Source organism: Mesorhizobium sp. M1217, from assembly GCF_040318275.1.
Lineage (GTDB): Bacteria > Pseudomonadota > Alphaproteobacteria > Rhizobiales > Rhizobiaceae > Mesorhizobium.
The window spans coordinates 1-45,875 of record NZ_JAMYMA010000032.1 but is presented as its reverse complement, the minus strand read 5'-3'; the positions used below and the strand labels follow the sequence as shown (position 1 = coordinate 45,875).

Sequence of the window (45,875 nt, the reverse complement as noted above, 5' to 3'; positions counted from 1 at the left end):
ACGGCTCTCCAACGCGCAACAAGCTTAGACAAAACGACCCCGCCTTAATGGAAACCGGCGCGGTAAAGCACGGATATGTCGCGGGCTTGGCCCGAACTGCAGTCCTTGGTCGGAATCCGGAGACAGAATCTCTTCATTCTCTCGCAGAGGAGGCTCTTGAAGCCGCAATTGAGGTTATGAAGCCCGGAGTGACGGCGGGCGCCGTGGATGCAGCCGCTCGCAAGGTGATTGAGCGATCTGGGCGCCCCAAAGTTTTTCGCCACCGAACTGGATACCAAACCGGCATCCATTGGTCGGAGCGTGGCAACCTCAGCTTGGAGCCAGGTGCTACGGATGTCCTCGAACTCGGAATGATCTTCCATATGCCGATCCTGCTGTTCGGCGAAAGCGGGCGCATTTGTGGTTGCAGCGAGCAAGTCGTGGTTGGGGAAGGAGGTGCGGAAATACTTAGTCAAACACCGCACACTCTCTATCGCGCATGATTGGCCGGCAGGGCGTTATCAACTTAACTCGGGTTCAGGATTGCGGCAGAGTCAGATGGGATGAACACTGCGGTCCTGAACCTGAGCTGCAAGCTACATCGGTTCGCGACATGCAGTCCGGCTCTACCACAGGTTCCCCTTGAGCCTGCGTCTGGTGGAGGAAATGCCGCTTGAGTGCGGGAACATGGCTTCGTCGGAGACAATTTGCCTATGGGGCATCAAGCGGCTCTGATTGTGTTTCGGTGTGCAATTTTGATCCCGTGATGGAGTGGACCCTTCGGGCCGGACAGGATGGTTTTCGCTAATTGACCGGGCAGCCGGGCTTTCAGAGGATGAAGGCCCATGGCAAAGCACCGAACCCACATCGAATTCCTAAGGGCAAGTTTCGCAGGAGTATTTCGGCGGCGAGTCCCTGCAGGCCCTCTCGAAGCGCCACGACATCTCACGGAATCTGATCCGGATAGAGTCGAGAAGTTTCGGGCGGGCGCTCTCGATGAGGATGCCGCAGCGGCACCCCGCTCCCGCGGTCTCCGTCGCCAAAGAATGCCGGCTGATGGGCCTCTCGGCACGATCTTCTATGACCAGCCGCGCCGCTTGGCAGACGACACCGCGATCATCCAAGCAATTGCGCCATCTGCCATCTGCGACGGGTTCGAGCACTATGGCTGGCGTCGTGTCCGTGCCGCCCTTCGGCACAAAGGCATGATCGTCAATCACAAGAAGATCCGCCGCTTGATGGGCGAGCATGACCTTTAGCCGAGACACGGTGACCACGGATAGCGATCACAATCAGCCGATCTCACCGAACCTCGCCCGGGACATCATCTCCGATGGACCCGATCAGCTCTGGGCAGCGGACATCACATATGTACACCGTCATTGGGCCGGCTTTGCCTATGTTGCCGTTGTTCTGCATGCCTAGCCGCGGCGGGTTGTCAGATATGCCATCAGCCGCTCGATCGACGCGCGGCGTACGCATCCGGTGAAGCTTCCGATTACCCACATCGTCGGCTTGATCCAATGGAGATGCGGAAGGCGATGTCGTGCAAGCGGGTCATGCCGCGCCAGACGACCATGTTGCCGGCGTTTCCAACCCAGGGTCTTTCTCGGCAGGCGCTTGACGAGTTGCTGCCATGAGTGAACACAATCGGTGTTGCGACGATCGACGATCGCTTGAATCCGCCTTGTGATCCGCGATCGGAATGATGCACGCAGCCGGGTGGCGGTTTGCGTCCTTCGACTGCGGCGGTCAAAGCCGCTAGCGACGCTGTGAATGCTCAGGGCGGTGCCTTTCGGGAAGTACTCACGCAGTAGCCCATTGGTGTGTAAGCGCGTAGGCATCCCCACGTAGCGTGCAGGCGGTTGATCGCTCATTTTCAGCATGAATCATGCGGAGAATCCTGTGAGCGACAGTATGAGCCATCATCGAACATTCGAGATTTTGACGGCGGAGCCTGTGCCGTCCCGACGCAAGCCGCGCCATCGGTCGGACGAAGAGAAGGCACGGCTTGTCGCCGAAGCCTTCTCGCCAGGGGGTAATGTGTCGGCAGTTGCGCGTTCCGAGGGGCTGGACCCCTCGCAGCTCTATGCATGGCGCCGCAAGGCGCTTTCGTCGGGCATGGTTGCGCCACTGACAGAGGGAGCGAGCAAGCCGGCGAAGTTCACGCGCTTTGAAGCGATGGGCAGCGACATGGTGGAAATCGTCATTGGCGATGCCGTGGTGCGCGCCGGCGGCGATGTTGATCCCGATCGCCTGGCGAGGATCATCCGCGCGGTTCGCAAGGCATGATCGCTTCCGGTGTGGTGGTTTACGTGTCGTGCCAGCCGGTCGACTTCCGCAAGGGCGCGGCATCTTTGATGGCGCTGGTCAGGGATGGCGGCCTGGACCCGTTCTCGGGGGCGCTTCACGTATTTCGTTCGAAGCGTGCGGACCGGGTTCGCATCGTGTGGTGGGACGGCAGCGGGGTTTGTCTTTATTCGAAGACTCTGGAAGATCACAGCTTCTGCTGGTCTGCGATATCGGCCGCGCGCATGCGTCTCGACCACGCCCAGCTGATGGCGCTTCTGGCCGGGTTAGACTGGAAAAAGATCCGTCCGACCAGGATCAGGCGGCCGTTATCGACGGGCTGAAACCGGCCTGCGGCAAGATGAATCATGCGGCTGGAACGGTTGGGAAAGCGGCTGTTTTTGTGCTCTGTTGCTTGCCATGGTTCTACCGGGTCTTGCCCTTCCCGACGACGTTGATGCGCTGAAGGCGATGATCCTTTCCATGGCTCGCGAGCAGGCTGCGAGCCAGGCCCGGATCGCAGTCGCCGAAGCTCGGATCGCAGCATCCGAGGCGGAGGTCGCCCGGCTGAAGGCCGTCGAGAGGAGCGCCAACGAGCGGATCGCCAATCTCACGTCGATCCTGAAAGTTTTACAGCGCACGCAACATGGCACGCGTTCCGAGCGGCTACGCCTGGCCATCGACGACGAGCAGGCCTCCTTTGCCTTCGAAGAGGTCGAGACCGGCCTTTCGGAAATCCGGAGCGAACTCGACCGCGCGGTCGGGAATAAGCCGAAGCGCGCGCCGCGTCCGCGCAAGGGTTTTGCTGCCCACCTCGAACGCATCGAGGAAGTTATCGAGCCGGAAATCCCTGGCGACTGCGAGGGGCTGGAAAAGGTTCTGATCGGCGAGGACCGATCCGAGCGGCTGGACGTCGTGCCGCCGAAGTTCCGGGTCATCGTCACGCGCCTTCCCAAATACGCTTTCCGGGGCCGTGACGGCGTGGTCCAGGCTCTGGCGTCGGCGCACATCGTTGAAAGCGGCCTGCCGACGGAGCGGCTGCTCGCCTACATCGCCGTGTCGAAATACGCCGACGGCCTTCCGCTTTACCGGCAGGAGACGATCTATCTGCGCGACGGTGTCGAGATCAGCCGGTCGCTGATGGCGCAGTGGGATGGGGCATCTGGGCTTCGAGTTGCAGATGCTCGCCGATTACATCCTCGAGTGCGTCAAGGAGGGCGAAAGGGTCTTCGCCGACGAGACGACCTTGCCCACCCTTGCCCCCGGTTCCGGGAAAACCACGAAAGCCTGGCTATGGGCCTACGCACGGGATGATCGACCCTATGGCGGAACCAGTCCGCCAATGGTTGCCTATCGTTTTGAGGACAGCCGAGGCGCGGATCGCGTGGCGCGTCATCTCGCTGGATTCAGCGGCATCCTGCAGGTTGACGGCTACTCGGCCTATACCAACCTGGTCAAGGCACGGGCCAAAGCCGGCAGCAATGAAACAATCCGGCTCGCCGGGTGCTGGGCTCACCTGCGGCGCAAATTCTACGACCTGCACATCAGCGGGATCTCGCAGGCCGCGACGGATTCGATCATCGCCATGACCGAATTGTGGAAGGTCGAGGACGAGGTTCGCGGCAAGGATGCCGGAAGCCGCGCCGCGCTCCGTCAGGAAAAGTCCGTGGCCATTGTCGCGAGCCTCTTCGATCTATGGGAAGCGGAACTGGGGAAGGTCTCCGGAAAATCCAAAACCGCCGAGGCGATCCGCTACGCGCTCACCCGGCGGGAGGCGCTGGAACGCTTTCTGATGGACGGTCGCATCGAAATCGACTCCAATATCGTCGAGCGTGCAATCAGGCCCCAGACGATCACGCGAAAGAATAGTCTATTCGCCGGCAGCCAAGGCGGTGGACGAACCTGGGCGACGGTAGCCACCTTACTGCAAACCTGCAAAATGAACAGCGTCGATCCGCTCGACTGGCTCTCGCAGACCTTGACCCGCATCACTCAAGGATGGGCGGCATCCGAGATCGACGTTATCGGCTGACCGCTTACATTGGTGTTCTCGTTGGTGCCGTGCTTTCGTGGCTGATGCGCATCGTCTTGTCGTCCGGGAAGTCGATCGGCCAGCATCGGGGAATCTGCTCCGGGCTCCAGGCCCTGCCCATCGCCGATCCTTTCGCGGACCACGCCGGCGGCCCTTCCACGGAACGGTGGGACCATTAACGGGAGCGCCGCCCGGGGCCACGGCAACGCCAGCAAGCCTCTCCTCCACATAAGTGCGCAAGGTTGCGTTGAACGCAAGCTTGGTCGGCTTGGGCCGACGGGCTGATCGATCCGCACGCCACTGGGCAGTCGTGGCCCGATACTCCAACCCGCCGCTGCGGGTGGCACGCGTTGCGCCGCGGTTCACGGGAGATTGTCGAGGCGGCCCGACCGAGCCGGCCCCCAATCTCCTGCTTGGAATGGCCCTGTACCCCGAGAAGTGCGATCTCTTCGCGCTCCACGAATGACAGGTACCGCCCGGAGAGCGGCTTCGCCGAGGATCTGAACATCGCTGGTGGCATACCGCCCGCTTTCGGAACCATCTGTGCGGCGCGGCAATCAACGTGAGCGCCGTATTGCCTCACCCCTGATTGTCGCGCTGCGACACTCCGGCTTCGAGCGCAGCATCTTCGCTGCTCAGCCCCGCGGCGATCGCCCGCCAGAATCTAATCTGTTCATCGCGCCCCGCCAAAGGCCGCCGTCCTGGTGAAGGTATTGGCGCTCGTCCAAACCGTGCCGATCGCCGCTTTCGAATGCTCGTCGCAACTCCAACCTGAGAGTGGTGCGATGACCGCTTTGAATCCGCCCAATATGCCGCGACAGGTAACGCGATCACCTTGCCGCCCACGGCTTGGTCGTTTCCATGGGCCGGCGCGGCAATCCCTACGACAATGCAGAGACGGAAAGACGCGCCGCCCTGGTATTGCCGACCTTGAATTTCTGCAAGGTACCGAGGATTCAGGCTTTGGATTGGCCCGCTCGAAGATGACCTTGCGCGAGGCCTTGGCTTTCCTGGTGTCGCGCGAGATCGGACGGCGCGACGAGCGGCGCATCTCCATGTCGAGCAAGATCGCGCAGTTCCCGTTCGTGCGCGAACTCGACGGCTTCGACTTCGACGCACAGCCATCGGTGGACCCAGGACAGATCAGGGAGCTGGCGACGTCGCCATGGGCTTTTGCCAACATCACCACCAGCGTGGCTGCAGTGACGAATTGGACATTGTAATTCTGCCGGATCGCCTCGCGACCAAGGCTCACAGCAAGATGGGTTTTGTCTGTTCCCGGAGGCCCCAGCAACAAGAGCGTGTCGCCGTGGGCAATCCAGCGGCAGGGCGGGCGTGCGAACGCGCGGTCACTTTATAACGACGACCGGCCTCGAAGTTCGGTTTTGTCGGTCTGCACGAGAGGACAACGACAGCGGTCTCGGCCGACTTCCTTCGTCACCGCCTGGATGCCGTCTCCTACGAGATCCACACGGTACTCACCGCCAACGGCGTCCAGTTCACGACCCAGGTCGGCGGCTCGGCCCTCTCATGCCGGTCGAAGATTGCTCTGGACGAGCCATAGGGCGGGTGCCGTGAGCGCTTCTATGATCCAGTTGGTCTTTCTGGGTGATTGATATGAATTGAGTTTAACACCAGCAAAAGTTTTTGAGAATTCTCAAGCGCATTTTGTTGTCCTATCGAGATCTAGTAACAGCGCTTATGGCCTAGAGCGACTTCTTCAACAAAGCCGCTATCGAGCAGGCAAACGATCTGGCCAGATGATGACCGTCGCATGTAATAAGACCGTCGGAATCTTAGGCAGCTGCCACCGAGAATAGCCGCCTAGCCTAGGAAACGGAGGTTCAGATGAGTCTTTTAATCTGCGAGCCAAAACCTACGCCTAGATCTTCGATAGTTTCGCCCATGCAGTAGAGGGAGGCAGGATGAACCGGCGGGAATCCCTCGCACTCGCTGGACTCTTTGGCAGGTCGACTGCCTACACCCAGTCACGCAATCCCACCTGGCATGGGCGCTGAGCGTTTTCATGCCGTCGTCTAGGAACTGTTCATGCAAAAGCTATACTATTCGAGGGCCAATGCGGTTAACCTTCTTTCGCCTTCATGTGAGGTGGCGTGATGGAAGGCAAGCGTTTACAACCGCCGCTTCCTCGTTCCGAGCCACGGATTAGGGTCCTTCACGACGATGTTACGATGGATCGATATGGTTGGCTTCGCGAATGGGAGCATCCCGAAGTCTGCGCATACCTGGAAGCCGAGAACAACTATGCAGAGCAAGCGACAACTCACCTGACGGATCTTAAAGCGGAGCTCATCGCCGAGATCGAAGGGCGTCGGACCTGCGAGGGGGACGCAATTGAGTTCCAGCTGGGGCCTTTCGAGTACTTCCAAAAGCCGGAGCGCGGCCTGTTTCATCCAGCTTGGTGGCGCCGGGCCGTCACGGGGGGCCCGGCCCAGCTTGTATTGGACCCGAATGCCATCCCGGGAGCCGAAGTTTTCTATTCCCTCGGCGTTTTCGAGCCGAGCGACGACGGACGTTATTTAGCCTTCAGCTTCGATCTCATCGGTGACGAGGGCCACGAGTTAAGAGTGCGCGATATCGAGAGCGGCCGCGATGTCTGGCGGGACTCGGGACGTGCCGCACATGTAATTTGGGCGGCCGACGGCAATACACTCTTTTTTGCACGGGAGCGGATTGAACCGAGGCGATGCGACAAAGTTGTTCGCTTAGCTGTTGAGACCGGCACAGCCGAAGTGATATTCGAAGAGGCCAACGAGTTCCTTGATGTCCGCGTTCGCCGCTCTGACAGCGGCGCCTGGTTATTCCTCGACGTGATCACGACCTGTAACTATTCCGTTCAGCAGGGGGCTGCGGAGGTGTGGTGTCTTCCCGCCGACGATCCGAGGGGCGAGTGGCGTAGAATTGTAACACGCGCACTTGCTCTCGAAGTTTTTGCGGAGCACTGGAAGGATCGGTTCGTTTTCCGGGTAAATGATACTGGCCCGGGACGGCGGCTAGTAAGCGCACCGATAGACAACCCATCAACTTTCCACTGGAAGGAGGTTGTACCTCATCGAGCGGACGTGACGCTTGAAGAGGTCCACGTGCTCGAACACCACTTAGTCGTAGTTGAGCGAGAAGGCCTTCGGCCACGGTTAGTCTCCCGAGACGCGAACGGGTCCGTCAGAGCTACGCACATTACGGACGAAGCAAGTTGTACTCTAACGGTCGGGGTGTCAGCTCGTGGTTACTACTCAGTTCCACGGCATGCGTTCCGCACTGCGACACTGGTATGTTCGGTCAGTTCGTTTGTGACACCGAACACGGTCATCGAGTACGATCTCGACGGCTGCCGATCGACGCTTCTATCCCGAGCCTGCGTTCAAGGCTATGACGCTGCTAAATATGCGGCAACGGTATTAATCGTGCAGGCGGAAGATGGCGCGGAAATCCCGGTCTCACTGGTAGCGCGACACGACTGGGTGAACCCAGGGCCGGTCATATTGCGGGTTTACGGGTGTTACGGAAAGCCTATTTGGCCCTCTTTCAACCCTGCCCGCTTGAGTTTGCTCGACCGGGGCGTCGCGTTCGGTTTTGTACATTTACGTGGCGGCGGTGAGTTCGGCCGCCCGTGGCATGAGGCGGCTATGGGCAATCAAAAGCGCACTACCTACACAGACCTAATCGCCGTTGCCGAGGGATTGGTTAAGCGCGGGCTTGCTCGCCAGGATGGCGTGGCGATTGAGGGTAAGAGCGCTGGCGGAGGTACAGTGCTTGCCGCAGCCGCGTTGCGGCCCGACTTGTTCCGCGCTGTGCTCGCCGAGGTTCCACTCGCCGATATCCTCGATACCGAGCTGGACTTTTCGATGCCATACGCCTTTCAAGAAACCGTGGAGTACGGAAACCCGCGCGTCTTTCAGGAGTATAGGTATCTACGCACGTACGACCCATACTACAACCTCAGCGCTGATCGCTTGCTTCCACCGACGTATGTCGATACCGCACTTAATGACAGCCAGGCGCTTTGCCACCAGGCTGCTCGGTACGTTGCGCAGCGCCGCTCCTGCGCTGCCGATCGTGACCCCAAACTAGTCTTCCGAGTGCGGAAGGTCGGCGGCCACAGCGGTGCCTCGCATGGGCCAGACGTTGCCGAGAACGCAGCGTTTCGCATTGCCTGGGTGCTCGACCAACTCCGATGCTCAGGAAGTTGAACGGATTCTACCCCAGATGACTGTGTAGAGACCTTGGAAACTGAAATGCGCGACGCGGCCCTAGCAGGCTTCTCTGATTGGGGTTGTTAAGGTCAAGCTCCTGTCGCGTTTTTTTCGGACCCTGTCGTGAAGGTCAGGCGGCGGGCTTTTCGGCTTCGCGCAGGCGCTTCCATTTCCAGGGCAGTAGTTCGTGCAGACGCAAGGCGGGAAGATCGGCAATGCGGGCCAGGACATCGGCGAGCCAAGCTTTCGGGTCGACGTCGTTGAGGCGTGCCGTGGTGATGAGGGTAAGCATGACGGCGGCGCGGTCGGCGCCGCGCTGGGAACCGGCGAAGGTCCAATTGCGCCTTTGGTCGAGCCGCTGCTAACGATCCTCGCCACAATGCTGGAAGAGTTCGTCCTCCTGACGAAGCAGGTTCTCGACTCGTTCGCAACGTCATCATATTGCCCGCCGCGCGCACGCGCACGTGCCAATCATGCGGCCTTCGTCGTGGTCTTCGACCGATCAAGTTGGTTCCAGCTTCCAGTCGATCAGCGAGTGATCGGCCGGCGGATTCTCTTCGAACGCATGGATGTAGGTCTGTAGGTCAGAACCTGCGAACGTAGCGCTCCTGCTTGCCCACCGCGGTAATCTGGTGATAGCGGCGAACTCTACCTGCTGCCATGTCGTCTCGCCCTGATCGACCGTAATGCTATGACGGACCGCCCAGGGCGCCACCGCAAGTTGGCAAAGACCCAATGAACAGGATCGTGAAAAGCCGCTAAATACCGGCCTGTTTACATGAGCGCTCAAGCAGCTCGACATACCGAACCGGTCATTCCACAGCGCCATCGCAAACACCAACACAGATGCGGCCAGATCGCCTGCATAACCGCTGGGCATCGGGGCCGTTATGCAACCTCAAACAGTGGCGGCGCATCGCAACGGGCTACGCGAAAATTGCCGCCAACTTGCTCGGATTCGCAAAACTCACTGCCGGTCTGCTGGCAATAATTATACCGTTTGGTCTATTGCGTCAGAGATTATATTTAACCCTTCAACAAGGTCATCATTGTTTATATTGATAGGCGGCATGAGCTTAAGCATCTCGCTATCTGGACCGCATCGCTCAACAACTAATCCCGCTGAGATGGCGCGTTGTTGAGCGGCTCGCGTAAGTCCGCCATTGCCTCGGCCAAAATCGATAGCTGCAATCAAGCCGTGACATCTAGTCGCAACGATACCCTGCTTGTCACCGAGCCCGACCACCGCGTTCTCCATTGTTTGGGCATTTGTGCGTATAAGACTTAGAAATGCCGGATCGCTCCAATAATCAAGTCCAATTTGGGCCGTAAGGAACGCCAGCTGATTTCCACGGAACGTCCCGGTATGCTCTCCTGGCTCCCAGGCATCCCATTCAGGATCAATCAGCACAATCGCCATGGGAAGTCCGTAGCCGCTGATAGATTTCGCACAAGTGATAATGTCCGGCTTGATCCCAGATTGCTCAAAGCCAAAAAAATCTCCCGTTCGTCCACACCCTGTTTGGATTTCATCGAGAATAAGAGCAATGCCGTTATCCTTGGTCCATTTGCGAAGTCGCTGAAGAAAATCGTTCGACGCCGCGTACACGCCGGCTTGTATCTGGATTGACTCTAAAATGACACCGGCAGGCAGTTCTGTCCCGCTACCTTGGTCATTAACCATCCTTTCGAGGTACGCCATCGAATCGAACGCCCCGTGCGGGCTATCTTCGTACGGAACGAAAATGACGTGATCAGGTAACACGCTGTTACCACGTTTGCGGATATTGCCACTGATAGACAGCGCACCTAGCGTCATACCGTGAAAAGCGCCATAGAACGACACCACCTTTGAACGTCCTGTCGCTTTCCGTACCAGTTTAAGCGCTGCCTCAACCGCATCCGCCCCGGTCGGGCCCGTGAACTGCACCTTATAGTCCCAGCCCCGGGGCTCAAAAAGCTGGCGTTCAATGGTCTCAAGGAAGCGGCGCTTCATAGTCGTATGAAGATCAAGGCCATGGGTCACGCCGTTATGATTTAGATACTGCACAAGGGCATCTCGCATGCGGGGGTCGTTGTGCCCGTAATTAAGAGCGCCAGACCCGGCGAAAAAATCGATGTATTCGCGACCATCTTCCGCCTTAATACGTGCGCCAACCGCAGTATCGAACACCATCGGTACATCCCGAGGGTACATACGAACATTCGATTCCATCCGTTCAAAGACGTTAGTGTTTCTCATTTGGTCACCCCTTAATTGCTTCTTGTATAGGCTCAGACGCCTTACAAACGGATATGGTTGTTACGTTGACAATGCTGACATCACCTACCCAGATGACGGCAGTCCATTTTTGACTTAGCCGCTCGTAAGCATTCGCGGGCCTCATCCTGTGAGCCACCACATGCTTGAAAAGTTAGCACGCGAGCTTTTAGGGGGCATATTTGCGAACGGCCCAGAGCAAAGCCTAGGCTGGTTTTGGCAAAACATGCTGCTAAACGCTAGCCAAAAAAAAACCGCTAGACATAAACGCATTTTATAGATCCCAAGGGGAGAAGCGATCATTGTCAAGGAAGTGGTGGGTGCCGGCGCGCTGACCCGACAGCAGTGTGCTTGCTCATGCGAGGCGGGATATTGAGGCTGAGTTGCGCAATCCGGCTTTTGGTCCGGCGCGCGATTATGAGCTAAATTGGCGACAAGGTTTGGCGCAGCAGCACACAGTTTTGCGCGCCAGGGGCGTCGAAAGGAGTTCGCTGTCTCATTCATCAAGAACACTGAGGGATGATAATATTGGTTATAGCTTTTGCAGAAGATGGCAATGTGACGCCGTTGCCCCAGGGCAAAGCGATCGGCTGGGGCGGTACAGAGGTCTTGATCCTTGACAAACTCGCTAAGCAGCACGACAAGGTATGGGTTGTCCCTGCGGCAGGCACCGCGCTCTCGTTCTTGACGGTCAAATATGTTTGATAGGCTTAAGGTAGTTTTCCAAACTGATAGTTTCTCAGAAGAGAGATGCGCGACGATTTTAACGCTTTTGATTACGACCCCCTTGTTCGGTTTGCTACTTGCGCTTTCGTCCCAAGGCACTAACCAACTTGATACGAAACCGGAAAGTCCCTTCCAAGCTACTTCAATCTTGCTTCCGCCGCGCTGAGGATCAGGAGGTCTTCGAAAAGCCGCGATACCAAGGGGTCTAGCTGCTTTGGTTGTCTTGGTGGAATACGAATAGCGCTCACGTTCGCCGGCGGGCCCGAGTTGAGCAACCGGCGCAGACGCGAGGCCCACATCGAGCGCAGCCTCGGAGCCGGCTGCGGTGACGACCTCGGCGAACGCCGCCGGGGTCTGCCGGTCGGGCGAGAAGTGAGGCCCTGGCCGCAGTGTCCACCTATAGTGATGTTTTCAGGCCGGCACAGTGCCTTTGGATCAGCAACCTGGGCATCGGAAGAGATAACGGTCTCAGGTCCTCGGCCCGGCCTGGAATTTGGCTGTCCGCCGCAACACTTGACGCAACATCAAAGAAGTTAGCCCAACTCAGATACCTCTAATGCGCAGATTGAGGTTCGAATTCCCAAACTGCGGGGCGCTACTGGGGCAGGCTGAGCATCGCCATTCGGCCTCCATCGATAGTCCACACTTGGCCGGTGACAAAGGAGGACTCGGGTGAAGCTAGCCACGCAATCAGGCTCGCGACTTCTTCCGGTTTCCCCGTACGCCCGACTGGGTGGATCTTACCGATCTGCTGGCGAAAGCTTTTCGGATCAGACATGCTCTCGATGAACTCCACATTCAGGTCGGTGTCTATCCAGCCAGGAGCGACTGCATTGCAACGGACGCCTTCGGCGCTATGGTCAATCGCGACCGCACGGGTGAGACCGTGGAGGCCTGCTTTCGAGGCGCAATATGCGGCATGTTTCGGGTTGGACCCCAGTCCTTCAATCGAGCCGACATTTACGATCGTGCCGCCAGAGGACCGCAAATGGGGCATTGCCGCTTTAATCAGCACGAATGGCGTAGTCAGATTGACGGCAATCGTGCGCTCCCAATCCGCCAGGCTCATGTCTTCGACGAGTGCCTCCTGCATCATTCCGGCGTTGTTCACCAGGACATCTAGTCGCTTCGCTCGGACAATAACCTTATCGATGGCCTGAGCTGCGCCCGCCGGACCCGTGAAATCGATAGTGATCGCCTCAAATTCCTGATCGTCACCTCGTTGCGCGGTAAAGACGCGCGCACCTTCGGCCGTAAGACGTCGCGCGGTCGCGAGACCGATGCCGCTACGCCCGCCCGTTACAAGTGCTACCTTTCCCTCAAATCTTTTCATCGAACTGTCTTTCCATCGCTAAACGGATGCGCCGGAGAACCAAAGACGCAAGATGCGCGTGTGCTCAGCAATTGCTAACGTCGACCGGAACCGGTCTGCGATGTGCCGCCAGCCTGTCCGGATCGGTGCAATTCAACTTGTAAAAGGCATCGAAGTTTAACTCCCTGAGATATGCCTATGGTGTGCAGTTCATGTGGATACACAAGTAAAAACCACTGTGGAAGCGTCGGCCAACTTTCTCTGCCCCGTTGTTTTTCAGTTCTCAAATTCTCTCAGGCAAGGCTTGGGGAAATGTCCTCCTGTCGTTTCGCCACGTAGGCATCGAGTTCCTCGCGCACAGCCGGATCCATTGGCGGCTGTTCGTAGCTTGCGATGATCGACGCGGCCTTCTCTCGGCAGCGTTGCGCCATGTCCTTGGAGCCTTTGACCTTCCACTGCTCATAACTGAGGTAATCGAGGATCTCTGGTGTGAAGAATGCGTCCTTGAAGCGCTTGAGCGTGAAAGAATCTCCGAGATAGTGGCCCCCAGGACCGATCCGGCGTACTGCTTCGAGAGCGTCCTCGAAATGCTCGAAGGATATGCCGCGCGCGTATTTCTCGATCAGCAGGTTCTGCTCCGCATCGGCGACGAACTTGGCCATGCAGCAGACGAGACCGGCCTCATCCCAGCCGCCGGCATGCATCATCAGGTTGGCGCACGCGCTTGCCCCTGACATGTACGCTATTGCGGACTCGTAACCGGACTGAGCATCGAAGGTCTTGGCCGAGGACTGGGATGCGGTCGTTCGCCACGGCAAGCCATATCGCCTTGCCAGCTGGCCGATGACGGCGTTGATCAGGGTGACTTCGGGCATGCCGGACATCGGAGCGCCACTGCGCATCGATACCGACACTGAGTACTGCCCATAAATCATCTTGGCGCCGGGCCTCACCAGTTGTGTGTAGGCAAGCGCTGCGAGCGCCTCGGCGTTCAACTGGGCGATTGTAGCCGGAATGTCGGCAGGCGTATTGGCCGCGCCGAGGACGAAGGGGGACAGCAGCACAACCTGGTTCGCCTCAACGAAAGCGCGGAGCCCTTCCAGCATGGTCGAATCCCAGACCAGCGGCGAGTTTCCGGACACATGACCGAGCATCACCGCGTTCTGATCCATAAATGCCTTGCCGTGGACGATCTGCCCCATGGCGATCGAGTCCTCGGCACGCTGCTGCCCGGTCGTCAGACCGAAGAAGGGCATGTTCGTTTCCACTAGGCTCGAATGGTTGATGTGCAGATGGCGCCAGGGAACAGCGATATCGGTCGGCTCGCATGTGAACCCGCCCGCGATATGGAACCCGGGCAGCATCTGCGTCAGCCGGTTCATGTTTCGCAGATCCTCGATCGTGGATGCGCGTCGCACACCCTGAAGATCGCGAATGTTTGGCGCGCCCTGCATGGCGCCGAAGGTCATTGTGTCTGGCGCGATCTCGAAACGCTGTGAGGGATCCCGAGAGGTCATTCCAAAACGCGAAGGGCCCTTGGAGATGAGTTCCATAACCATCTCGCCCTCAAGGCGCACGCGCTGACCCTGCACGTCGGCGCCGGCCTCCTTCCATTGCCTGAGAGCAGGCTCGTCCCTGAATTCGATCCCGATCTCGCGCAGGATCGCAAGTGAAGCCTGGTGAATGCGCTCTAACTGCTCCACGGAAACGACCTCGACGGGTCGAATGCCATACTTGATCGTCGCGACACGAGGCCTCTTCTCCGCCTCCCGAGCGGCCACAACCGACGAGCGCCCCCCGCGGCGCCGACTACGGGAATATCAACATCCATCATCGTATCTTCTCAAAAAGGGGGCACAAGAGGTTCGCCACCCGGCCGCGGGAACCGCTACCATTGATAATAAGACCCAGCTATTGTTCCGAAAAGTCACAAAAGGTTTCGCCGGTCTTAAACCCAGTTTATACCTGGGGAGGCCACAGAGGCGTCATTTACCACCGCATCGGACGTCTATCCTCCTGTAAGCTGATCTCGCGGCTATCCACAGTGCATGCGCATCAACTCCGCCCCTTTGGCGATGCTATTGTGATAAGGGTTCAAACGACCGTCCTGACAACGCCTATAAGTTTTTGCGGCCCTTAACACAGTGTATATCTAGGTCTATTTGGAGATTGCTACGTTCCAGGATCAGGCGTCAGGACCCGGAGGCGGGTCAGACACACGTTCGGGTTCAGGCTGTCGGCTTATGGTCTAATCCGGTAACGCGAAGACAGATTGACCAGGACCTGAAGGTCGGGGCCAGTTGCGAATGCGGTGTGTAGGTCGAGAAACGCCTCTCAGTCGAGAGCGGGTGCGAGCACTGATCAATCGCGCCGCCGGGGCAGCCGCCCCGCCACCCGAGGTGAGTGAAAGCTCAGATCGGTACGTGCTTGGTCGAGATCGCCATCCTCAGGCGGTATGGAGAGCACGCGATGCGGGCGAGGGGGCTCTCGCGTTGCCGCGGCTAGGGCGGGCTAACAGCGCAAATCCTGAGACTGGGCGAGGAACCAGTCCACCAGAACCTTGCATTTTTTGTTTTTGCTTTCATCCTCGTTCGCCAATAGGAAGAAGGCGCGGTCAGTCTTGATCTCAGTCGCGAATGGCCTGATCAGCAGGCGAGTTTTGAGTAGGTGCTGAGCGGTCAAAGACCACCCCAACGCTATTCCTTCAGCAGCCAGAGCCGCTTGAAGTGTTAGCTGGTAATCGTTGAAAACGATATTGGGTTTGATGTCGCTGGGATCGCCGCCTGCCAATTCAACCCACTCAGGCCAACCCATTCGCTTGCGAAAAGCATCCGATGAGTGAATTAACTGATGATGAACAAGATCATCCACGGTTTGCGGAGCGGAGTGCGACAGAAGATAAGCGGGTGAGCAGACAGGAAAAATGATCTCGTCGCAAACGAACCTACTGTTCACGCTCTCAAAATCTCGGGGCCGTACCAACACCGAGACATCGATCTCATGATCCGGCTCGACGTCTCGATCGGTCGCGACAACCTTGATCCTAACGTCGGGGTGCTCTTCCTGGAAATGATAGAGCTGAGGCGCCAGCCAATGTGCTGCTAGAGATGTCGAAGCCGCAAAAGTGACGTACTTCGGTCCGCGATCGGAGATGGTCTCCAGGCGCTGTTCCAGGCGGCGGAAGCTGGTGCGCACCTCCTCATAGAGGAGCCTCCCGGCCTGCGTCAGCTGCACTCCTCGATTATCTCGGACAAAGAGTGGGGTTCCGCAATGCTTCTCGAATGTCTTGATCGAGTGCGAAACGCTTGGTTGCGTTACATTGAGCTCACCCGCTGCAGTCTTGAAACTCAAGGTTCGAGCAGCCGCTTCAAAGACAAAGAGCGAGTGCGTTGAGGGTACATGATCGCGAAGCTTCGACATGAAGCGAGTCTATATCAGATGCTATCTTTTCCGTCTACGGAACCGACGACACATCGTCTATCTCAGACGGGGTACGACGCCAGAGCGAGCGGTGGGCGCGAACCACGTCGCCGGCACCGCGTTCAACGTGCGAGGTTGGCAGTGAACTCATTCAATCAAACAACGAGACAGCGGATCGTGGTCACGCCGCCACATCCAGAGCCGACAATGTCCGGCTGGTACACAACGGCAGGACCGGAGCTGGCACTAGTGCCACAATCGGGCGATGTCGTATGCGACTGCTTGGTCATTGGCGGCGGCTGGATGGGGCTGCATGCCGCTCGTCGATATGCTGAGCTCAACCCGCAATCTTCCATCGTCCTGGTCGACGCCGGCCGCATCGGGGACAATGCATCCGGGCGGTGCATGGGGTTTGTCATCGATCTAGCGCACAATCCCCGAAAGCGCGATTTCGTCGAAGACATCAAGGGGAACAGAGAAGAGCTGTTCGTTAACCTGGAGGGGATCGCCTACATCCGAAGCGCGGTGGAAGAGCATGGGGTGCAGTGCGACTGGGACCCACAGGGAAAATACCACAGCGCGGCCACGTCACACGGTGTGAAGGACCTGCACCGCTTTTCGAAGGCGCTCGACAAACTAGGGCAGAACTACAGTTGGGTTGAGACCCCCGAAATCCAAGCGATCACCGGCAGCAAGCACTATATCAAAGCTCTGCACCAACCCGGCACCATTCTGCTGCAGCCGGCGAAATATCTCAAAAACGCTGTGAAAAGCCTCCCCACGAACGTTACCGTCCATGAAAACACTCCCATTGTGGCGGTACAATTCGGCGTACCGAAGCATATCTGCGAGACGCCCGCCGGAACAATCAAGGCATCGAAGGTCATCATCTGCGCATCAGGATATTTGACGAAGTTCGGCTTTTTCGACAACAGCGCCATACCACTTTACACTTTTGCGAGCATGACTCGACAGCTCACCGATAGTGAGCTTTCCCAAGTGGGCAACAAGAGAGCCTACGGGCTCATTCCAGCCGACAGCTTTGGGACGACGGTACGGCGCACAGCCGACAACCGTCTTTTTCTTAGAAACGTGTATTCGTACGCGATGAATTTCAAGACAACGAAACAAGATGTCCTGAGAGCGCGAGCCCAACAGCAGGTAGCATTTGACCGTCGATGGCCTGGGCTTTCTTCAATGGGTTTCGAGGCCAGCTGGGGGGGTCTGCTCACGCTTGCGCAAAATGGCGGAATGGTGTTCGGCGAGTTAGCGGAGAACGTCTACGGTGCCGCCTTTTGTAATGGAACCGGCGTCGCTCGAGGGGCCGCCTTTGGCAAGGCAATAGCTGAAATGGCCACGGGGCAATCGTCGTCTGTCATCAATATCCTGAAGACGCGGGCTACTCCGAGCAGGACATACCCAAGACTTGTCACATCAATGGGCGTCCGGTTCGTCACGGCACTCCGTTTCAAGCAAGCGGGCGCTGAAGTTTAACACTAAGAGGAACGGTAAATGGCGGACCTAAAGGGAATCAATCTTGCAATGCAGACCCCGTTCGACGGAAACGGGGCAATCGACTACGGTCTCTTCGAGGACCTGATCGAGAAATACGTATCGGCGGGAGTTCACGGCCTGGTTCTTGGCGCCGGCACAGGCCAGCACCCTTACCTGACTGAATTTGAATGCAACCGGCTCTACGAACTGGGGGCGAAGCGCATCGCTGGCCGTTGCAACACTATCTGCCAGACATCCGCCCTCAATATGGATGAAGTTATCCGTCGTTCACGGCAAGCTGAATCGGTTGGCGCGGACGCGCTTATGGTTTTGCCACCTTATCTGGAAGGGCCGTCCGACGAAGATGGAATTTTTAACTTCTACAAAGAAATCGACGCGGCCGTCGGCGTCGACATTGTCGGATACAACATCCCGCAGGCCACCGGCATATCGGTCTCGCCACAGCTCTTTGACCGACTCACCGGTCTTAGGAATTTCAATTACATCAAGGATAGTGCCGGCGACTTCACCGTGCATCAGGAGTATCTGCAGACGAAAGGCACTGTGCTAAATGGCTGCGACACAACGACCCTCTATGCCCTGATGGCGGGCGCGCGCGGCGTTATTTGGGGCGCAGCAAACTACATGCCGCACGAGGCAGTCGAGCTGTACAACCTCGTGACAGCTAAGAATTTCGAGCCGGCGCTGGCACTTTGGCAACGCATGCTGCCCTCGCTGCTTTTCATCTGGCGGGCACCGTATACCCCGTCTGTTCTCAGAGCCGCGCAACTGCGTGGATTCGGAACCGGAAACGTCCGCAAGCCACTGGCAAAACTCTCGGCCGAGCAAGAGATGGCGCTCTGCGCCGCGCTTGCTCTGCTGTTTACGGTCGCCTCTTAGCGGCCCTTGATCTGAGAGGTCTCTATTGCGAATTGTTCTAGTTGGTTCGACCGGGGTGATTGGGTCGGCTGTGGCGGCCGAACTCGTCAAGCGGCACGATGTTGTAGCGGTCGGACGAACAAGCGGTTCATTCCAGCTCGACATCGCGGAACCGGATTCTATCGACCACCTATTTGATAAGGTTGGTGCATTTGACGCGTTAGTTTGCACAGCAGGCGCGGTGCACTATGCCCCCCTCAAAGAATTCACGAATGAACAGTTCGAAATAGGGTTACGCAGTAAGTTGATGGGGCAGGTCAATCTCGTCGTGAGAGGTCTCAAGCACATCAATGACAATGGGGCATTCACTTTGACCTCCGGTCTGACCAACGAAGATCCAATCCGGCAGGGAAGCTCAGCTGCGTTGGTCAATGGGGCCCTGGACGGCTTTGTACGTAGTGCGGCGATCGAGCTTGAACGGGGAGTGCGGATCAATCTGGTCAGTCCGACTCTCGTACAGGAATCGGTTCACCTCTACGGCGACTTCTTTCCTGGCACCGTGACGATGCCGGTGAGAGAGGTGGCGCTTGGCTACGTCAAGAGCGTCGAGGGCGGCCAAACGGGCCGGGTCTATCGCATGGGCTGGGTCAGAGACGCCTAAGGTCCCCAGCAATGACGTCGCACTAACGGGAGGACAGGGATGCGCACCCAACTCTATATCGACGGGAAGTGGAGCTCGCCGGTGAAGGGCGGCACCTTCGATGTTATCAACCCCGCGACTGAAGAGGTCATCCATAAGGCTCCGGCAGGGACATTGGAGGACATCGATGCAGCCGTGAAAGCCGCGCGCCGCGGCTTCGACCTCGGTCACTGGCCGAAGCTCTCCGGGGCCGAACGTGCGGGACATCTCCGCAAGATAGCGGCCGGTATCCGGGAAAAGCAGAGGGAACTCGCCCAGCTGGAAGTGATCGACAATGGAAAGCCCTTCCCGGAAGCGGACTGGGACGTAGGCGACGCTGCCGGCTGCTTCGAATTCTATGCCGAGCTGGCCGATCGGCTCGATAACAGCCCGGAGGAGACGATTGCGCTTCCGGATCCCCGCTTTACCTCAAAGGTGGTGCGCGAGCCAGTCGGAGTCGCGGGCGCGATCATTCCCTGGAACTATCCGCTGCTGATGGCCGCCTGGAAGGTCGCACCCGCGCTGGCTGCCGGATGCACCATGGTGCTGAAGCCTTCAGAGCTGACGCCGCTTACCGCGTTGGAGTTGGGAGCGATCGTCGACGAGGCCGGTTTGCCGCCGGGCGTGCTTAACATCGTCACTGGCCTAGGTCCGCAGGCGGGCCAGGCACTGATCGACCATAAGGGCGTCGACAAGCTGGCCTTCACCGGCTCGCCTCCGACTGGTTCGAAAGTGATGGCGGCGGCAGCTCGCGACATCAAGCGGGTCAGCCTTGAGCTCGGCGGCAAGTCACCCTTTGTGGTGTTCGACGACGCCGACATCGAGCAGGCCGTCGAATGGATCATGTTCGGCATTTTCTGGAACCAAGGTCAGGTGTGCTCGGCGACCTCGCGTGTGTTGGTCCAAGAACCGATCTACGACCGGCTGCTGGTGCGTCTGATCGCGGAGACCAGGAAGATCACGATCGGCAACGGTCTGGACGAGGGCGTACTACTCGGCCCGCTGATATCGGAAGCCCAGCACCGAAAGGTTTTGTCGGCGGTTGAGGCGGCCAGGACAGCCGGCGCGACGATCGGATGCGGTGGACGACGACCGCAAATCCCTGCGAGAGGCTTCTTTGTCGAACCGACTGTACTCACCGATGTATCCTTGGATAGCGATGTCTGGCGGGAGGAGATCTTCGGTCCGGTTGTCTGCGTTCGTCCGTTCGCTACGGAGAACGAGGCAATCGGGCTAGCTAACGATTCGCGGTATGGTTTGGCGGCGGCGGTGATGACGGCGGACGACGTCCGCGCCGAGCGCGTCGCCGCTGCATTCCGAGCCGGAATCGTCTGGATTAATTGTTCTCAGCCGACATTCAGCGAGGCCCCCGTGGGGTGGCTACAAACAGTCCGGCATCGGACGCGAGCTCGGGCGTTGGGGTCTCGAAAGCTACCTAGAAACCAAGCAGATCACTCGCTTCGCTTCCGATCGTGGCCCTTGGGGATGGTACATTAAATCGGAGGAAGTTGCCCGATGAATGAGCAGCGGGGTCCTCTCAAAATCCCCCCTCAGGTCGCACCATCGTAGTTGCAGGCGAAACGTGACCGTGACACAGGGCGCATCATCAGCCAAATGGCTGAAAACCACATCCGCATCAGCCTCTGCCAACCTGAGCCCGTTCTGCAGGAAGCAGCGGCCAGGCTGCGGCGGCTTGTTTCAACCTATCGCTGCGAGGCCCCATGACCAAGACCATCCCAACCAAAGCCCGCGCGGTGATCATTGGCGGCGGCGTCTCCGGCTGTTCGGTCGCCTATCACCTGGCCAAGCTCGGCTGGACCGACATCGTGCTGCTTGAGCGCAAGCAGTTGACATCGGGCACGACATGGCATGCCGCCGGCCTGATCGGCCAGTTGCGCGGCTCCCAGAACATGACCCGGCTGGCGAAATATTCGGCCGACCTCTACGTCAAGCTGGAAGCCGAGACCGAAGTCGGCACCGGCATGCGCCAAGTCGGCTCGATCACCGTGGCACTGACCGAGGAGCGCAAGCATGAGATCTACCGCCAGGCTTCGCTGGCCCGCGCCTTTGATGTCGACGTGCGCGAGATTTCACCCAATGAAGTCAAGCAGATGTACCCGCATCTCAATGTCTCCGATGTCGTCGGCGCCGTGCATTTGCCGCTCGACGGCCAGTGCGACCCGGCCAACATCGCCATGGCGCTGGCCAAGGGCGCGCGCCAGCGCGGCGCCACCATCGCCGAGAATGTGAAGGTCACCAAGGTCCACACAAGGGATGGCCGTGTCACCGGTGTTTCCTGGGCACAGGGCGACGAGCAAGGCATGATCGAGGCCGACATCGTCGTCAACTGCGCCGGCATGTGGGCGCGCGAACTGGGCGCGCAGAACGGCGTCACCATTCCGCTGCATGCCTGCGAGCATTTTTATCTCGTCACCGAGCCGATCCCCGGCCTCACCCGTTTGCCGGTGCTGCGCGTTCCCGACGAGTGCGCCTACTACAAGGAAGACGCCGGCAAGATGATGCTCGGCGCCTTCGAGCCGGTGGCCAAACCCTGGGGCATGGACGGCATCCGCGAGGATTTCTGCTTCGACCAGCTGCCCGAGGACATGGACCATTTCCAACCCATCCTCGAAATGGGCGTCAACCGCATGCCGATGCTGGCCACGGCCGGCATCCGTACCTTCTTCAACGGCCCCGAGAGTTTCACGCCCGACGACCGCTATTATCTCGGCGAGGCGCCGGAGCTGTCAGGATACTGGATGGCGACCGGCTACAATTCGATCGGCATCGTCTCCTCCGGCGGCGCCGGCATGGCGCTGGCGCAGTGGATCAATGATGGCGAAGCGCCCTTCGACCTGTGGGAAGTCGACATCCGCCGCGCCCAGCCGTTCCAGAAGAACCGCCGTTATCTTAAGGAGCGCGTCTCCGAAACGCTTGGCCTGCTCTACGCCGACCATTTCCCCTATCGCCAAATGGCGACATCACGAAATGTCAGGCGCTCGCCCCTGCACGAGCATTTGAAGGCGCGCGGCGCCGTGTTCGGCGAGGTCGCCGGCTGGGAGCGCGCCAACTGGTTCGCGCGTCAGGGACAGGAGCGCGAATACCGCTATTCCTGGAAGCGGCAGAACTGGTTCGACAACCAGCGCGAGGAACATCTGGCGGTCCGCAACAAGGTCGGCCTGTTCGACATGACCTCGTTCGGCAAGATCCGCGTCGAGGGTCGCGACGCCTGTGCCTTCCTGCAAAAGCTCTGCGCCAACGACATGGACGTGGCGCCGGGCAAGATCGTCTACACGCAGATGCTCAACCAGCGCGGCGGCATCGAGAGCGACCTCACCGTGTCGCGGCTGTCGAATACGGCCTACTTCCTCGTCGTGCCCGGCGCCACGCTGCAGCGCGACTTGGCCTGGCTGCGCAAGCATGTCGGCGAGGAATTCGTCGTCATCACGGATGTGACCGCGGCCGAAAGCGTGCTCTGCCTGATGGGGCCCGACGCGCGAAAACTGATCCAGAAGGTCAGCCCGAACGACTTCTCCAACGAAGCCCACCCGTTCGGCACGTTCCAGGAGATCGAGATCGGCATGGGCCTCGCCCGCGCCCACCGCGTCACCTATGTCGGCGAACTCGGCTGGGAGCTCTACGTCTCGACCGACCAGGCAGCCCATGTCTTCGAGGCGATCGAAGAGGCCGGCGCCGATGTCGGCCTGAAACTCTGCGGCCTGCACACGCTGGATTCCTGCCGCATCGAAAAGGCATTCCGGCATTTCGGCCACGACATCACCGACGAGGACAATGTGCTGGAAGCCGGCCTTGGTTTCGCGGTCAAGACGGCCAAGGGCGACTTCATCGGCCGCGACGCCGTGTTGAAGAAGAAGGAAGCCGGCGTGTCACGCCGTCTGGTGCAGTTCCGACTGAAGGACCCGCAACCGCTGCTCTTCCACAACGAAGCGATCCTGCGCGACGGCAAGATCGTCGGTCCGATCACGTCAGGCAATTACGGCCATTATCTCGGCGGCGCGATCGGGCTCGGCTATGTGCCGTGCCAAGGGCAGAGCGAGGCGGATTTGCTGGCCTCATCCTACGAGATCGAGATCGCCGGCGAACCTTTCGCCGCCGAAGCGTCGCTGAAGCCGATGTATGATCCGAAGTCTGAGCGCGTGAAGATGTAGCGCCTTACCCTTCTCCCCGTGAAACGGGGAGAAGGACGCTAATCGCTCAAAACGTCTCCAATCTCGTCCTCACAGGGCGCCAGGAAGAACGCTTGCAGCGCGTCGCGCAAAACCCGCCTATGGGACGCAGGATGGCCTTGCGGCCCGGATGGACCACGCTCCACCGGTCCGCGCGCCGCAGCTGTTGATGACGTCTACCTTAGTAACATGCCATATCAGCGACGTGATCCGTCCCTTTGCCCGCCGGCAGAGAGGCAATATCGGTCGTCCATACGCGATCGAACCAGCCCTTCGGCTAGCTGGCACGCCGCACCACCAGGTCGGATAGATGAAGAGATCGCCTCGGCACACTGCAGATGCTCGAATGCGGTTGGGAAAAAGAATGAACCGACCAATCGAGGACGCCATGTCGAGCGCTTATACTACGAGCGCCACAAGCAGCTCCGTCGGCACCTCGCTGACTTCGTTGCCGCCTAACTTCAGTTTTTTACCGACCAGCCCGACAGGCACTTGGATTCATGCCGAAGGCTTGCCGAAAGCACTTTGAGAAGTGTGATGCCGATGCGAAGCCACAGGCGATCGAGATTTCAACCACGGGCAACTCTGTTTGTTCAATGAGACGCTTAGCGCGGCTAAGTCTTGAATGTAGATAGTATCGCATGGGCGACGACGAAAGTGCGCGCCGGAAAAGCCGTTCAATCTGACGCTGGGAGCGTCCGACGCACTTTGCAATATCGCGGAGAGGAAGCGGATCTTCAAAGTGCTCCTCCATGATCCGGATTACATCCGCGACCGGCTTGCAGATGCTTGCTTCGGCAACGTTGATGGTCCACTGCCTGTCAGAAGGAGAGCGCCACTGCTCGGCAGTCGTATGTCTACAAACGGCCAACGCGGTCTCCTTGCCAAGGCGCTCGCTGATGAGCTCCATAACGAGGTCGAATGAAGCGAATTCTCCTGCACAAGTCACAAGGTGAGTATCGCGAACGAAGAGATGGTCGGTCACCTGAAGACTGCTAAATGTCTCGGAGAGGGCGGCGCGCTTATCCCAATGGATTGTGCATGCGGTGTTTTCAAGCAACCCACTCTCCGCGAGAAGCCAAGTCGCGGTGCCTAATGCTGTTATTGGAACCCCATGCCGCCGGCAAAGGCGAAGGACCTTGCTGAGGGAAGTTGATGCCTGCTTTTCGACGCGCTCGCTGGCACAGACAATGACCATGTTTGGGCCCTTGCCCGTCTGTACGCATTCCCCAGCGCTGGAAAAGTCGCTGTTAACCGATAAGGCAAAGCCGCTGGCGCATTCGACTGGCTTGCCATCCAGGCTCGCTAACGTCCATTTGAAGAAGGTTCGGTCGCAGACGGAATTGGCAAGGCGTAGCGGATCCACGAAGGATGAAAGGCCTAGCTGGGAGAATCCCGGAAGCGCAAGGATTACCAGTTGGTACACGTCTTGAGCGCCGATCACCCGCTGACCGGGATTCCACTCCACGATTCGCGAGCCGTCTCCCGGTGAAAATGGGGCATTCATAAAGGTCATACATTCTCGTTGAGGAATCGATCAACATCGAGCGGTCGCGTTGCAACAGTCTTCCAGGATGTGCGCCGCCGGCACTAACTGCGAGTGTTATGCTTGCGCTTCATGAAATCCTTCGCGGTCTCGACAGCCACCGCCGCGTCACGACAATAGGCATCGGCACCGACGGCCTTGCCGAATTCCTCGTTGAGCGGCGCGCCGCCGACCAGCACGACATAGTCGTCGCGAATGCCCTTTTCCTTCATCGTGTCAATGACGACCTTCATATAGGGCATGGTGGTGGTCAAAAGCGCCGACATGCCGATGATGTCGGGCTGGTGCTCCTCGATTGCTGCCATGTATTTCTCGACTGCGTTGTTGATGCCGAGATCAATGACGTCGAAGCCCGCGCCTTCCATCATCATGCCGACGAGGTTCTTGCCGATGTCGTGGATGTCACCCTTGACGGTGCCGATCACCATCTTGCCCTGCTTCGGCGCGCCGGTGGCGATAAGCAGCGGTCGTAGGATGAACATGCCGGCCTTCATGGCATTGGCCGACAACAGCACTTCCGGCACGAACAGGATGCCGTCGCGAAAATCCTCGCCGACGATGCGCATGCCTTCGACTAGAGCTTCCGTCAGCACCTTGTAGGGCACCCAGCCACGCTCGAGCAGGATGTTGGTGCCTTCTTCGATCTCTTCCTTCAGCCCGTCATAGAGATCGTCATGCATTTGCTGCACCAACTCGTCGTCGGAGAGTTCGGAAAGGATGATCTCGTCGTCGGCCATATCGGGTCGCCTCGTGCACAATGGAAAGGACGTCGGTACCCCATGGAGCATGGGGTACCGACCAGGCTTCCGGTTGGAGCCTTGGGAGTTGACTAAGCTGCCAGTTAGACTTTCTGAACTTGCGCCATTTTCGATGGAGGTGGGGATTCGCGCCCCACTGCTTTTGAGGTATATCCTTTTTCTTCTCTCGCGTTACAGTCCTCGGGTTTCCCTCATCGCGGATTCTCAGGCAAGGCTTGGGGAAATGTCCTCCTGTCGTTTCGCCACGTAGGCATCGAGTTCCTCGCGCACAGCCGGATCCATTGGCGGCTGTTCGTAGCTTGCGATGATCGACGCGGCCTTCTCTCGGCAGCGTTGCGCCATGTCCTTGGAGCCTTTGACCTTCCACTGCTCATAACTGAGGTAATCGAGGATCTCTGGTGTGAAGAATGCGTCCTTGAAGCGCTTGAGCGTGAAAGAATCTCCGAGATAGTGGCCCCCAGGACCGATCCGGCGTACTGCTTCGAGAGCGTCCTCGAAATGCTCGAAGGATATGCCGCGCGCGTATTTCTCGATCAGCAGGTTCTGCTCCGCATCGGCGACGAACTTGGCCATGCAGCAGACGAGACCGGCCTCATCCCAGCCGCCGGCATGCATCATCAGGTTGGCGCACGCGCTTGCCCCTGACATGTACGCTATTGCGGACTCGTAACCGGACTGAGCATCGAAGGTCTTGGCCGAGGACTGGGATGCGGTCGTTCGCCACGGCAAGCCATATCGCCTTGCCAGCTGGCCGATGACGGCGTTGATCAGGGTGACTTCGGGCATGCCGGACATCGGAGCGCCACTGCGCATCGATACCGACACTGAGTACTGCCCATAAATCATCTTGGCGCCGGGCCTCACCAGTTGTGTGTAGGCAAGCGCTGCGAGCGCCTCGGCGTTCAACTGGGCGATTGTAGCCGGAATGTCGGCAGGCGTATTGGCCGCGCCGAGGACGAAGGGGGACAGCAGCACAACCTGGTTCGCCTCAACGAAAGCGCGGAGCCCTTCCAGCATGGTCGAATCCCAGACCAGCGGCGAGTTTCCGGACACATGACCGAGCATCACCGCGTTCTGATCCATAAATGCCTTGCCGTGGACGATCTGCCCCATGGCGATCGAGTCCTCGGCACGCTGCTGCCCGGTCGTCAGACCGAAGAAGGGCATGTTCGTTTCCACTAGGCTCGAATGGTTGATGTGCAGATGGCGCCAGGGAACAGCGATATCGGTCGGCTCGCATGTGAACCCGCCCGCGATATGGAACCCGGGCAGCATCTGCGTCAGCCGGTTCATGTTTCGCAGATCCTCGATCGTGGATGCGCGTCGCACACCCTGAAGATCGCGAATGTTTGGCGCGCCCTGCATGGCGCCGAAGGTCATTGTGTCTGGCGCGATCTCGAAACGCTGTGAGGGATCCCGAGAGGTCATTCCAAAACGCGAAGGGCCCTTGGAGATGAGTTCCATAACCATCTCGCCCTCAAGGCGCACGCGCTGACCCTGCACGTCGGCGCCGGCCTCCTTCCATTGCCTGAGAGCAGGCTCGTCCCTGAATTCGATCCCGATCTCGCGCAGGATCGCAAGTGAAGCCTGGTGAATGCGCTCTAACTGTTCCACGGAAACGACCTCGACGGGTCGAATGCCATACTTGATCGTCGAGACACGAGGCCTCTTCTCCGCCTCCCGAGCGGCCACAACCGACGAACGCCCGCCGCGGCGCCGAACTACGGGAGCATCAACATCCATCATCGCATCTTCTCAAAAAGGAGCATAAGAGGTTCGCCAGCCGGCCAGGAACCCCTACCATGATAATAGGACCCAGCTATTGTTCCGAAAAGTCACAAAAGGTTTCGCCGGTCTTAAACCCAGTTTATACCTGGGTGGCCACAGAGGCGTCATTTACCACCGCCATCTGACCCGCAAAACCCCTTTGGATCAGTCCTGAGCCATCGTTTCTTGTGCAAACAAGTCTCGACGCGTGGTCTTAAAAGGCGTCGAAAAAAGAACTGTTCCGGGACGAGAGCTCGAATCGATGGTCGAAGACAATGAGGCGCACATACATGATCCGCCTCCCGGCAAAATGGCCGTCGCTCGGACTGCCGGCTCGGGTTACGCACCACGCCGCATGATGTTCATGCTCCGTTCGACCTTCTCATCGGCTGGCTGCGCACGACAGCTCTATTCTAAACATCCTCAAATACTTGCGCGCGGAAACTGATCACCGGCTCCATCGTCGCTAGCAGGTCGTCGGACAGCCAGCACAGGCTCATATGGCCATCGCCGAGATGTTTGACCGGCGGCACCTTGGTTTCGCACAGATTGTCAGGCACCAGCTTCTTGTAGCCGCAGCGGGTCTGGAACGGACAGCCGGAAGGCGGGTTCATCGCCGAGGGAATGTCGCCCTCCAGCACGATGTGCCGCTTGACCACGCTGGTATCGGCGATCGGAATCGCCGACAGCAACGCCTCGGTATAGGGATGGTAGGGCGGCGCGAAGATCTGGTCGGTCGTGCCTTGCTCGACGATATAGCCGAGATACATGACCACGACGCGGTCGGCGATGTAGCGCACGACCGACAGATCATGGCTGATGAACAGCATTGTCGTCTTGTTCTTGCGCTGGATGTCCATCAGCAGCTCGGTCACCGCCGCCTGCACCGACACGTCGAGTGCCGAGACCGGCTCGTCAGCCACCACCACCTTGGCGTCGCCGGCAAAGGCGCGCGCCACGCCGATGCGCTGCTTTTGGCCGCCCGATAGCTGGCGCGGCTTGCGGGTTTCGAATGCCCGCGGCAGCTTCACCAGGTCGAGCAGTTCCAGCATGCGCTTGCGGCGATCGGCAACCGTCTTGCCGACATTGAACTTCTCCAGCGTGCGGATGATCTGCGAACCGACCGAATGGCTGGGATTGAGCGTGTCGAACGGATTCTGGAACACCATCTGGATCGACGACACCGTGTCGACGCTGCGCTTCTCGATGCTGGTCGACTGGATCTGCTTGTTGCCGAGCGTCACGGTACCCGAGCTTGCCGTTTCCAGCCCGAGCAGCACCTTTGCCAGGGTCGACTTGCCGCAGCCGGATTCGCCGACGATGGCGACCGTCTCGGACTCGCGCGCCATGAACGAGATCGTCTCGTTGGCCTTGACGACGCGGCCTTCGCTGGAGCCGAAGACCTCGCTGCCGCCGACCTTGTAGTACTTGCGCAGATCCTCGATCTTGAGCACCGGCGCGCCGGGAACGACGCGCTCGTTGACCTTCTTGGCCCCGGGCGGCAGCGCATCCCAGTCGATTTCGTTGAAGCGCACGCAGCGCGAGAAATGGCCGTCGTGCCCGCCCACCTCGATCATCGGGATTTCGCCGGCGTTGCAGAGACCCTCGACGAAATGGTGGCAGCGTGGGCCGAAATTGCAGCCCTTGGGCCGCTCGTGCGGCAGCGGCAGCTGACCGGGAATGGAGATCAGCGGTCGTGAATTCTTGTCGGCGCCGGGCAGCGGGATTGAGCGGAACAGCCCCTGCGTGTAGGGATGGCGCATGCGGTCAAACACGTCCTTGATCTTGCCGGTCTCGACCGCCTCGCCGGAATACATCACCGTGATGCGGTCGCAGGTCTCCAGGATCAGACCGAGATTGTGCGACACGAAGATCATCGACGTGCCGAACTTCTCGCCGAGCCCCTTGACCAGGTCGACAATGCCGGCCTCCACCGTCACGTCGAGCGCCGTCGTCGGCTCGTCGAGCAGCAGCAGCGCCGGCTTCGACAGCAGCGCCATGGCAATGACGATGCGTTGCTGCTGGCCGCCCGAGAGCTGGTGCGGATAGGAGCGCATCATGCGCTCGGGATCAGGCAGCTTGACCGCGCGCACCATGTCAAGCGCGCGTTTATGGGCCTCTTCCTTCGACACCTTGTCGTGGATCAGCGGCACTTCCATCAATTGCTGGCCGACCTTCATCGCCGGATTCAGGCTCGCCATCGGCTCCTGGTAGATCATCGCGATCTTGTTGCCGCGAATGGAGCGCAACTCCTCGTCGGAGAGCTCGCCCATGTCCTTGCCCTGGAACTTGATCTTGCCGCCGACGATCTTCCCGATGTTGGAGAGGTCGCGCATGATGCCGAGCGACACGGTCGACTTGCCGCAGCCGGATTCGCCGACGATGCCCATCGCCTCGCCGGGCATGACGGTGCAGGAAAAATCCATGACCGCCGGGATCTCGCCCTTGCGGGTGAAGAAGGAGATCGACAGGTTTTCGATCTCAATGATCGGTTCTGCGGGATTTCGAACTGCCTCATTCATGGGTCGCTCCAATCCTTGGTTTGTCATGCACCCCTTTAGCAGGCGGCGGCCGGGTCGAAACCCGCAATTCAGTCTTTCATCGATTGCTCGCGTAGCGCGTCAGCCAGCAGATTAAGCCCTAGGACGAACGACATCAGCGCAATGCTGGGCGGCAGCGCAGGGTGGATGAAGGAGCGCAGTACTCGCGAGGCGTCCTTGATAGCCGTCCCCCAGTCGGGACTATCCGGGGGCACTCCAAGCCCAAAATAGCCGAGCGTTCCAAGTAGAATGGTCGTGTAGCCGATGCGCAGACTAGCGTCGACTATTAGCGGCCCGCGTGCATTGGGCAGGATCTCCCACAGCATGATGTACCAGGGCGATTCACCGCGCGTCTGCGCCGCCGCCACATAGTCGCGCGTCTTGATGTCCATCACCAGGCCACGCACGATGCGGAATACGCCGGGGCTAGACCCGAGCACCACCCCGACGAATATATTAAGTTCATTGGAACTGATTTGCATAATGCCGAGAGGATCTGCATCGAAGATGAGCCCGGCATAGACCCATCCGCCGATGACGAAAGTCAGGCCAAGCAATAAGTATAGGCGGTCCGGTCGGTTCTTGTAGCGCGTCCAGACTAAGACGCTGAAGAAGATAATCGGAAATAGAAAGATCAAAGAGGCTAGCGCTCGCGGGATAGAGATCCCGACTCCGGTCATATTGCTGAACCAGTTATCGAAAGACAATTCGCGCACCTCGGGTGTTACCAAAAGGTAGAAGAGAAGGATCACCGGAAACGCCATTAGCATGTTGGCGAGGAAGGACAGGACGGAATCGATACCTTTGCCGTAGTACCCCGCCGGCAGTCCCAGGCCGACGCCCGTTATTAGTGCGAAGGCGGTCGCAAGCGGCGCGATGGCCACTACGATGCGGCTGCCATAGATCATGCGGCTGAATACGTCTCGCGCTAGCGTGTCGCCGCCGAAATAGTAGATACCGCTGCCGTCAGGCATAGCGGTTCCGGGTAGCACCGCCTTCATGACCGCCACCTGGCTGACAGGATCGAATGGTGCGATAATTGGTGCAAACACGGCCGTAAGCAGCCAGAACAGGCAGATAACAAAGCCAGCGATCCCTATCCCTGTTTTGAAGAGATCTCCGTAAAGCCCGAGTTTGTCACGAAAATGGAAACTGAGCGGCAGCCAGATCGCCATTGCGAGCCAGACCGGCCAAAACCGGCTGAAAACGCCGATTGAGGTGTAGAACCATCCTATGGTCTCAACTTGCATATGAATGCCCTACTGTACCCGAATGCGTGGATTTAGATAGGCATAGCCGATATCCGACATTAGTTGCGTGACCATCACGAGGGCCACTGACACCAGCGAGCAGCCTAGCAGCATATCGATATCATTGTTCGCCGCCGCCTCATTCAAGATAAAGCCGAAACCTTGGTAGCGGAACATCGTTTCGACGATTACCACACCCGTGAGCAGCCATGGAAACTGCAGCATGATCACTGTGAAAGGGGTAATTAATGCATTACGCAGCGCGTGCTTGATGACCACCCTTGAGAAGGACAGACCCTTTAGTCGCGCAGTGCGAATATACTGCTGCGTCATCACTTCGACCATGGAAGCGCGCGTCATCCGAGCGATGTAGCCGATATCGTAAATAGCCATGGTTATAACCGGCAGGGTGAAGTTGTAGAAGGTGAGGCCTTGTGCTGTTGCCGACGCCGACGAGCCGTTCAACCATCCTAACCAGGAGGCGAAGATCACTGTGAAGATGACGCCCGATACGTATTCGGGCGTGGCCGTTGTCACAATTGACACGACTGAAAGTACCCTGTCGGTGGGTGTTCCCTCCCGCATGCCGGCAAGAATGCCCATCAGCAGTGAAATCGGAATCACGGTGACCATCACCCAGAACATCAGCTTGGCAGTGGCCACTAAGGCTGGCTGGATCTTTGCTGCCACAGCGGTCCTGAACTTGGTCGAGCAACCGAGATACCCCTGGAGCACGCCCGCAAACTGGCGGGTCTCAGGCTCGGGACAGAAGCCGAATCTTAGCATTGGCTTGCCAGTGATGGAATTGAAGCTGGGATCCTTCGGCCAGATTCCGATCCACTGGCCGTATCGTTTGAAGAATGGCTCCCGAAAATTGTTCGCCAGCAGCCATTTTTCAACATCGACGGCGCTGGCGCGATTGTTGGTCTGATTTAGCGCAAGCTTTTTAAGATTAGGCTCCAAATTGACTAGGTAAAACACGATTAGTGTTAGCGCGACCATGGTCAGCGCCATTGCACCCAGGCGGCGGAGAACGAAATTCAGCAAGTCAACCTCCCGGAATTATTCACATATTCATTGTCGGCCCACACCTAGCCAGGGGTCCCAAGGACAATGGTTCGGAGATCAAAGCCCTCCATAGGTATCGCGGTTCCAGTCCATGTATGCTGCTTGAAAACCATTCTGCAGAATTGCTTGCTAAGCCATACCTCAAAAACGGCCGCGGCCACAGAACCTGAATGTAAATTCGCATACCGGTTAGAACAAAGTGTCGGAGTAGGGTGACCCGCCGCGGACGACTACGGTATCTTCTCGTTGCTTTATTGCATTCGAATGGGTTCACAAGAGTGCCGATCATGCTCCGTGATGTGGTGCCGGCGAGGTGGCTCAACCCACCGCTCCCTTTGGCCCTTCCACGTCCGCAATAGACCATGTGGCGTCGGTTCCGTAGCCGGAAAAGATCGCATTTGATATAGACTCGCTTCATGTCGCAACTCCGCGATCGTGTACCTAAATGCACGTGCTCTTTGTCTTTGAAGCGGCCCCTTTGCAAAATACGCATCACGTCATGGCGTGCGAGTTCCAGCGGCTTGCACGATAGGCATATCATCGTCAGTTACAGTGGCCAGAGAGGTTTCGCGACGCTCGGGCGCCTCGCGAGTCACGGCACGACCGTCAATCCCTTTAGGGGAAGGCCTGCAGAAGGCTCCATTGCGCACATGAATCCAACTGCGCAAGCGTGGAGATCCAACATCTGCCAAGCGACCGCAAGGCTAAGCCAGTCGAGTCTTTATGGTTGCCAGTCTGCAATCTGCCCCGCCGTTTTGATACGACTGTTCAGGCGCAGCGTTTGCCTTCAGGTATCGATGCCTCCGTCGATTGCTCGGCATGCTTGAGACGACGTACGACATGCCCGATTAGTTCGACGGTCCGCGGGGTCCATTCCACAAGATCGAGGCGATGCGATGGCGTGGTATCGAGGGTGCCGTCTATAAGCGGTTCTACCTTGCAAGAGTTTGCCCATGCCGACTGACTTTGAAGAAGTGAACGAGGCTACACGTACATTGATGGTGGATGCACCCGCCGCTGCTTACGGCCGCGACGGATGGTAGCGTTAAGGTGCCTTTCTCAATAATGCGGTAGGTATAGCGCGACAATCTGGGAGAGACGCGCTCTCACGTTGATTGCCGCGCCGCAGGTAGGAATGCTACGGAACCGATGGCAAGGCTAGGAGGAGTGCGTTGGTGCCCCAATTAAGGCCTTCTCGACAAGGCCGTCCACCAGAGAAGAGCTGATATCATCGTGGATTCGGCAAAGCCTCCACTGGCCCGGCTCGGCATCTCGCCAACAGCTCATCAATAGGAGACACTATTGAAGGCGTAGGAAGTGCCGGAACCGCCTACGCCAGCGCGGTCTTACCGCTAGGAGCGACGTGCAATACCCAAGGAATTTCTTTCGCACTGCCCGTGGCGGGCGATTGAGCCGGGAGAAGCCACTTGGCGACAGCCAAAGCTCATCGGCGCGCACGTGCTTCTCCACGGTCCTACGCTTCGTCTCCCTATTGATTGACAAGACGCCAGTCTCACCATAACCGGCGTGGGATGACCCTAAAGCCCGACAACGCCTTAACATACTAACTTGGGAACTCGGGCGCGGATGTATCCGCCTGTCGGTTCAATCTCGTATCAAACTATATCCGTCAGACTTCATTCCGACGTTCTCAGCCGGACCACGAGCGCCACGTCCCGCTGGGCTCAATCGCTCTTCCACCATCGGCCAACTCCGCCCGCGATAAAGTCGCTTGGCCCTTCCCATCTTGCTCACGAATGTGAGCGACATAAATTGCATTCAAGTCAAGCAAAAAATTTTACGCATTCTCAAAACGTCCGCTGCTCCCTATTGTCGGCATGCCGCTCATAATCCTCGCTTGATCAGAGGGCGATTTTTTGAGCTGTGAGACATGCTGGCAAACAATCGTGGGACCAGTTCTTGGGAGGTTTAGATGAAATATTTTACCAAGCTTGGCAAACCTATGCCTAAACTGTTCGATAGCCTGGCCGAAGACGCAAAAAAGGGGAGGGTGGACCGCCGCGAGTTTCTCGCGCTCGCTTCCATTTTTGGCGCGTCGACAGCAACGGCATACCTGATGCTGAACGCCGTACCTCCGGCGCAAGCCGAAGAAACGCCCAAGAAGGGGGGGACTTTGCGCATTGCCGCAGTGGTTAATCCTCCAAAGGACCCGCGTGTAGAAGACCTAGATGCCAACGTAACCCGACACTTCATTGAACCATTAGTCAAGTACACCAACGAATTTACCTTCGAACCGCGGCTTCTTGAAAGCTGGCAAATAAATGATACCGCAACAGAATACATGTTGCATTTGCGGAAGGGGGTTAAATGGAACAATGGAGATGACTTCATCGCGGAGGATGTGTTGTTCAATCTAACCCGTTGGTGCGAGCGAGATGTGCCTGGAAATGCAATGGCCGCGCGCATGAGTTCGCTCATCGACGATAAAACAAATAAATCGGCAGATGGCGCTATTACAAAAGTTGACGAGTATACGGTTAAGATTACGCTGAACAAACCAGATATTACGATTGTTCCCGCATTTACAGACTACCCGGCGCTAATTGTGCACAGGGACTTCGAAAAGAGCGGGGCGGATCTCATAACCCGTCCCGTTGGCACAGGAGCATTTGAACTGGTGTCATGGGACGTCGGCCAAAAGGCGGTCCTAAAGCGTCGAACCAACGGAACTTGGTGGGGCGGAGAAGCCCATCTGGACGAGGTGCAATTTATTGACTATGGCAGCGACCCCTCCGCTGTTCAAAGTGCTTTCGAATCCGGAGAAATAGATGCGAACGCCCAGACCATCCCCAATCAGGTGCCAATCCTCGATAAGCTCGGCTTGGTGAAGTCTGAAGCGAAAACAGCGGCAACGATCGTGTGCCGCACCCACGTTGCCAGTAAGCCCTATGACGACCCGCGGGTGCGCAATGCGCTGCAGCTGGCAGTCGATAACGATACTATTTTACAAATAGCCTACAACGGCTACGGCACGGTCGCTGCGAATTATCATGTCGCACCGCTGCACCCTGAATATTACCCAGTTCCAGAAAAGAAAAGGGATGTTGAAGCTGCCAAGCGCCTCATGACCGAAGCCGGCCAGATGGACTTCGAGCACGAGATCATCAGCGCCGACACAGATTGGCTTAAGGATTTCGCGGATGCTATTGCCGCCCAGTTGCACGACGCCGGATTCAAGGTGAAGCGTACGGTTATACCGGCGGCCACTTTCTGGAACGGGTGGTTGGAGTACCCACTTTCAACAACAAACTGGAATATGAGGCCGCTTGGTGTGCAAAATCTGGCACTTGCCTATCGGGGCGGGACACCATGGAATGAGTCGGGATGGTCAAACCCAGAGTTCGATGAGAAACTCGACGCAGCACTGAAAGTGCCGGATCCTCAGAAGCGCAAAGAGATTATGAAGGATGTTGAGACGCTGCTGCAGGATTCCGGTATAATCATTCAGCCCTTTTGGGTGTCATTGTATAACCATTCGACGAAGCACGTAAGGGGTTATGCTATGCACCCGGCGCAAGAGATTGAAGTCACCAAGGTCTGGCTTGACCCTGCTGCATGAGCTGAACACTCTAAGTCGACGGGTGTTCGAATATTGCAAGAAAGTCTTGCCCGGGGTCATCCCACGCATGCGCGGTCTCGATGTTAACGCAGTCCGAGCATGCGTGTTGAGCTATTTGTCTTGACCCGCACAGCACGACGTGAGCCTTGAGACCGCCATTCGGGATGATCGTTATGACAAACAACTCTCTTCGCCCTGAGTTCATGAGAACTCAGCCTGAGTCCTCCCTTGAGACGGCTGGTATGGCCGCAGCTCGCGCCGCTCTAGGTATCTTTGACCGGCGTTCTGACTTACTGCGGGAATTTCTGGACGCGCCGTTTGGGCGACATAGTGCCGATCTGCGCTTTATTTTGGACGTTATGCGTTCCCAGCCGATGGCTGGCAAATGGTTCACCATCATGACCAAGCCATTTAGTGAATGGCGCGCAGCTCGCTGGTCTCCAGACGGGCATGCCACCGAGACGGCGCCAACGAGTTTTCATTCGCGCGAAGATGTTGAGCGCTGGGTTTTCAAACAGCGTTGGCGAGATCTCATCGGGACGCTGCCGGAGGAGCACGATAATGCCTGATCGCCCTGTAATCTTGGCTTACGCTGACCGTACCAGTGTAAAAACTGGCGAGAGTTTAGGGTTCGCGGTTAGTTGCCTGAACCTCGATAGCTTCGACTGCGATTTCGTCAGGCTGCTCGGCTTTGATGCTGGACCGGAGATGCCGCCGTTCCAGCCGCCCGTCATCCCCGTTCCGGAGGCAAAGCGTTATCCCGGAAGCGAAAAACCCATTTTTGCTGGTTCCTATGTCAAGGTCGCCGGATCACACCGGTTTGAAGATCTTGCGTCCGTAACCGTGTGCGCATACGTTATGCCTACACTTATTGGCGGCCAGCCGCGCTGCGTAATCAGTACTTTAGCTTCCGGAGGGCTCGGGGGGATAGCCTTACGGCTGGAGGCTGACGGCTGCTTGGCCGCGATACTTGGGGGTCCAAATGAACCGCGGATCTACCGCGTTGTTGGGCCATTGCCTCTTTGGCTCTGGAGCTTCATTGCGCTGAGCTATAACCACCAACGCCGACAATTGCACATTTTTGTGCAAAGCCTCGCTTCCGGGACGCATGACGATGTTGGCACAAATTGGCTAACCGTTGACGATGTGGACCCGCCCGAGCGCGGCGATGGCGGGGTGCTCATAGCGGCCGGTCTCGATGAAAATGGAATTCCTTGCCATCACTTTAATGGAAAGATCGAGCGTCCCCGCATCTTGGCTGCGGCGCTGTCAATCGACGAACTCACCGTTTTGGCATCACGCAGGCCAACCGACCCTTTGCGTTGGCCATGCCTAGCGGATTGGAATCTGCTGAGTGAGCCAGCGTCAGAAATGGTTCGGGATGAATCTGACTTCGGCCACCACGGCGTGTGCGTAAATCATCCCACCCGCGCCGTCCAGGGATTGCTTTGGGAAAGCCCAACGACGGATTGGCGCCAGGCACCAGAACAGTACAGTGCGGCCCATTTTCACCACGACGATATCGAAAGCCCGGGCTGGCAGGAAGACCTGCGGCTTACCGTTCCGACTGACTGGCCGAGCGGTTGCTATGCGGCCCGGTTGCGGGGCGGGGATGCGGAGTTTTTTGTACCGTTTTTCGTACGGAAGTCTGCCGATGCTGTCGGAGATGTCGCCTTTCTGGCACCGACCGCAACCTATACGGCCTACGTCAACATGGTAACCCAGCAGCAGAGAATAGAGTATGGACTGGGTTGCCTTGGCTGCTTCTACACGCCGCTCGACCTTCTGGCTACTGAACTGCCGGGGCTTGGTAAATCGCTCTATGATGCGCACGACGATGGCAGTGGCCGGTGGATTGGATCTTTGCGCCGGCCAGTATTGAATATGCAGCCTGGAGGCTGGCTGTGGAATTTTCAGATCGATCTTTGCCTTCTCGGCTGGCTGGCCCGGGCAGCCCCAGATCACCAAGTCCTGACGGACGAAGACCTGGACCGCGAAGGTTTGGCAGCCCTGGATGGTTGCCGCGTGCTTGTGACGGGAAGCCATCCTGAGTATTGGTCGTTAACGATGCTGCAGGCCCTAGATGGCTTTCTCGCAAGGGGCGGACGGCTCATGTACCTCGGTGGTAACGGGTTTGGTCACACGATCGATTTCCATCCCCAACGGAATGGCTTGGTTGAACTTAGGCGGCGCAGGTCCAAACAAGGCCGGGTCAGTGCCGGTGACGTCCATAGCAGCTTCACTGGTCGCCCCTGCGGCGCATGGGCAGAACATCTGGGCAGACCCGAACAGGCGCTGGTAGGCGTCGGATACCTGGCCGAGGCCTTCGACCGCGGCAGCTATTATCGCCGCCTCGCCGCCAGTGATGATGCTCGAGCCCGCTTCATTTTCGCGGGTGTTACAGAAGATGTCATCGGTGACTTCGGCATATTCGGCGGAGCCGCTGGACTCGAAATTGACATAGCTAATGTGGAGCTAGGGACGCCGCGTCACGCGCTTGTGGTCGCCGCTTCCGAGCAGCATGGTAGTTCGTATGCACGCGGACCCAGCGGGCTTAGCTATTTCACCGGACTGTGGAATGATGCTCCAAAAGACCCGATTCGTGCCGATATGACATTCTTTGAGACACCCGCAGGCGGCGCAGTGTTTTCTGTAGGATCGATCGCTTGGGGCAGCAGTCTTCCGCACGCCGACTATGTTAACAATGTCGCACACATAAGTGAGAACGTACTAGGCCGCTTTCGCGATCCGGCCCCCTTTCAAATGCCTCGTAAGTGAGACTCTAATTCTCTCGGATCGAATACGGGGTCTCAGGTGTGTGAGCAGGCATCGACGATGGGCAAGGCTTTAGAGCATATTGCCTACATCACATCGGCCGCGGACCTGTATACAGAAGAGGGACTCGGCCGAATGAGCAGAGTGGAGCGTGGAAACGAGGCCTCGGTTTCGTCGGCGACATTCGCGCCGCGCCGAGATCCCACTTTCCGAGCGGTATGGCTTGCCGCGCAAGTCTCAAGCTTGGGCTGGCTGATTCAGACCGTCGCCGTCAGTTGGCTGATGGCCACCATCTCAACTCGGACGTGATGGTCGCCCTGGTGCAAACGTCCACGACGCTGCCGGTGTTCCTCCTGTCGATCTTCGCCGGCGCTATTACCGATAATTTCAGCCGCCGCATTGTCATGGCACTTGGCTGGTGGTTGAGTACGCCTCCGGCGAGGACTTCACCGGCCTTCACCGGGCTTCACCGGTAGGGGTACGTGGTTGATTGCTGCGTCTTCGATCATGCTGACTGCTCTTGTTGGGATGGGGCTTTACAGTTCCTGGGTGATCCTCGCATTCAGCTGTTTGGCTGGATGGGGCGCGGCTTTCACTGATCCAGCTTGGCACGCCTCCGTTGGCGATATCCTGCCAAAGCGGGAAGTTCCAGCCGCGGTCACGCTGATCTCGGTTGGATATAACGCCGTCCGCAGCATTGGCCCCGCCCTAGGCGGCATTGTGGTTGCGTTCCTCGGACCGCTGACGCTTTCGCCTTAGCGACGGTGACCTACATGACAATGCTGGGGGTTATAAGGCGTTGCAAGTGGAGTGGCCGCTCTTCGCCTCTTCGCCCGGAGTCGTTGACCACGGCTATCCATGACGGTGCGCGCTTCACACTGTCGGGAGAAATCAAGGCCGCAATCGCGCGAGGCGCGCTTTTTGGCTTGACGAGCATCTCGATACTGGCTCTGCTGCCCTTGGTCGCCCGTGATCAGATGCGGGGCGGATCAGTCGCTTATGGATTCTGATGGCTGGATTTGGGGTGGGCGCCTTATGCGCCGGCATCCTCCAATAGCATGCTAAGACGATCGTTGTCACAAGGAGCGGCTGACGATACTGGCCTGCATTGTGTGCGCGATCTGTTGCCTGTCTCTTGCTTTTTCGATCTCCTTGGTAGTGGCGACTGTTGCCCTAACACTTGGCGGTGCCGGGTGGGTCGTCACCTGGACGAGGCTTGATGTGAGCGTGCAGTTGTCGAGCCCACGCTGGGGCGCTGGGCGCACGCTGTCGATCTACTCTGCGCTGTCCTCGGGCGGCATCGCGGCCGGCAGCTGGCTGGGGGGGTGGCCGAAAATTATTCGCTCGCCCTAGCGTCACGAATATAACAGCCGCGGATTGCAATTCATCCATGAGCCCGCCGAACTGAAACAGGCCGTAGAGATGACGGTCACCCAGTCTGCGCAGGATGCTCTCGTGGAAGAATACATTGAGGGGCGAAAGATCACCGTCGCGCTGCTTGGAAACGCAGAGATTGAGGTGTCGCCTCTGGTAGAGCAGAACTTCGGTGATCGCGAAACGCGTCTCATGACTTGGGAAGCGAAGCACGTGGCGGTCGCGGCGCCGCGGAGAATTTGTCTGGCGCAAATCGGAAACAGCCTTAAAGGCGGTGCTGAGGGACATTTCGGTTGCGGCCTTCCGTGCCTGCCTTTGCCGCACTACGCCAGCGTCGACCTCCGGATTGATCGCTCCGGCCAGCCTTTGTCTTGGAGATCAACCACGATCCGTCACTCGATATGGGCCTCCTATGTCGTGGCCCGAGGACCGCCGGACACAGCCTCTCAAGGTTGGTCAACCGCATTCTCGACGCCGCCCACACACGGCATTACGGAACCGGCATTCTGTAAACTCACACGCGCCGAGCTGGAGCCGTGCTTCAGGTTCGGAAGACGCGGCAATCTGCGCGATCGGCTTTGACCCCTGAAGCCTCAGCTCGGTCATTTCGCAGCAGCCGTCGCTTCAAACTTTAGCAAGTCTGATGCCCACGTGGTGATGGAATATTGGCGCTGCTGCCGCCAGTTCCGGGACGCTCCCGGAACTGGAAGCTTTCGCTCCGGCGTCGATAGTCCGTCCCGACCTTTACGGGACGGGATGATATTGGATCTAAACCGTCAGCGCCACCTGAAATCCGCCGACTGCCAGCACTTGGCACGACATTTGAGGCCAATCGCATCTGTGGCGAGACGATCTCCGCACCATCGACAGATCGCCGCATGCTGGTGGTCAAGCAGCCAATCGGCGCATCTTTCCTGATTAGGCTTCCACTACTTATGTGTCATTATTTGTATTCCAAACGAGTAAGCTATCTTCCTCCACAAGTGTTCCTGGAGAAATGACAAAATATTTCATCAGTACGTTATTATAAATGACGTCTCCTAAATAGAAAAACCCAATCTTAACACACATTAGTATAGAGCGCGTGTTATTCGGAAGAATGAATGAGTTCACTTTATCAAGCTTTAAATGCTCGAAAGCAAATTTGACTACTACCCTGCCGGCCTCGACCCCGATCCCTTTCCCGGAGGCCGCAAGGTGGAGGCGAGTTACAAATTCCACGTTATTCGGATCTGCGGGCAGATCCGGGTCGATACACCTCAATCCACAATAGCCAGCGAATTTTCTGGCTTGGCCTTCATCTTTGACGAACACGATCCATAAGCCGAAAGGATTGCGCTGCCAATGATTGATCAAATGAAGCAGTTCAGCTTTCGACTGCTCTAATGTCGGATAGACTCCTTTCATCACGGCGTTTACCACGAACGGATCGCTATGAAGTCCATGTAGGAGAAGCTCGTCGCTATGCGACGGCGGCCTTAGAATTAGACGCTGCGTTTCTAGGATGTGCATGAGAAGAATCCTTTTCTGAGCCGGCGCTAAGAGTCCGTTTTTGAAATTCAAGGATGAGCGTTTCGGCGGATGAGGTTTGCGCCCATTGCGACAAGGATCATTGCGTGAGAGAGGTCGAGGCGCTGCTCGTAGAAGCGCACGAGGCGGCGCCATCGGATCATCCAGCCGAAGGTCCGCTCGACGACCCGGCGTCGGGCAAGCCTTCGAAGCCCGTCTGGTCATCGGATCGACGGATGATCTCAACCACGAAGTCCAGATGGGCGGCCTTCTCCATGAGCTTTAGCCGATCATAGCGCCGTCGGCGAACAGATGCTTCGCCCAGGGCCAGCGCTGGCGGATACCATCCAAAATCGCCTGAGCTTCGGAGATATCGGCCGGCGTCAGGTTGACCATCAACAGCCGCCCATCCGTATCGACTGCGATATGGCGCTTGCGTCCGATGATCTTCTTTCCGGCGTCGTAACCCCTTGCTCCAGCTTGCGCCAGCCTTGACAGACTGGCTGTCGATCACCGCCGCCGACGGGCTCGCCTCGAATCCGGCCCGCTCACGATCCAGCATCAGCGCCACATCGTGGACGGTCTGGAACAGAAACCGCCGCGCCAGCTCTCGAAACCAGCCATAGACCGTCTGCCAGGCCGCGTTGCGTATCAGAAGCGGTAGGTGACACCTGCGCCTATTAACCAGGGATCGAGGTCCGCCTTCCCCGTCAGCTTCGCGCCGTCCACGGTGACGTCGAAGTCTGGCTTGAGGAAAACCTTCTTCACGTCGAAGTTGACGCCCCAGTGCTGATCCACCATGTAGTCGAACCCGACCTGCAGCGCGGTGCCGAACGTGTTCTTAACATGGAGAGCACCTGCACTGCCGACTTCCTGGTTATAAAAGATCGTGTAGTTCACGCCGGCACCGACATATGGTTTGAATGCGCCGAAATCGGTAAAATGATACTGCAATGTGAGCGTAGGCGGCAGCAGCCAAACCTTGCCGATATTGCCAAGCCCGCCGATCGTTCCTTGGCCCTCGATATTTGCATAGGTGGTGCCGAGTATGAGCTCGGCAGCGATGTTGTCCGTGAAGAAATAGGAGATATCGAGTTCCGGCGTCACCGTGTTTGAATAAGAAAGACCCGAGCCGGGCACTGCATTGACGTAGCCCGAATCCTCTGTGACGACCCCCAACGCCCGCAGGCGGATCTGCCAAGGGCTTGGCGCTTCCGTGACCGAGGCTCCTGCCTGCGGGACGCACGCGGGGTGCGCAAGGTCCGCCGCGACGGCCTGCTGTCCCGCCACAATGAGGATGACGGCCGCTGTTACTCCCCGCGCCACGCCCATTCGCTTTTTCTCCATGCTATTCTCTCCTTGCTCTTCAGAAATGATGCGATGCATTATGAAAAATCCTGCTGGAATCGACGGAGCGCTCATGCGCAGTTTGCGTGGGACGGCGCACATTTTATTTGCGCCGTGCTCGCAATCGTCGACCAGTACTCACTTGTTGAACGTTGCCCTTTGTCTCCGTCCACCTATCGAAGGCCATCGGCTTGCCAGCCGATCGCACTGCGAAGGAAATTGGTGCCCAGGGCAATGAATGCGGCCTGCTCCCGATTGTTCTTGCCGGAGCCGTGCCCGCCCGCGCCGGGCTTCGTAGAAGTAGGCGGGATAGCCAAGAGCCTGCAGCTTTGCGGCCATATTACGCGCGTGGCCCGGGTGGACCCGGTCGTCCCGCTTCCTGGTGGCAAGCAGATCGGTGGATACGGCTGTCCCGGCGTCGCGGCGTGATAGGCCGAGATTTCCTTTAGGAAAATCCATTCCTCCGGCTTGTCGGGATCGCCATATTCGTCAATCCAGCTCGCGCCCGCCAAAAGCTTGGTGTAGCGGCGCATATCGATAACCGAGACGGTGCAGAACAGCGCGCCGAAACGCTCAGGATAGCAGGGAAGCATATTGGCGATCAGAAGGCCGCCATTTGAGCCGCCCTGGGCGGCAATCCGCCTCGGCAGCGTAATGCCTCTTCGCACGACATCAGTGAGACGCTTGCCCACCCTGCGCCCCGCCTCGTGCCAACGGGTGCCGAACTCGCCGCCGCCCCGGATGTTCGCCACCACGCACGTGCCGCCGCGTTCAAGCCACAGTTTGCCGAGCGAGGAGTTGTAGTGGGGCAGGACCGATTTGCGGTACCCGCCGTACGCGGTGAGGTGAACCGGGGCATCCCCGTTCCCATTCGCCGGACCGACCTGCGTATAGGGGATCATCTCACCATCGGTCGAGACTGCCTCATGGCGCGTCACCACCAGCCCGGATGCGTCGAAATTCTCCGGGTCGCGCTTCACGATTACTGGAGCGCCGAGAGGCGCTGCGGCATTGAGGTCTAATAGGAGACGCTTCGGCGGTGTGATCGGGTCCTGAGCCGAAATGAGGACCTCTCCGTTGGTCTCGTGAGGTTCAGCATCGAGCGACCAAAGGTGAACAGTCCCTTCGGTGGGTACGGTGTCCAGCGCTCGGCGCGTCCATTCCTGGCCCTCGGGGGTGAACATCTCCAAACGCGGATCGAGGTTGACGAGGTAGGAGATAATGAGCTTCCCGTTATTCCAGAAGAATGACTGCAGGGAGCGCCTGTCGCCTGTTTCAAAGAGGATGGCAAAACTGCGTTCGCCGGCGATGAAGGAGGAAAGCGAGATGCCGATCAGCGCGTCCCCGGGATGGGTCATCCCTCCCACTGTCCATGGCTTGCGCGGCTTTACCGCCAGCCAGTCGCCGAAGCCGCTCCACGAGGCGTCTCGAGGAAGGGCGATCCGCGTCTTCGGCCCGCTCCTGTCACCGATTCGGCCGATCTTCTCAAAGAAGGTCGACTGCTCCATGAACCAGAGGCGCTCGCTCTCGGCGGTGCGGTCCAGATGGCCGGACACCCCGAGGGATTCGGAACCGGTCTCGAAGATTACCGGCGCGGTGAGCGGATCCGCGCCACGCTTCCAAAACCGAACGGTGCGCGCGTAGCCGCAACGGGTGGCCATGCCATCACCAAGCGCACTGGAAAGCAGAAGCGTGTCAGGGTCGAGCCATTCAATGCCGCCCTTGGCCTCCGCGAGGTTGAAACCGTCGGCGACAAAGCTAAGAGACTCCAGATCGAATTCGCGATGCACGACCGCCTCGCTGCCGCCGCGCGACAGGCGCAGAACGGCTCTTTCCCGTCTCTCCGGCTCAAGGGACGCGCCGCCCCAGATCCAGTCCTCTCCGTCGCTAGCCGTGAGGGCGTCCAGATCAAGCAGTAGCTCCCACTGGGGCTCAACTTTCATGTAGGCGGCAAGGGTGCTCCGGCGCCACAGTCCGCGCGGATTTCCGGCATCTTGCCAGAAATTGTAGAGGTACGGGCCGCGTCGGGTGATCAAGGGAATCTTTTCAGGACGGTCGAAGATCGCTGTCAGGGCCTCACGGTCGTGATCGAACTGCGTTCCACCGAAGTGCCCCAGTGTCCTGGCCGACTGGCTGGCGGTCCAGTCAAGTGCCCGTTCGCCTTCTATATCTTCAAGCCAAAGATAGGGATCATCGTCGGGAGCATTCAGAGTTGGACGGAAATCGAACGCGGTCATGTCCGTACAACCTGAAGAATGAAAGCGCAAAGGCTTCCTTCCGCTCGGGAAAGCTCAGTGTTTGCGGCGGCGACCGCATGCTCGGCGAGCGTGATCATGGGATGAGGTCTTCTCAGTTGGGCGGCGCGGCAGTGCGTTTGCGCATAGGACTTGCATGTGTCGTGCCAACCAGGAAAATCTTTCAGAACAATACGATCACTTTGAGCGCTGTGTCTTATGTCCGACATCGTCGTGGTTCCGACAATGACTGCAACGGTAGGCGCCTGATCGATCTAGTGTAAGTGCGGAGCCCATCTCATCTGGAGCGGCATCAGATGGTGGGCGAGAGATGATGACACTGAAGGAGCGTGGAGCTTGCGGTGTCAATTTCTATGTCTGCGCCTATGTCTGATGATAGAAGTCTTGAGGCGGTTCCGAACCGGAGGCAAGCCCGCAGCGTCTGCGGCGCTGGTCGGCGCAAGCGAAGGCACGGCTGATCGAGGCGACGCTGAAGCCGGGCGCGAATGTGTCGGCGATCGCGCGAGAGGCTGGAGTGGCGACCTCGCAGTTCGGAACTGTCAGGAATTCTGTGCGCGAGGCCGGTTTCGTCATTGGCTGACGAACCTTTCGCCGAAGACGACGGCGAACTGGGTCTTGGCCTCGAACCATTCGCG

At 58.3% G+C, this 45,875-nt stretch carries 26 protein-coding genes and 12 pseudogenes; 20 read left to right on the top strand and 18 right to left on the bottom strand.

Annotation, left to right across the window (positions count from 1 at the left end):
* The 3 genes and pseudogenes from NKH37_RS32485 to NKH37_RS32475 all read left to right on the top strand — a co-directional run.
* Positions 1 to 482: M24 family metallopeptidase (locus NKH37_RS32485; RefSeq protein WP_353042361.1), on the top strand; the 482-nt coding region annotated here is incomplete at its 5' end.
* Positions 483 to 579: 97 nt separating this feature from the next.
* Positions 580 to 705: pseudogene (locus NKH37_RS32480) on the top strand (IS6 family transposase); the annotation flags it as partial.
* Between the two features lie 371 nt (positions 706 to 1,076).
* Positions 1,077 to 1,238, top strand: coding sequence for an IS3 family transposase (locus NKH37_RS32475; RefSeq protein ID WP_352813825.1), 162 nt, complete (start codon positions 1,077 to 1,079; stop codon positions 1,236 to 1,238).
* 474 nt (positions 1,239 to 1,712) lie between these two features.
* On the opposite strand, the pseudogene NKH37_RS34140 reads toward NKH37_RS32475, so the two are convergent.
* A pseudogene (locus tag NKH37_RS34140) lies at positions 1,713 to 1,817 on the bottom strand (IS30 family transposase); the annotation flags it as partial.
* A 67-nt stretch (positions 1,818 to 1,884) separates the two neighbouring features.
* Between NKH37_RS34140 and NKH37_RS32465 the strand changes: the two are divergent.
* The 3 genes and pseudogenes from NKH37_RS32465 to tnpC all read left to right on the top strand — a co-directional run bounded on the left by NKH37_RS32465 (position 1,885) and on the right by tnpC (position 4,300).
* A complete protein-coding gene (locus NKH37_RS32465; RefSeq protein ID WP_352611277.1) occupies positions 1,885 to 2,271 on the top strand; it encodes a transposase in 387 nt (128 codons plus the stop codon).
* Entirely contained in the window at positions 2,268 to 2,612 is a 345-nt protein-coding gene (gene tnpB / locus NKH37_RS32460) for an IS66 family insertion sequence element accessory protein TnpB (protein ID WP_353042357.1), read from the top strand. Before NKH37_RS32465 ends, tnpB begins: the two co-directional genes overlap by 4 nt.
* A 76-nt stretch (positions 2,613 to 2,688) precedes the next feature.
* Positions 2,689 to 4,300, top strand: a pseudogene (gene tnpC, locus NKH37_RS32455) (IS66 family transposase).
* 31 nt (positions 4,301 to 4,331) lie between these two features.
* Here the strand turns inward: tnpC and NKH37_RS32450 are convergent.
* Positions 4,332 to 5,053: pseudogene (locus NKH37_RS32450) on the bottom strand (transposase); the annotation flags it as partial.
* 218 nt (positions 5,054 to 5,271) lie between these two features.
* Here NKH37_RS32450 and NKH37_RS32445 point away from each other — a divergent pair.
* A pseudogene (locus NKH37_RS32445) lies at positions 5,272 to 5,469 on the top strand (ATP-binding protein); the annotation flags it as partial.
* A 50-nt stretch (positions 5,470 to 5,519) separates the two neighbouring features.
* Here the strand turns inward: NKH37_RS32445 and NKH37_RS34135 are convergent.
* Positions 5,520 to 5,594 (bottom strand): annotated as a pseudogene (locus NKH37_RS34135) (ATP-binding protein); the annotation flags it as partial.
* An 823-nt stretch (positions 5,595 to 6,417) separates the two neighbouring features.
* Here NKH37_RS34135 and NKH37_RS32430 point away from each other — a divergent pair.
* Entirely contained in the window at positions 6,418 to 8,511 is a 2,094-nt protein-coding gene (locus tag NKH37_RS32430) for a prolyl oligopeptidase family serine peptidase (RefSeq protein WP_352813827.1), read from the top strand.
* Positions 8,512 to 8,644: 133 nt separating this feature from the next.
* On the opposite strand, the pseudogene NKH37_RS32425 reads toward NKH37_RS32430, so the two are convergent.
* Positions 8,645 to 8,860 (bottom strand): annotated as a pseudogene (locus NKH37_RS32425) (transposase domain-containing protein); the annotation flags it as partial.
* 645 nt (positions 8,861 to 9,505) lie between these two features.
* A complete protein-coding gene (locus tag NKH37_RS32420) occupies positions 9,506 to 10,756 on the bottom strand; it encodes a diaminobutyrate--2-oxoglutarate transaminase (RefSeq protein ID WP_352813829.1) in 1,251 nt (416 codons plus the stop codon).
* A 537-nt stretch (positions 10,757 to 11,293) separates the two neighbouring features.
* Between NKH37_RS32420 and NKH37_RS32415 the strand changes: the two genes are divergently transcribed.
* Entirely contained in the window at positions 11,294 to 11,479 is a 186-nt protein-coding gene (locus NKH37_RS32415; RefSeq protein WP_353042354.1) for a hypothetical protein, read from the top strand.
* Between the two features lie 616 nt (positions 11,480 to 12,095).
* Here NKH37_RS32415 and NKH37_RS32410 read toward each other — a convergent pair.
* From NKH37_RS32410 to NKH37_RS32400, 3 genes and pseudogenes are all read right to left on the bottom strand, one after another.
* Positions 12,096 to 12,833, bottom strand: a complete 738-nt coding sequence (locus NKH37_RS32410; protein WP_352813835.1) for an SDR family NAD(P)-dependent oxidoreductase — start codon at positions 12,831 to 12,833, stop codon at positions 12,096 to 12,098.
* A gap of 272 nt (positions 12,834 to 13,105) precedes the next feature.
* Positions 13,106 to 14,605, bottom strand: a pseudogene (locus NKH37_RS32405) (trimethylamine methyltransferase family protein); the annotation flags it as partial.
* A 718-nt stretch (positions 14,606 to 15,323) separates the two neighbouring features.
* Complete coding sequence (locus NKH37_RS32400) at positions 15,324 to 16,232, bottom strand: LysR substrate-binding domain-containing protein (protein WP_353042352.1); 909 nt, start codon at positions 16,230 to 16,232, stop codon at positions 15,324 to 15,326.
* A gap of 207 nt (positions 16,233 to 16,439) precedes the next feature.
* Between NKH37_RS32400 and NKH37_RS32395 the strand changes: the two genes are divergently transcribed.
* From NKH37_RS32395 to NKH37_RS32375, 5 genes and pseudogenes are all read left to right on the top strand, one after another.
* Positions 16,440 to 17,726: an NAD(P)/FAD-dependent oxidoreductase gene (locus NKH37_RS32395; protein WP_352814076.1), complete on the top strand. Its 1,287-nt coding sequence runs from the start codon at positions 16,440 to 16,442 to the stop codon at positions 17,724 to 17,726.
* 18 nt (positions 17,727 to 17,744) lie between these two features.
* Entirely contained in the window at positions 17,745 to 18,626 is an 882-nt protein-coding gene (locus NKH37_RS32390) for a dihydrodipicolinate synthase family protein (protein ID WP_352814074.1), read from the top strand.
* Positions 18,627 to 18,651: 25 nt separating this feature from the next.
* Entirely contained in the window at positions 18,652 to 19,266 is a 615-nt protein-coding gene (locus NKH37_RS32385) for a short chain dehydrogenase (protein WP_352814072.1), read from the top strand.
* A 39-nt stretch (positions 19,267 to 19,305) separates the two neighbouring features.
* Positions 19,306 to 20,803, top strand: a pseudogene (locus NKH37_RS32380) (aldehyde dehydrogenase family protein).
* A gap of 202 nt (positions 20,804 to 21,005) precedes the next feature.
* Positions 21,006 to 23,453 carry a GcvT family protein gene (locus tag NKH37_RS32375; RefSeq protein ID WP_353042349.1) on the top strand — a complete coding sequence of 816 codons (2,448 nt, stop codon included), beginning with the start codon at positions 21,006 to 21,008 and terminating at the stop codon, positions 23,451 to 23,453.
* A gap of 487 nt (positions 23,454 to 23,940) precedes the next feature.
* Here the strand turns inward: NKH37_RS32375 and NKH37_RS32370 are convergent, their stop codons facing one another.
* The 6 genes from NKH37_RS32370 to NKH37_RS32345 all read right to left on the bottom strand — a co-directional run bounded on the left by NKH37_RS32370 (position 23,941) and on the right by NKH37_RS32345 (position 32,346).
* On the bottom strand, positions 23,941 to 24,987 hold the full coding sequence (locus NKH37_RS32370) for a GlxA family transcriptional regulator (protein ID WP_353042347.1): 1,047 nt from the start codon (positions 24,985 to 24,987) through the stop codon (positions 23,941 to 23,943).
* A gap of 74 nt (positions 24,988 to 25,061) precedes the next feature.
* Positions 25,062 to 25,754: a cobalamin B12-binding domain-containing protein gene (locus NKH37_RS32365; RefSeq protein ID WP_352814237.1), complete on the bottom strand. Its 693-nt coding sequence runs from the start codon at positions 25,752 to 25,754 to the stop codon at positions 25,062 to 25,064.
* Between the two features lie 225 nt (positions 25,755 to 25,979).
* On the bottom strand, positions 25,980 to 27,518 hold the full coding sequence (locus NKH37_RS32360; protein ID WP_353042367.1) for a trimethylamine methyltransferase family protein: 1,539 nt from the start codon (positions 27,516 to 27,518) through the stop codon (positions 25,980 to 25,982).
* A gap of 437 nt (positions 27,519 to 27,955) precedes the next feature.
* A complete protein-coding gene (locus tag NKH37_RS32355) occupies positions 27,956 to 30,064 on the bottom strand; it encodes a dipeptide ABC transporter ATP-binding protein (protein ID WP_353042344.1) in 2,109 nt (702 codons plus the stop codon).
* A 68-nt stretch (positions 30,065 to 30,132) separates the two neighbouring features.
* A complete protein-coding gene (locus tag NKH37_RS32350; protein WP_352813504.1) occupies positions 30,133 to 31,332 on the bottom strand; it encodes an ABC transporter permease in 1,200 nt (399 codons plus the stop codon).
* A gap of 9 nt (positions 31,333 to 31,341) precedes the next feature.
* A complete protein-coding gene (locus tag NKH37_RS32345; RefSeq protein WP_502906010.1) occupies positions 31,342 to 32,346 on the bottom strand; it encodes an ABC transporter permease in 1,005 nt (334 codons plus the stop codon).
* A 1,987-nt stretch (positions 32,347 to 34,333) separates the two neighbouring features.
* On the opposite strand from NKH37_RS32345, the gene NKH37_RS32340 reads away from it, so the two are divergent.
* From NKH37_RS32340 to NKH37_RS32310, 5 genes and pseudogenes are all read left to right on the top strand, one after another.
* Entirely contained in the window at positions 34,334 to 35,980 is a 1,647-nt protein-coding gene (locus tag NKH37_RS32340; RefSeq protein WP_353042340.1) for an ABC transporter substrate-binding protein, read from the top strand.
* A gap of 173 nt (positions 35,981 to 36,153) precedes the next feature.
* Entirely contained in the window at positions 36,154 to 36,549 is a 396-nt protein-coding gene (locus NKH37_RS32335; RefSeq protein WP_353042338.1) for a N,N-dimethylformamidase alpha subunit family protein, read from the top strand.
* A complete protein-coding gene (locus tag NKH37_RS32330; protein ID WP_353042336.1) occupies positions 36,542 to 38,758 on the top strand; it encodes a N,N-dimethylformamidase beta subunit family domain-containing protein in 2,217 nt (738 codons plus the stop codon). Before NKH37_RS32335 ends, NKH37_RS32330 begins: the two co-directional genes overlap by 8 nt.
* A gap of 132 nt (positions 38,759 to 38,890) precedes the next feature.
* Positions 38,891 to 40,081: pseudogene (locus NKH37_RS34130) on the top strand (MFS transporter); the annotation flags it as partial.
* Positions 40,082 to 40,132: 51 nt separating this feature from the next.
* The gene (locus NKH37_RS32310) at positions 40,133 to 40,711 is read left to right on the top strand and encodes a D-alanine--D-alanine ligase family protein (protein ID WP_353042332.1); all 579 of its coding nucleotides are present in this window, start codon (positions 40,133 to 40,135) and stop codon (positions 40,709 to 40,711) included.
* Positions 40,712 to 41,062: 351 nt separating this feature from the next.
* Here the strand turns inward: NKH37_RS32310 and NKH37_RS32305 are convergent, their stop codons facing one another.
* The 4 genes and pseudogenes from NKH37_RS32305 to NKH37_RS32290 all read right to left on the bottom strand — a co-directional run bounded on the left by NKH37_RS32305 (position 41,063) and on the right by NKH37_RS32290 (position 45,222).
* Positions 41,063 to 41,641: a GNAT family N-acetyltransferase gene (locus tag NKH37_RS32305; protein WP_353042330.1), complete on the bottom strand. Its 579-nt coding sequence runs from the start codon at positions 41,639 to 41,641 to the stop codon at positions 41,063 to 41,065.
* 47 nt (positions 41,642 to 41,688) lie between these two features.
* A pseudogene (locus NKH37_RS32300) lies at positions 41,689 to 42,275 on the bottom strand (IS5 family transposase); the annotation flags it as partial.
* Positions 42,276 to 42,289: 14 nt separating this feature from the next.
* Complete coding sequence (locus NKH37_RS32295; protein WP_353042365.1) at positions 42,290 to 42,985, bottom strand: OmpW/AlkL family protein; 696 nt, start codon at positions 42,983 to 42,985, stop codon at positions 42,290 to 42,292.
* 173 nt (positions 42,986 to 43,158) lie between these two features.
* Positions 43,159 to 45,222: pseudogene (locus NKH37_RS32290) on the bottom strand (prolyl oligopeptidase family serine peptidase).
* A gap of 439 nt (positions 45,223 to 45,661) precedes the next feature.
* Here NKH37_RS32290 and NKH37_RS32285 point away from each other — a divergent pair.
* Complete coding sequence (locus tag NKH37_RS32285) at positions 45,662 to 45,820, top strand: transposase (protein WP_353042363.1); 159 nt, start codon at positions 45,662 to 45,664, stop codon at positions 45,818 to 45,820.
* Positions 45,821 to 45,875: the final 55 nt, after the last annotated feature.

What these genes read in the sequence shown, in the direction of transcription:
- NKH37_RS32330 (WP_353042336.1), top strand. Translation starts at nt 36,542, where the DNA reads ATGCCTGATCGCCCTGTAATCTTGGCTTACGCTGACCGTACCAGTGTA.
- NKH37_RS32395 (WP_352814076.1), top strand. Translation starts at nt 16,440, where the DNA reads ATGTCCGGCTGGTACACAACGGCAGGACCGGAGCTGGCACTAGTGCCA.
- NKH37_RS32410 (WP_352813835.1), bottom strand. Translation starts at nt 12,833, where the DNA reads ATGAAAAGATTTGAGGGAAAGGTAGCACTTGTAACGGGCGGGCGTAGC.
- NKH37_RS32370 (WP_353042347.1), bottom strand. Translation starts at nt 24,987, where the DNA reads ATGACCTTTATGAATGCCCCATTTTCACCGGGAGACGGCTCGCGAATC.
- NKH37_RS32340 (WP_353042340.1), top strand. Translation starts at nt 34,334, where the DNA reads ATGAAATATTTTACCAAGCTTGGCAAACCTATGCCTAAACTGTTCGAT.
- NKH37_RS32295 (WP_353042365.1), bottom strand. Translation starts at nt 42,985, where the DNA reads ATGGAGAAAAAGCGAATGGGCGTGGCGCGGGGAGTAACAGCGGCCGTC.
- NKH37_RS32335 (WP_353042338.1), top strand. Translation starts at nt 36,154, where the DNA reads ATGACAAACAACTCTCTTCGCCCTGAGTTCATGAGAACTCAGCCTGAG.
- NKH37_RS32350 (WP_352813504.1), bottom strand. Translation starts at nt 31,332, where the DNA reads ATGCAAGTTGAGACCATAGGATGGTTCTACACCTCAATCGGCGTTTTC.
- NKH37_RS32390 (WP_352814074.1), top strand. Translation starts at nt 17,745, where the DNA reads ATGGCGGACCTAAAGGGAATCAATCTTGCAATGCAGACCCCGTTCGAC.
- NKH37_RS32360 (WP_353042367.1), bottom strand. Translation starts at nt 27,518, where the DNA reads ATGGATGTTGATGCTCCCGTAGTTCGGCGCCGCGGCGGGCGTTCGTCG.
- NKH37_RS32430 (WP_352813827.1), top strand. Translation starts at nt 6,418, where the DNA reads ATGGAAGGCAAGCGTTTACAACCGCCGCTTCCTCGTTCCGAGCCACGG.
- tnpB (WP_353042357.1), top strand. Translation starts at nt 2,268, where the DNA reads ATGATCGCTTCCGGTGTGGTGGTTTACGTGTCGTGCCAGCCGGTCGAC.
- NKH37_RS32345 (WP_502906010.1), bottom strand. Translation starts at nt 32,346, where the DNA reads ATGGCGCTGACCATGGTCGCGCTAACACTAATCGTGTTTTACCTAGTC.
- NKH37_RS32375 (WP_353042349.1), top strand. Translation starts at nt 21,006, where the DNA reads ATGACCAAGACCATCCCAACCAAAGCCCGCGCGGTGATCATTGGCGGC.
- NKH37_RS32400 (WP_353042352.1), bottom strand. Translation starts at nt 16,232, where the DNA reads ATGTCGAAGCTTCGCGATCATGTACCCTCAACGCACTCGCTCTTTGTC.
- NKH37_RS32420 (WP_352813829.1), bottom strand. Translation starts at nt 10,756, where the DNA reads ATGAGAAACACTAACGTCTTTGAACGGATGGAATCGAATGTTCGTATG.
- NKH37_RS32415 (WP_353042354.1), top strand. Translation starts at nt 11,294, where the DNA reads ATGATAATATTGGTTATAGCTTTTGCAGAAGATGGCAATGTGACGCCG.
- NKH37_RS32365 (WP_352814237.1), bottom strand. Translation starts at nt 25,754, where the DNA reads ATGGCCGACGACGAGATCATCCTTTCCGAACTCTCCGACGACGAGTTG.
- NKH37_RS32355 (WP_353042344.1), bottom strand. Translation starts at nt 30,064, where the DNA reads ATGAATGAGGCAGTTCGAAATCCCGCAGAACCGATCATTGAGATCGAA.
- NKH37_RS32305 (WP_353042330.1), bottom strand. Translation starts at nt 41,641, where the DNA reads ATGCACATCCTAGAAACGCAGCGTCTAATTCTAAGGCCGCCGTCGCAT.